The sequence below is a fragment of the Mycobacterium sp. IDUB_17 genome (genome assembly GCF_055419465.1).
Window position 1 is genome coordinate 170,602 of the sequence record NZ_JBVAXS010000002.1, and the last position, 56,281, is coordinate 226,882.

The 56,281-nt window shown below is 63.8% G+C and carries 56 protein-coding genes and 2 pseudogenes (3 of these 58 only partly in view); 33 read left to right on the plus strand and 25 right to left on the minus strand.

All coding sequences use genetic code 11. The annotated features are described in order from the left end of the window. The 3 genes in view from ACZYZ7_RS07950 to ACZYZ7_RS07960 are tightly spaced (at most 32 nt apart) and all read right to left on the minus strand, a layout consistent with a single transcriptional unit that may run on beyond the window. Positions 1 to 867 carry the 5' portion of an NADP-dependent oxidoreductase gene (locus tag ACZYZ7_RS07950; RefSeq protein WP_450069637.1) on the minus strand. 219 nt of this gene lie to the left of the window's left edge, so only the first 867 of its 1,086 coding nucleotides appear in the window; its start codon is at positions 865 to 867; the stop codon falls past the left edge of the window. A 32-nt stretch (positions 868 to 899) separates the two neighbouring features. After that, on the minus strand, positions 900 to 2,522 hold the full coding sequence (locus ACZYZ7_RS07955; protein ID WP_450069636.1) for an AMP-binding protein: 1,623 nt from the start codon (positions 2,520 to 2,522) through the stop codon (positions 900 to 902). Positions 2,523 to 2,548: 26 nt separating this feature from the next. Continuing rightward, positions 2,549 to 3,295 carry a gamma-glutamyl-gamma-aminobutyrate hydrolase family protein gene (locus ACZYZ7_RS07960; RefSeq protein WP_450069635.1) on the minus strand — a complete coding sequence of 249 codons (747 nt, stop codon included), beginning with the start codon at positions 3,293 to 3,295 and terminating at the stop codon, positions 2,549 to 2,551. A 226-nt stretch (positions 3,296 to 3,521) separates the two neighbouring features. On the opposite strand from ACZYZ7_RS07960, the gene ACZYZ7_RS07965 reads away from it, so the two are divergent. Then, complete coding sequence (locus tag ACZYZ7_RS07965) at positions 3,522 to 5,084, plus strand: APC family permease (RefSeq protein ID WP_450069634.1); 1,563 nt, start codon at positions 3,522 to 3,524, stop codon at positions 5,082 to 5,084. 15 nt (positions 5,085 to 5,099) lie between these two features. On the opposite strand, the gene ACZYZ7_RS07970 is transcribed toward ACZYZ7_RS07965, so the two are convergent. Beyond that, a complete protein-coding gene (locus ACZYZ7_RS07970) occupies positions 5,100 to 5,843 on the minus strand; it encodes a FadR/GntR family transcriptional regulator (RefSeq protein ID WP_135451665.1) in 744 nt (247 codons plus the stop codon). 200 nt (positions 5,844 to 6,043) lie between these two features. Here ACZYZ7_RS07970 and ACZYZ7_RS07975 point away from each other — a divergent pair, with 200 nt between their 5' ends. From ACZYZ7_RS07975 to ACZYZ7_RS08010, 8 genes are all read left to right on the plus strand, one after another. Then, positions 6,044 to 6,766, plus strand: a complete 723-nt coding sequence (locus ACZYZ7_RS07975) for an SDR family NAD(P)-dependent oxidoreductase (protein WP_450069633.1) — start codon at positions 6,044 to 6,046, stop codon at positions 6,764 to 6,766. Further along, a complete protein-coding gene (locus ACZYZ7_RS07980) occupies positions 6,763 to 8,031 on the plus strand; it encodes a YlbE family protein (RefSeq protein ID WP_463740594.1) in 1,269 nt (422 codons plus the stop codon). The genes ACZYZ7_RS07975 and ACZYZ7_RS07980 overlap by 4 nt, the downstream gene beginning before the upstream one ends. Further along, positions 8,028 to 8,786, plus strand: a complete 759-nt coding sequence (locus tag ACZYZ7_RS07985; RefSeq protein ID WP_463740595.1) for an SDR family NAD(P)-dependent oxidoreductase — start codon at positions 8,028 to 8,030, stop codon at positions 8,784 to 8,786. The genes ACZYZ7_RS07980 and ACZYZ7_RS07985 overlap by 4 nt, the downstream gene beginning before the upstream one ends. Positions 8,787 to 8,825: 39 nt before the next feature. Next, positions 8,826 to 9,779, plus strand: coding sequence for an alpha/beta hydrolase (locus tag ACZYZ7_RS07990; protein WP_450069630.1), 954 nt, complete (start codon positions 8,826 to 8,828; stop codon positions 9,777 to 9,779). After that, a complete protein-coding gene (locus tag ACZYZ7_RS07995) occupies positions 9,776 to 10,516 on the plus strand; it encodes an SDR family NAD(P)-dependent oxidoreductase (protein ID WP_463740596.1) in 741 nt (246 codons plus the stop codon). Before ACZYZ7_RS07990 ends, ACZYZ7_RS07995 begins: the two co-directional genes overlap by 4 nt. A gap of 150 nt (positions 10,517 to 10,666) precedes the next feature. Further along, positions 10,667 to 12,115 carry a flavin-containing monooxygenase gene (locus ACZYZ7_RS08000; protein ID WP_463740597.1) on the plus strand — a complete coding sequence of 483 codons (1,449 nt, stop codon included), beginning with the start codon at positions 10,667 to 10,669 and terminating at the stop codon, positions 12,113 to 12,115. Positions 12,116 to 12,229: 114 nt separating this feature from the next. After that, a complete protein-coding gene (locus ACZYZ7_RS08005; protein WP_463740598.1) occupies positions 12,230 to 13,645 on the plus strand; it encodes a glutamine synthetase family protein in 1,416 nt (471 codons plus the stop codon). Beyond that, a complete protein-coding gene (locus ACZYZ7_RS08010) occupies positions 13,642 to 14,607 on the plus strand; it encodes a hypothetical protein (RefSeq protein ID WP_463740599.1) in 966 nt (321 codons plus the stop codon). The genes ACZYZ7_RS08005 and ACZYZ7_RS08010 overlap by 4 nt, the downstream gene beginning before the upstream one ends. A gap of 10 nt (positions 14,608 to 14,617) precedes the next feature. On the opposite strand, the gene ACZYZ7_RS08015 is transcribed toward ACZYZ7_RS08010, so the two are convergent. From ACZYZ7_RS08015 to ACZYZ7_RS08030, 4 genes are all read right to left on the minus strand, one after another. Further along, positions 14,618 to 15,073: a hypothetical protein gene (locus tag ACZYZ7_RS08015; RefSeq protein WP_463740600.1), complete on the minus strand. Its 456-nt coding sequence runs from the start codon at positions 15,071 to 15,073 to the stop codon at positions 14,618 to 14,620. A 114-nt stretch (positions 15,074 to 15,187) separates the two neighbouring features. Then, positions 15,188 to 17,020 (minus strand): alpha/beta hydrolase, encoded by a 1,833-nt coding sequence (locus ACZYZ7_RS08020; protein WP_463740601.1) that lies wholly within the window; start codon positions 17,018 to 17,020, stop codon positions 15,188 to 15,190. A gap of 49 nt (positions 17,021 to 17,069) precedes the next feature. Beyond that, complete coding sequence (locus tag ACZYZ7_RS08025) at positions 17,070 to 17,369, minus strand: type VII secretion target (protein WP_135451673.1); 300 nt, start codon at positions 17,367 to 17,369, stop codon at positions 17,070 to 17,072. A gap of 56 nt (positions 17,370 to 17,425) precedes the next feature. Beyond that, the gene (locus ACZYZ7_RS08030; protein WP_463740602.1) at positions 17,426 to 18,316 is read right to left on the minus strand and encodes a crotonase/enoyl-CoA hydratase family protein; all 891 of its coding nucleotides are present in this window, start codon (positions 18,314 to 18,316) and stop codon (positions 17,426 to 17,428) included. 140 nt (positions 18,317 to 18,456) lie between these two features. Here ACZYZ7_RS08030 and ACZYZ7_RS08035 point away from each other — a divergent pair, with 140 nt between their 5' ends. Then, positions 18,457 to 19,926 (plus strand): amidase, encoded by a 1,470-nt coding sequence (locus tag ACZYZ7_RS08035; protein WP_463740603.1) that lies wholly within the window; start codon positions 18,457 to 18,459, stop codon positions 19,924 to 19,926. Positions 19,927 to 19,950: 24 nt separating this feature from the next. Here the strand turns inward: ACZYZ7_RS08035 and ACZYZ7_RS08040 are convergent, their stop codons facing one another. The 3 genes from ACZYZ7_RS08040 to lysE all read right to left on the minus strand — a co-directional run bounded on the left by ACZYZ7_RS08040 (position 19,951) and on the right by lysE (position 21,978). Beyond that, on the minus strand, positions 19,951 to 20,277 hold the full coding sequence (locus ACZYZ7_RS08040) for an MmcQ/YjbR family DNA-binding protein (RefSeq protein ID WP_135451676.1): 327 nt from the start codon (positions 20,275 to 20,277) through the stop codon (positions 19,951 to 19,953). A gap of 91 nt (positions 20,278 to 20,368) precedes the next feature. Continuing rightward, positions 20,369 to 21,322 carry an alpha/beta fold hydrolase gene (locus tag ACZYZ7_RS08045; protein ID WP_463741047.1) on the minus strand — a complete coding sequence of 318 codons (954 nt, stop codon included), beginning with the start codon at positions 21,320 to 21,322 and terminating at the stop codon, positions 20,369 to 20,371. A gap of 56 nt (positions 21,323 to 21,378) precedes the next feature. Then, positions 21,379 to 21,978, minus strand: a complete 600-nt coding sequence (gene lysE / locus ACZYZ7_RS08050) for an L-lysine exporter (RefSeq protein ID WP_450069621.1) — start codon at positions 21,976 to 21,978, stop codon at positions 21,379 to 21,381. A 474-nt stretch (positions 21,979 to 22,452) separates the two neighbouring features. Here lysE and ACZYZ7_RS08055 point away from each other — a divergent pair, with 474 nt between their 5' ends. Further along, on the plus strand, positions 22,453 to 22,944 hold the full coding sequence (locus ACZYZ7_RS08055; protein WP_463740604.1) for a TSUP family transporter: 492 nt from the start codon (positions 22,453 to 22,455) through the stop codon (positions 22,942 to 22,944). Positions 22,945 to 23,035: 91 nt separating this feature from the next. Here ACZYZ7_RS08055 and ACZYZ7_RS08060 read toward each other — a convergent pair whose 3' ends face one another. Further along, positions 23,036 to 23,635, minus strand: coding sequence for a TetR/AcrR family transcriptional regulator (locus ACZYZ7_RS08060; RefSeq protein ID WP_090423857.1), 600 nt, complete (start codon positions 23,633 to 23,635; stop codon positions 23,036 to 23,038). Positions 23,636 to 23,963: 328 nt separating this feature from the next. Here ACZYZ7_RS08060 and ACZYZ7_RS08065 point away from each other — a divergent pair, with 328 nt between their 5' ends. The 9 genes from ACZYZ7_RS08065 (at position 23,964) to ACZYZ7_RS08105 (ending at position 33,768) form a co-directional block, all read left to right on the plus strand. Next, entirely contained in the window at positions 23,964 to 25,163 is a 1,200-nt protein-coding gene (locus ACZYZ7_RS08065; protein ID WP_463740605.1) for an LLM class flavin-dependent oxidoreductase, read from the plus strand. Next, entirely contained in the window at positions 25,160 to 26,023 is an 864-nt protein-coding gene (locus ACZYZ7_RS08070) for an enoyl-CoA hydratase/isomerase family protein (protein WP_450069618.1), read from the plus strand. The genes ACZYZ7_RS08065 and ACZYZ7_RS08070 overlap by 4 nt, the downstream gene beginning before the upstream one ends. A gap of 3 nt (positions 26,024 to 26,026) precedes the next feature. Next, on the plus strand, positions 26,027 to 26,833 hold the full coding sequence (locus ACZYZ7_RS08075; RefSeq protein WP_450069617.1) for an enoyl-CoA hydratase/isomerase family protein: 807 nt from the start codon (positions 26,027 to 26,029) through the stop codon (positions 26,831 to 26,833). A gap of 79 nt (positions 26,834 to 26,912) precedes the next feature. Beyond that, positions 26,913 to 28,760, plus strand: a complete 1,848-nt coding sequence (locus tag ACZYZ7_RS08080) for an AMP-dependent synthetase/ligase (protein ID WP_450069616.1) — start codon at positions 26,913 to 26,915, stop codon at positions 28,758 to 28,760. A gap of 8 nt (positions 28,761 to 28,768) precedes the next feature. After that, on the plus strand, positions 28,769 to 29,524 hold the full coding sequence (locus ACZYZ7_RS08085; protein WP_450069615.1) for a creatininase family protein: 756 nt from the start codon (positions 28,769 to 28,771) through the stop codon (positions 29,522 to 29,524). A gap of 25 nt (positions 29,525 to 29,549) precedes the next feature. Next, positions 29,550 to 30,071 (plus strand): flavin reductase family protein, encoded by a 522-nt coding sequence (locus ACZYZ7_RS08090; RefSeq protein WP_463740606.1) that lies wholly within the window; start codon positions 29,550 to 29,552, stop codon positions 30,069 to 30,071. Beyond that, positions 30,068 to 31,183, plus strand: a complete 1,116-nt coding sequence (locus ACZYZ7_RS08095; protein ID WP_463740607.1) for a 3,4-dihydroxy-2-butanone-4-phosphate synthase — start codon at positions 30,068 to 30,070, stop codon at positions 31,181 to 31,183. Before ACZYZ7_RS08090 ends, ACZYZ7_RS08095 begins: the two co-directional genes overlap by 4 nt. A gap of 65 nt (positions 31,184 to 31,248) precedes the next feature. Further along, complete coding sequence (locus ACZYZ7_RS08100) at positions 31,249 to 32,898, plus strand: long-chain fatty acid--CoA ligase (RefSeq protein WP_463741048.1); 1,650 nt, start codon at positions 31,249 to 31,251, stop codon at positions 32,896 to 32,898. A gap of 48 nt (positions 32,899 to 32,946) precedes the next feature. Beyond that, positions 32,947 to 33,768, plus strand: a complete 822-nt coding sequence (locus ACZYZ7_RS08105; RefSeq protein ID WP_450069612.1) for an SDR family oxidoreductase — start codon at positions 32,947 to 32,949, stop codon at positions 33,766 to 33,768. Between the two features lie 572 nt (positions 33,769 to 34,340). Here the strand turns inward: ACZYZ7_RS08105 and ACZYZ7_RS08110 are convergent. The 4 genes from ACZYZ7_RS08110 to ACZYZ7_RS08125 are packed head-to-tail and all read right to left on the minus strand — an operon-like array spanning position 34,341 to position 38,827. Then, positions 34,341 to 35,084, minus strand: coding sequence for an IclR family transcriptional regulator (locus tag ACZYZ7_RS08110; RefSeq protein ID WP_450069611.1), 744 nt, complete (start codon positions 35,082 to 35,084; stop codon positions 34,341 to 34,343). Between the two features lie 40 nt (positions 35,085 to 35,124). Beyond that, positions 35,125 to 35,415: a DUF3263 domain-containing protein gene (locus ACZYZ7_RS08115; protein ID WP_450069610.1), complete on the minus strand. Its 291-nt coding sequence runs from the start codon at positions 35,413 to 35,415 to the stop codon at positions 35,125 to 35,127. After that, on the minus strand, positions 35,412 to 36,479 hold the full coding sequence (locus tag ACZYZ7_RS08120) for a 2-oxo acid dehydrogenase subunit E2 (RefSeq protein ID WP_463740608.1): 1,068 nt from the start codon (positions 36,477 to 36,479) through the stop codon (positions 35,412 to 35,414). Before ACZYZ7_RS08120 ends, ACZYZ7_RS08115 begins: the two co-directional genes overlap by 4 nt. Continuing rightward, entirely contained in the window at positions 36,476 to 38,827 is a 2,352-nt protein-coding gene (locus ACZYZ7_RS08125) for a transketolase-like TK C-terminal-containing protein (protein ID WP_463740609.1), read from the minus strand. Before ACZYZ7_RS08125 ends, ACZYZ7_RS08120 begins: the two co-directional genes overlap by 4 nt. A 256-nt stretch (positions 38,828 to 39,083) precedes the next feature. Here ACZYZ7_RS08125 and ACZYZ7_RS08130 point away from each other — a divergent pair, with 256 nt between their 5' ends. Next, entirely contained in the window at positions 39,084 to 39,584 is a 501-nt protein-coding gene (locus tag ACZYZ7_RS08130) for an Lrp/AsnC family transcriptional regulator (RefSeq protein WP_090423875.1), read from the plus strand. 83 nt (positions 39,585 to 39,667) lie between these two features. Here ACZYZ7_RS08130 and ACZYZ7_RS08135 read toward each other — a convergent pair whose 3' ends face one another. Then, entirely contained in the window at positions 39,668 to 40,522 is an 855-nt protein-coding gene (locus ACZYZ7_RS08135) for an alpha/beta hydrolase (RefSeq protein WP_450069607.1), read from the minus strand. A gap of 96 nt (positions 40,523 to 40,618) precedes the next feature. On the opposite strand from ACZYZ7_RS08135, the gene ACZYZ7_RS08140 reads away from it, so the two are divergent. Beyond that, a complete protein-coding gene (locus ACZYZ7_RS08140; protein WP_450069606.1) occupies positions 40,619 to 41,224 on the plus strand; it encodes a TetR/AcrR family transcriptional regulator in 606 nt (201 codons plus the stop codon). Between the two features lie 913 nt (positions 41,225 to 42,137). On the opposite strand, the gene ACZYZ7_RS08145 is transcribed toward ACZYZ7_RS08140, so the two are convergent. Continuing rightward, positions 42,138 to 42,302, minus strand: coding sequence for a hypothetical protein (locus tag ACZYZ7_RS08145; RefSeq protein WP_450069605.1), 165 nt, complete (start codon positions 42,300 to 42,302; stop codon positions 42,138 to 42,140). Further along, positions 42,272 to 42,487: pseudogene (locus ACZYZ7_RS08150) on the minus strand (hypothetical protein); the annotation flags it as partial. The pseudogene ACZYZ7_RS08150 and the gene ACZYZ7_RS08145, both read right to left, overlap by 31 nt. A 63-nt stretch (positions 42,488 to 42,550) precedes the next feature. On the opposite strand from ACZYZ7_RS08150, the gene ACZYZ7_RS08155 reads away from it, so the two are divergent. Then, entirely contained in the window at positions 42,551 to 42,730 is a 180-nt protein-coding gene (locus ACZYZ7_RS08155) for a hypothetical protein (protein WP_463740610.1), read from the plus strand. 798 nt (positions 42,731 to 43,528) lie between these two features. On the opposite strand, the gene ACZYZ7_RS08160 is transcribed toward ACZYZ7_RS08155, so the two are convergent. The 4 genes from ACZYZ7_RS08160 to ACZYZ7_RS08175 form a co-directional block, all read right to left on the minus strand. Then, positions 43,529 to 44,020, minus strand: a complete 492-nt coding sequence (locus ACZYZ7_RS08160; RefSeq protein WP_450069603.1) for a hypothetical protein — start codon at positions 44,018 to 44,020, stop codon at positions 43,529 to 43,531. Positions 44,021 to 44,152: 132 nt separating this feature from the next. Further along, complete coding sequence (locus ACZYZ7_RS08165; RefSeq protein WP_463740611.1) at positions 44,153 to 45,439, minus strand: alpha/beta fold hydrolase; 1,287 nt, start codon at positions 45,437 to 45,439, stop codon at positions 44,153 to 44,155. 43 nt (positions 45,440 to 45,482) lie between these two features. Further along, on the minus strand, positions 45,483 to 45,782 hold the full coding sequence (locus ACZYZ7_RS08170) for a hypothetical protein (RefSeq protein WP_450069601.1): 300 nt from the start codon (positions 45,780 to 45,782) through the stop codon (positions 45,483 to 45,485). Between the two features lies 1 nt (position 45,783). Further along, complete coding sequence (locus ACZYZ7_RS08175; RefSeq protein WP_450069600.1) at positions 45,784 to 46,440, minus strand: DJ-1/PfpI family protein; 657 nt, start codon at positions 46,438 to 46,440, stop codon at positions 45,784 to 45,786. Positions 46,441 to 46,516: 76 nt separating this feature from the next. Between ACZYZ7_RS08175 and ACZYZ7_RS08180 the strand changes: the two genes are divergently transcribed. After that, positions 46,517 to 47,488: a GlxA family transcriptional regulator gene (locus ACZYZ7_RS08180; RefSeq protein ID WP_463740612.1), complete on the plus strand. Its 972-nt coding sequence runs from the start codon at positions 46,517 to 46,519 to the stop codon at positions 47,486 to 47,488. Between the two features lie 971 nt (positions 47,489 to 48,459). After that, positions 48,460 to 49,158, plus strand: coding sequence for a VOC family protein (locus ACZYZ7_RS08185; RefSeq protein ID WP_450069598.1), 699 nt, complete (start codon positions 48,460 to 48,462; stop codon positions 49,156 to 49,158). 301 nt (positions 49,159 to 49,459) lie between these two features. Here the strand turns inward: ACZYZ7_RS08185 and ACZYZ7_RS08190 are convergent. Next, a pseudogene (locus ACZYZ7_RS08190) lies at positions 49,460 to 49,697 on the minus strand (ATP-binding protein); the annotation flags it as partial. A 224-nt stretch (positions 49,698 to 49,921) separates the two neighbouring features. On the opposite strand from ACZYZ7_RS08190, the gene ACZYZ7_RS08195 reads away from it, so the two are divergent. The 7 genes from ACZYZ7_RS08195 to ACZYZ7_RS08225 all read left to right on the plus strand — a co-directional run bounded on the left by ACZYZ7_RS08195 (position 49,922) and on the right by ACZYZ7_RS08225 (position 55,921). After that, complete coding sequence (locus ACZYZ7_RS08195; protein WP_463740613.1) at positions 49,922 to 50,437, plus strand: YlcI/YnfO family protein; 516 nt, start codon at positions 49,922 to 49,924, stop codon at positions 50,435 to 50,437. A gap of 73 nt (positions 50,438 to 50,510) precedes the next feature. Next, positions 50,511 to 51,356: a DUF4097 family beta strand repeat-containing protein gene (locus ACZYZ7_RS08200; RefSeq protein ID WP_463740614.1), complete on the plus strand. Its 846-nt coding sequence runs from the start codon at positions 50,511 to 50,513 to the stop codon at positions 51,354 to 51,356. 30 nt (positions 51,357 to 51,386) lie between these two features. Continuing rightward, the gene (locus ACZYZ7_RS08205) at positions 51,387 to 52,346 is read left to right on the plus strand and encodes an ATP-binding cassette domain-containing protein (protein WP_463740615.1); all 960 of its coding nucleotides are present in this window, start codon (positions 51,387 to 51,389) and stop codon (positions 52,344 to 52,346) included. Then, entirely contained in the window at positions 52,343 to 53,170 is an 828-nt protein-coding gene (locus ACZYZ7_RS08210; protein WP_463740616.1) for an ABC transporter permease, read from the plus strand. The genes ACZYZ7_RS08205 and ACZYZ7_RS08210 overlap by 4 nt, the downstream gene beginning before the upstream one ends. 133 nt (positions 53,171 to 53,303) lie before the next feature. Then, on the plus strand, positions 53,304 to 54,482 hold the full coding sequence (locus ACZYZ7_RS08215; RefSeq protein WP_463740617.1) for a cytochrome P450: 1,179 nt from the start codon (positions 53,304 to 53,306) through the stop codon (positions 54,480 to 54,482). Further along, complete coding sequence (locus ACZYZ7_RS08220; RefSeq protein ID WP_450069592.1) at positions 54,479 to 54,697, plus strand: ferredoxin; 219 nt, start codon at positions 54,479 to 54,481, stop codon at positions 54,695 to 54,697. The genes ACZYZ7_RS08215 and ACZYZ7_RS08220 overlap by 4 nt, the downstream gene beginning before the upstream one ends. Before the next feature lie 9 nt (positions 54,698 to 54,706). Then, positions 54,707 to 55,921, plus strand: coding sequence for a cytochrome P450 (locus ACZYZ7_RS08225; RefSeq protein WP_463740618.1), 1,215 nt, complete (start codon positions 54,707 to 54,709; stop codon positions 55,919 to 55,921). Between the two features lie 155 nt (positions 55,922 to 56,076). Here the strand turns inward: ACZYZ7_RS08225 and ACZYZ7_RS08230 are convergent, their stop codons facing one another. After that, positions 56,077 to 56,281 carry the 3' portion of a TetR/AcrR family transcriptional regulator C-terminal domain-containing protein gene (locus ACZYZ7_RS08230; RefSeq protein WP_463741049.1) on the minus strand. Its footprint extends 89 nt past the window's final position, so only the last 205 of its 294 coding nucleotides appear in the window; the start codon falls outside the window, past its right edge; the stop codon is at positions 56,077 to 56,079. Continuing rightward, positions 56,258 to 56,281 carry the 5' portion of a PaaI family thioesterase gene (locus ACZYZ7_RS08235; protein ID WP_463740619.1) on the plus strand. It continues 309 nt past the right edge of the window, so only the first 24 of its 333 coding nucleotides appear in the window; its start codon is at positions 56,258 to 56,260; its stop codon lies off the right edge, out of view. The two genes, ACZYZ7_RS08230 and ACZYZ7_RS08235, sit on opposite strands and share 113 nt — an antisense overlap.

Here is a 56,281-nt window from a genome sequence, read left to right on the forward strand (position 1 = left end):
GGCGCTGCGCACTGTGATGGTTGACAGGTTGGTCGGGCCGTACGCGGTAGCTTCGTCGGAGTAGCCGCTGGATATGCCTCCGCACAGCACAACCCGGCCCCGCTGGGCGATGTTGCGGATCCCGGCCTCCAGGATCTTGCCGGCAACGTTGTCGTAGAACAGGTTTACTCCGCGAGGTGCCAGCTCGGCGACACGGCCGGCGACATCCTCGCTCTTGTAATCGATCGCGGCGTCGAACCTGGCCGTTTCGGTGAGCCATCGGGCCTTGTCCGGCCCGCCCGCGAGTCCGATCGTGCGGGCACCGGCCAGTCGCGCGATCTGACCGGCAACCGATCCGGTCGCACCGGCGGCGCCGGACACGAGCACGACATCTCCGGGCCGGATTTGGCCGATCTCGATCGTGCCGAAGTAGGCGGTGAGGCCGGTTGTGCCCAGCACGCCGAGCGCCGCCGTGGGGGAGATGCCCTCTGGGACCTTATGTGCTTTGGGCAGTGCGCCCGTGTTGCCGCCCACGTGCTCGAGGGTCCCGATGGTGCCGGCCGCGGGGATGCACACCGCGTAGTCCTGCCAGCCGAAGTTGCCGTGCACCAGGGTGCCAACGGGGAACCCGGCGTCGGCGCTGTCGACGACTTCGCCGACCGCATGTCCGCGCATGACGTCGCCGAGTGCGACCGGGGGAGCATAGGACGGCCCGTCGTTCATCCATCCGCGCTGGGCGGGATCGAATGCCAACCAGAGCACCTTGACGACGAGTTGGCCGGGGCTGGGCGAGGGCACCGGTGTGGTGTCGACAGTGAAATCGGATTGCTTCAGGGTCCACACCGGGCGGGTGGTCAGCAACATGCGGCGGTTCTGCAGGAAAGTCATGAAGGAGTCCTTTGTTTGGAGTGGCGTTTGGGCTAGCCGCGGATCTTGGCAGCGGCGTCGCCCCATTCGTTGGCGCGCAGTGTGGTCTTGAGTGTCTTGCCCGTTGAGGTCTTCGGTATCTCGGGGACGATCTGGATGTCGCGGGGTGCTTTGTAGGCGGCCAATCGGGTCTTGATGTGTTCGATCAGTTCGGTGGGCTTGACCTGAGCGTGCGGGACGGTGACGACGAATGCCTTGGGCCGTTCGCCCCAGGTCGCGTCCGGTACGCCGACGACGGCGACGTCGAGCACTGCGGGATGCGACATCAATGCCTGCTCGACCTCGACCGAGGAGATGTTCTCGCCGCCGGAGATGATGACGTCTTTGGCCCGATCGAACAGCTGGACGTACCCGTCGGGATGGCGGACGCCGAGGTCACCGGAATGAAACCAGCCACCGGCGAAGGCTTTCTCGGTGAGTTCGGGTTCCTGGTGGTAGCCCTTCATGACGATATTGCCGCGCATGACGATCTCGCCCATCTCGCTTCCGTCAGGGCGCACATCGACGAGCGGCTCTCCGGGAGCCGACGTCGCGCGTACCACCCGCATGTCCTCCGAACAGAGCATGCCGACGCCCTGGCGGGCCAGCCGGGCCGACAACTCCTCGGAACCCAATGTGTGCCAGTCGGATTGCATTTCGCAGATCGAGTAGGGGCCGTAGGTTTCGGTGAGTCCGTAGACGTGTTTGACCGTCGCACCCAGGGAGCGCACCGCTTCGATGGTGTCCGGGCTCGGCGGCGCCCCGGCCGTAGTGATGGTGAGGCCGTGGCGCAGCTGGTGGGCTTCGGATGCGTTGGTCAAGGTGCTGAGGACGATCGGCGCACCACTGAGGTGGGTGACGCCGTGCCCGTCGATCGCTTGCCACATCGCGTCGGCACGCACCGCCCGCAGGCTCACGTGCGTTCCGCCGGACGCGGTGACCGCCCAGGGGTGACACCAACCGTTGCAATGGAACATCGGCAGTGTCCACAGGTACCGGGTGTCGGCATTGAAGCCGTTGTGCACGACCTGGTTCAGTGCGTTGAGGTAGGCGCCGCGGTGGGTGTACATGACCCCTTTGGGGCGGCCGGTGGTGCCGGAGGTGTAGTTGATAGTGATGGTGGCGGTTTCATCGGGCACCTGCCACCGAAGCGGCTCGTCACTACCTCGGTCCAGCAACGTCGAGTAAGGAGTGGCCGCCCAGCTGTGGGGGTCGGCGCCATCGGCGTCGGGCAACTCGACAATCTCGTTCACGGTGCGGAAGTCGTCCGGACGCAGCTGGATTCGTTGTAGCTGAGCGCCGTCGGCGATCAGCATCGCGACCTCCGAATGGTCGCAGATGTACTGGATCTCCGGTGGTGCCAGCCGCGTGTTGACCGCGACGAGAACATTGCCGGCCAGTGGAATTGCGAAGTGGGCGGCAAGCATCTCGGCGGAGTTGGTAGCCAGGTACGCGATCCGTTCGCCCGGCTGTATACCGGAAGCCCGCACCGCGTGCGCCAGTCGAGTCACGTGCGCGGCGAGGTCGGAATAGGTGAGGCGTCGATCGCCATCGATCACGGCCACTTTGTCTGGGAACACTGCGGCGGAGCGATCGAGGAACCGCAACGGGCTCAGCGCGCTGTCGAGGCCGGTCATCTTGTTCTGTTCCTTTCTGCTCGGGCTCAACACCGTGCGCCCGCTGCGGGGGATCGGTCTGTGCAGCTGCCGACGAAACCGCGGATCAGCCTCGCGGAGGGTTCGTCGGTGGGCCAGAGGATTTCCGGATGCCACTGGACCGCGACCAACCTGGCGACCGCGATCTCGAACGCCTCGACAAGTCCGTCCTCGGCCGTGGCGGACGGGCGAACACTCGGGGCGAGGGCGTCGAAACCCTGATGGTGGTAGCTGTTGACCGGGACGCTACCCGCTGTGCCGAGCCAAGAGGCCAACAACGTATCGGGCTGGATGTCCACGGTGTGCGCGGCGCCGTCGAGGTGGGCGGCAGTGGTGCGGTGCACCATTGAACCTGGCCGGTCGCGGGCCAGGTCAGCGAACAGTGTGCCGCCGAGAGCGACGTTGGTCAGTTGCGCGCCGCGGCACACCGCCAGTACTGGAATACCCCGGCGCAGTGCGATTTCGAGTGCGGTGACCTCGTTGTCGTCCAAAGCGCGTGGCCCGGGCTTGATCAGCGGGTCGGTGCTGGTGCCGCCGTACAGTTCAGGATTGACATCGGGACCGCCGAGTAAGACCAACCCGTCGACCATTCCGATGAGATGTTCAAGATCGGTCCGCGGGTGCCGGCAGTCGATGGTCAGCGGCGCGGCGCCGGCGGCCACGATGCCGCCCAGCATTGCCCGCCAATGGTGATAGTGCTGGAGCACCTGAAAATCCATCGTTACGGCTACAGCGGGCTGGCGAAGATCGATCACTGCGGTTCCTTCCTGGCAACGGCCGGGTGTTCGTCGCGGATGTAGAGCGCGATCACGGTGTGACGATAGATAACAGCTAAAGGACTAGTCAATAGCTCTTTAAGTGACGCAGGTGGGAGATGTGCCGCAGGTCGCTTCGCCGCGGCCATGTGCAATCCGTCACCTTTATGGTCTAATGAGCATCTCTTTAACCCAAATGCATCAGCGACGCGGAGAAGGGGTCGATGTGAACAGAGGCAAGAACCGCTCGGAGACAACGGGTTCGCAGGACGAAAGTCCCCACACACTGAAACGCGGCGCCATCGGCGTGGTCGGGGTGGTGTTCATGGTGGTGGCCTTCTCTGCACCCATCTCCGCGATGACAGCCAACCTTCCGGTTGCGGTGGGCTTCGGCAACGGGGCGGGGGCGCCGGCCGGCTTCATCATCGCCACCGTGGTGCTGACCATCTTCAGCGTCGGCTTCGTGGCGCTGGCTCGGCACATCACGGCTGCCGGCGCGTTCTACACGTTCGTCTCGCGGGGGTGGTCGCGCATCCCTGGTCTGGCTGCCGGTGTGATGTCGATGTTCGTCTACATGATCATGGAGGCGGGTGTCATCGGCGTATTCTCCGCATTCGCGCATCAGGCAGCCTCCCGGTTTCTGTCCGTGGACATCCCGTGGTGGTGGTTCGGCTTCATCGCGGTAGTGGCCATCGCGTTGCTATCCCATAAAGACGTGTCGTTGGCTGCCAAAGTTCTTGGGGTCGCATTGATCGCCGAGGTTGCCATCCTGACCGTCACCGCTGTATGCGGCCTGGTGCGGGGTAGCGGACCCGAATGGGGGTCGCTTGTGCCTACTGCGGCGCTGCATGCCAACGGGGTAATCGACGGTGCCGTCGGACTGGGGTTGCTGATGGCGTTTTGGTCTTGGGTGGGCTTCGAGGCTGCCGCGATCTACGGCGAGGAATCCACCGATCCCAAGCGCGTCGTGCCGAGGGCCACGCTGATCGCTGTCATCGGGATCGGCGTGTTCTACACGTTCATCGCGTGGGCAGTGATCAGCGCCAGCGGCCCGGCGCGATCGATCGAACTCGCCTCGGGGGATAGCCCATTCGAGCTGTTGTACACGCCGGCGCGCGAGTATGTCGGCAGTTGGGCGGTGACGGTTTTCGAGCTGCTGGTGCTCGGCGGCACCTTCGCGTGCGCGCTGGCCATCCACAATGCGGCCAGTCGATACTTGTTCGCCTTCGGCCGTGATCGTCTGCTGTGGCGCAAACTCGGGGCTGCGCATCCGCGGCACGGCTCACCGTGGATCGCCTCGCTTGTACAGTCGACGTTCACGGCGTTGTTGCTGGTCATCGCCATCGCGACGAAGTCAGATCCTTACCTGATCTTGTTCACTCTGGTGGCGATCCTGGCCACACTGTGTCTGCTGGTCGTGCAGACCATGTGCTCGATCTCGACCGTGGTCTACTTCCACGTCAAGAAACAGCATCCCGAGACGGCCAGCTGGTGGCGGACCCTACTATCCCCGATCATCGGTGGGCTCGGCATGATGTTCGTGATCTACCTGATGGCCACCAATATGGCCACCGCGGCGGGAGCCGCCGCCGAATCGCCACTGTTCAAGGCGATTCCATGGATCGTGGTGGCACTCCTGCTCGGCTCCATGGGAGTCGCCTGGTACCTGCGTAATGCAAAGCCGCTGGTGTACGAGCGCATCGGCAGGACAGTGTTCGACGACGACGATGCCGCCGGCGACCGGGACGGCGGGGTCAGGGACCGGCCGATCGTGCTCGCGACCGAGTGAGACGGATAGCGCTGACTAGCGCCGGCGCAACCACGATTCGAGGGTGTGGCGCGTCGAGTTGATGTGCTCGGTCATCATGGCGGCGGCGCGGTCCTCATCGCGATCCTCGATCGCGTCGACAATCACATCGTGGTAGTCGTTGGCGTTCGGTTCGATGTGGTGGAAGATCGCACCGACCGGCAGCCACATCGCCCGACGGGCTTGGACGACTGCATCGAAGAAGTACTCGTTGCGGCAGGATTCGGCAATTTTGAGGTGAAAGGCCGAGTCCAGTGATTGCCACTCGGTGACCAGATGCGGTGAATCGTCGTCCCCCTGTGCCCGGGCGATATGTGCGTCCATAGCGGCCAGCATCTTGCGCAGCTGGGTGACATCGGCGGCTCGGCGCCGTTGGGCGGCCAGTCGGGCCGCGCCAGATTCGACCACAACGCGGTAGTCGAAAGCATTGCCCAGTGAGGCGCGATTCTCGCGCAACGCCCGCCGGGCGGCAGCGTCGTCCCGGCGCGGCGCCAGGGCGGTAACACCGCCATTGCGTCCGCGGCGCACAGAGACCAGGCCTTCCCGGTCGAGAATGGTCATTGCCGCACGTAGCACGGTGCGGGAGACGTCGAGCATCTCTGTCAGTTCACGTTCGGCCGGAAGCTTGTCGCCCGGCTTGAACCGGCCGAGTTCCAAGGCTCGGCGGATCTGCTCAACGACCAGTTCGTGGGCGGGGATCTGCCGTACGCGGGTCAGTTCTATGCCTACCGGGCTTGTCATCTCCGGGCCTCCTTTCTGTCTTCTACCTCGACTTTATCCGACGGCATGCGGCAAAACCGCATTTGAACTACTCAATGGACCACATCGTTGCGGGCTGCTCTCTTCGGTAGGTCCGAGCGATAAGGGCTAAAGAGTTGACCTTTAGCTGTTTAAAGCGCAGACTGATCCCCAACCCCGAGCGCATCTAGAGAGGAGATGAGATGGGAGACAAGGTCATCGTCACCGGCGGAGCCGGTGTCATCGGCCGCGCAATCTGTCGGCGACTGGTCGAGAGTGGCTACCAGCCGATCGCGGCGGACGTTCCTAATGCATTGCAGGGCACAGAGTTAGGCTCTGAACAGATTGGCACGGTGGCGATGGATGTTTCCGACCGTGGCAGTGTGGCTGAGGCGGTGGGTTCGGTGATCGCCGATGGTGAGACGGTGGCCGGTTTGGTGAATTGCGCTGGCATCCTGCGTGATTCGTTTCTCGGTGAGCTTGATGAGGCGAAGCTGGAGTTGATGTTCCAGGTGAACATCGCCGGGATGGCCCGGGTGACCGATGTGGTGGCCCCGCTGCTGACCCGGGGCAGCGCGATCGTCAACATCGGCAGCCTGACGGGCCACTTCGGCCGGTTCCGCGGGGCCTCCGTGTACGGCGCCACCAAAGCCGGCATCGCCGCCTACACGCGTTACCTGGCCGAGGAGCTGGCTCCGCGGGGAATCCGGGTCAACAACATCGCCCCGGGGGTGATCCGCGCCCCGATGAGCCCGTCGATGGCGCGGGTGTCTGGCGGTGAGGAGGTCAGCGCGGGTTACGCGATGCTCAAGCGCATCGGGGAACCCGAGGAGGTGGCCGAGGCGGTCGAGTTCATGCTGTCCCCGCGGGCCTCCTTCATCACCGCCCAGACCCTGCTGGTCGACGGCGGCGTGGTGGCCTGGTGAGCACCGAACTCGACACCACCACCGTGGACGTGGACGCCGCCAACGCCGAGGCGTTCGCCCGCCTGGATGCCGCCGATCCCTGGGTGATCGACGTGGCGCCGGCCCGGGAGGTACTGCCCGGCTTTCGCGACAACCTGGTGCTGACCTCGGGTGCACCGATGCCGTGGTCGGCCTATACCGGCGGGCAGCGCGAGGCCCTGATCGGTGGCGCCCTGTTCGAGGGGCTGGCCACCGATCGCGAGGACGCCATCGCCAAGTTCGACACCGGGGTGATCGAAGTGGGGGCGTGTCACGACTACGCCGCGGTCGGTTCGCTGGCCGGCATCTACACCGCGTCCATGCCGGTGTTCGTGGTGGTGAACCGGACCCACGGCAATCTGGGTTTCTGCAACTTCTACGAGGGCAAGGAACCCCGGCGGCTCAATTACGGTTGCTACGACGACGGGGTGCGCGACCGGCTTCGTCACGTCAACGAGGTGCTGGCCCCGGTGGTCGGCGACGCGATCCGCCGCCGGGGCGGTATAGCGCTCAAACCGCTGATCGCCCGGGCGCTGCGGATGGGCGATGAGGTGCACAGCCGCAACGCGGCCGCCTCGATCCTGTTCAACCGGGAGATCCTGCCCGCCGTGCTGGACATGGTCGACCAGAAGGTCGCCGGGGTGCGCGAGACCATGCTGCACCTGGCCGAGAACGACTACTTCTTCCTGCGGTTGTCGATGGCAGCGGCCAAGGCCTCCGCGGACGCCATGGCGGTGCCCGGTTCCACCCTGGTCTCGGCGATGGCGTTTTCCTGCCGCGGTTTCGCGATCAAGCTGGCCGGATTGGGCGACACCTGGTTCGAGGGCCCGCCGCCGATTCATCAGGGCAAGCTGTTCGACGGCCACACCGAAGACGAGATCACGTGGATGGGTGGGGAATCGCCGATCACCGAGACCATCGGGCTGGGTGGATTCGCTCAGGCCTGCGCACTGTCGCTGCAGGAGTACCAGGGCGGTTCCCCCGAGGTGATGATCGAACGCAACCGTGAGATGTATGCCATCACCCACGGGGACAACAGCAGCTACCGGATCCCGGTGTTCTCGTTCCGGGGCACCCCGACCGGGATCGACGCGCGCAAGGTGCTCGATACCGGGGTGCTGCCGGTGATGGACGTCGGGCTGGCCGGGCGCGACGGCGGCCAGATCGGCGCCGGGGTGATCCGCGCGCCACGGGAATGCTTCGCCGACGCCATGGCCGAGCACACACGCAGGTTCGGTGCCTCATGAACGTGAGATCAACGACGTTGACCTACAGCGGCGGGCACGCCGTGGTCACCGGCGCCGCATCGGGCATCGGCGCCGCCACGGTCGACCTGCTCGCGCGCGCCGGAATCCGAACGCTGGCAATGGATCTGCGGGAGCCGCAGCCGGCGTCCGCAGACACGCTTGTGGTGAGGGAAGCGGTCGACGTGCGCGACGCCGCAGCGGTGCGAGCGGCGCTGTGGCGAGCCTTTCCGGAGGGGCGGCTGAACTATCTGGTCAACTGCGCCGGTATCCCGGCGCACACCGGGTTTCGTGGCGTCGACGCCGATCAGTGGCGGTCGGTTCTGGACGTCAACCTGGTCGGTGCCTACAACGTGATCGATGCGAGCACGCAGCTGCTGGCAGCCGGGGACCCGGCCGCCATCGTCAATATCACCTCGATGGAGGCCAGCCGGGTCATCGCGCTGACCAATCCAGACCCCAATCCGCATTACGCGGCGTCGAAGGCCGCGCTTGCGATGTTGACCCGCACCGCAGCCAGAGCGCTGGGCCCACATATCCGGGTCAACAGCATCGCCCCGGGATTCGTGGCCACCCCGATGGCCGCAGAGCACGGGGACACCTCGACGCTCCCACCCCAGTTGTCGACACGAACGGTGGCCGGAAGGTGGGCTCAGCCCGCTGAAATCGCCTCCGCCGTCGGCTTTCTCCTCAGCGACCAGGCCTCCTACATCACCGGCACCGAGCTGTGTGTCGATGGGGGACTGGCACTGACTTGAGCCGTGCCGACACCAGAACAGAAAGGAAGCACCAATCCCATGCCCATCGATCCGGTAGCACAGAAAATGCTCGATGACGCCCGCGCCTCGGGCCGTCCCAATGCACACCTGTTGCCTGTTGCCATCGCCCGCGAGAACTTCGAAGCGGCATTCGCCGGGCTGAGCAAGCCCGCCATCGCGCGTGTCGTCGATGTGACGATCCCGACGCGCGACGGTGACCAGATCCGTGGCCGGATGTATCTCCCCGATTCCGGGGGCGATCTCCCGCTGACCGTGTACTACCACGGCGGCGGATGGCTGATGGGCAGCATCGACTCCCACGACGTCACGACCAGACTGCTGGCCAACGCTGCCGGCTCGGCTGTGCTGTCGGTGGAGTATCGGCGCGGACCCGAACACCGATTCCCGGTCGCCGTCGACGACGCGGTTGACGCACTGCTGTGGGCCGTTGGCGCACCTACCGTCGCGGACCTGGGGGTCGACACTCGGCGGCTCGCGGTCGCCGGGGACAGCGCCGGCGGAAACCTGGCCTGCGCGGTCGCGATCCACGCCAGGGACACCGAGCTGATCCCCGCCCTGCGCCATCAGCTGCTGGTGTACCCGGCATCGACGACAGATCTCACGATCGGGTTCGACGATCAATACCAAGGCGTGATGCTCGAACGCGACGAATGTCTATGGCACCAAAGCAATTACCTAACCTCTCCTGAGGACCACTCGGACCCACGGATGACGCTGCTCAATGCCGATCTGTCGGGCCTGCCCGAGGCCACCGTCATCCTCGCCGAGTGCGATCCGATCAAGCCGCAAGGATTACTGCTGGCGGAGGCCTTGGCTACCGCAGGCGTGCCGACGGTCAACCGTGAGTACGCCGGCATGATCCACGGATTCTTCGGGCTCGACGAGATTTTCCCGCTCGCGACCGACGCCATGCAGCTCGCTGGTGAGCGCCTGGCCCGAGCTCTGCGACCGAGCATCGGTGCGCCGGCATGAGGCGCACAGCGCTCGTCACCGGAGCGAACGGCGGCATCGGCAGCGCGATCGTGGCCAGGCTGCGGGCCGACGGCGTCCGAGTCGTGGCGACCGATGTCGCCCCGCTGGCGGCTCCCGAGCTTGACTCCGAGGTCACCTACGTTTGCATGGATTTGCTCGCCACCGGCTCGGCGTACGATCCGCTGTTCACCACCATCGGCGAAACCGGCCTGGACTATCTGGTGAATGCCGCGGGCTTGGCATTCTTCGACCGCGACGGATCGATATTCGACATCAACGACGATGAGGCCTGGCAGTTGACCATGGGAGTCAACCTGCACGCGTTGCGCCGTCTCACTGTCGCCGCGTTGCCGCACCTGCGCAAGGGACGAGGCAAGAGCATCGTCAACATCGCCAGCCTGGCCGGTCTGCGCACCATGGACTCGCCGCTGGACGCCTATCAGGCGAGCAAGGCCGCCGTGGTGTCGCTGTCGCGCGCGATGGCGGTCCGGCTCGCACCCGAGGGAATTCGGTGCAATGCCGTATGCCCCGGGGCGATTCTCACACCGATGATCTCCCCGATCTACGAACGCTCACCGGAACGCCGCACAGACATGGAACGACGAACACCCTTGGGCCGTTTGGGAATGCCGGACGACGTGGCGAATGCCACGGCATTCCTGTTGTCGGATGAAGCGGCATTCGTCACCGCAACCGAACTCGTCGTCGATGGCGGATGGTCGGCCCAGCTCAGATAGCCCGGACAGGGCCTCAACCCATCCTGGGCAGCGCCGTTGAAGGACCGAGAACAAGCCCCCAATAACCAGGCGATCCGGAATCCGGTAGCCGACAACAACAATCGAAGGCAGGTGATCTGCATGAATGCGGACCGAACTTTCCGTCCCCGAGTGGCAGTCATCGGTGCCGGTTTCAGCGGGATCGCGGCGGCAGTCGCGCTCAAGAAGCGTGGCATCGACGACTTCGTGATCTTCGAACGGTCCCCCGGCCTCGGCGGGACTTGGCGACACAACACCTATCCCGGGGCCGAGGTGGACCTCGAATCCCACATTTACTCGTTCTCGTTCGAACGCTACGACTGGACCCGTACCCACGCCGGTTGGAGCGAGTTGCTCGGCTACCTGCACTATGTGGCCAACAAGTGGAATCTCGTCCCGCACATGCGGTTCAGCGAGGAGGTCCAGCACGTACGGTGGTCGGACGAACGGCAGGACTACACCGTGTCGACGGCGTCGCAGGTTGATCACGGGCGGTTCGACCATGTCATCAGCGCGGTGGGGTTCCTCAATACCCCGGCGAAGCCGCCATTCGTCCGGGAGGAGCACGACTTCGGCGGTCCGATCTGCCACACCTCGGAGTGGCGGGACGGTTTGGACATGGCCGGCAAGTCGGTCGGGATCCTCGGCACCGGCTCGTCAGCGGTTCAGGTTGTCACCGAGGCCGAGAAGGTGGCCTCGGCGGTGACGGTGTTCCAAATCGAGCCGAACTGGATGCTGCCGAAAGAAGCCCGGGATTTCACTCCGTTCGAGCGTCGACTCAACAAACTCGCACCGGTCTACGCGTATCGGCGGCTGCGGCTGTGGCTGCGCTACGACCTGCGTCAGCACCTTGCCCGCCACGCCCGGGAAGACCGCCATCTCAACAGAAAGCGCCGCACGGCTGCCCTGGCCTACCTGCACCACGAGATGGCCGATCGCCCGGATCTGCTGGACGTGCTGACACCGGACTTCCCCATGGAGGGCCGCCGAACGGTGATCAGCGACACCTACTACCAGGCTCTCAAGAGCCCGACGGTCAGGCTGGTGCCCCATGCGGTGAAGGGACTGTCGGCCGGCGGTGCCGTCGACGCCAATGGCGAGGAGCACCAACTCGACATGATCGTGCTCGCCACCGGGTTCCAGGCGCACAAGTACCTGAGCACCTATCAGGTTTCCGGCGAGAACGGCGCCGACCTGCATGACACCTGGACCGACGGCGCCGAGGCCTTCCTCGGCATGATGGTGCCCGGTTTCCCGAACTTCTTCATCATGTTCGGACCCAACACCAACGTCGTTCCGCTCGTGGCGTTCTACGAGGCACAGGCCAACTTCGCTGCAGCCGCGATCGCCGAAGCGGCCCGCGAAGGTAAGCGGCGCATCGAGGTCCGCCGGTCGGCCTTCTACATCTACAACGACTGGGCGCAGAACCGCCTGGCGAAGACGGTCTGGGCCGTCACCGAAAGCTACTTCCGGGCTGGCACCAACCGCACGGGCAAGGTGATTTCGCAGTGGCCGGCGAGCCCGAGTACGTACATCCTGGCGGCCAAACTGCTACGCAGGATTGCGCTTTCGAGGTCGTGATGAAAACCAGGATGCATCATGCTGCTGCGTTCCTGTGCTCGAAAAGGCAACCTTGACTCGACCCAGTAAAAGCAATATAAAATGGACCAATAGCTGTTTAGTTTGGAGATCAACATGACAGTTCACACCAACCATTCGCTCACCCCCGAGGGCCTCAGTGTCAACGGTGTTTCGAAACCTCACGGCATCTGGTCGTTGCAAGCGCTGCGAGAGGCCGTGGACGCGGGCCGAATTACCAAGGTCTTCCTGGCGGCCGCTGACAATATCGGGCGGCCGCTGGGTGAACACCTTCCCGCGCGCCGTTTCCTCGAGCATATTGACGACTACACGGCATTTCGCATCCCGTTGATGGTCTGGCAGCTTGACATCGAGCAAGACCTCAACCCCGACCTGGAACATGTTGGTGGACTCAGCAACGGCGGCCCGGACTGCTATCTGAGGCCCGACCTGGGCACGCTGCGGGTCTTGCCGTGGATGACCGATACCGCGTTCGTGATCTGCGATCCTGTGCTCGCCGATGGCACGCTGCTCGAGATTGCGCCCCGGCAGGTCCTCAAGCGTCAGCTGGCCCGATTGGATGAGCATGGAGCCACGGTCCAGTGTGCCTCCGAACTCGAGTTCCACCTCTTCGAGCAGAGCTACGAGGAGGGATGGCGGTCCCGCTACCAGGAGCTGTCCCCGGCATCTCGATACCAGGGTGCATACGATCCCCTGGTAGCGATCTCCAACGAAGTGTTCATCGACGCCGTGGTTGAACAGATGGAGCAGGCCGGCGTTCCCATCGAGGCATTGTCCTGCGAGTACGGGCTGGGGCAGCAGGAGATCAACCTGACCCACACTGACGCGCTGGAGATGGCCGACCGCCACTTCATCTACAAGTTCGGTGTCAAGGCGATCGCGACGCGGATGGGCAAGTCCGCCACGTTTATGGCCAAATGGGACGCCGCGGGAATGGGGAGTTCATGCCATATCCACACCAGTCTGTGGTCCGCTGACGGCTCAACCCCTCTGGGGGACAGCGAGCTATTCGAAGGCTTCCTTGCCGGTTTGGTTGGGGCTGCGCGAGAGATGTGTCTGCTTTACGCGCCAAATCTGAACTCATACAGGCGCTTCCAACCCAATTCGTTCGCTCCGACCACCGTCGCCTGTGGCAACGACAACCGTACGCTGTCATTCCGATTGGTTGGCCAGGGTCCGCATCGCCGCGTGGAGAACCGAATTCCGGGGGCGGACGTCAACCCTTACGTGGCTATCGCTGCCGCCGTCGCTGTTGGCGTCGACGGAATCGAGCGTCGGCTGCCTTTGCCCGAACTCATCGACGGCGACGGCTACGCACGTACCGACCTGCCTCAGCTACCGACATCGCTACCCGAGGCGATAGATCTGTTCGCGAGCAGTGACACCGCCAAGTCTTCGCTCGGGGCCGAGGTACACGGTCACCTGTTGACTGTCGGTCGCGGTGAACTGAACGCCTTCCTCACCCAGACAGTGACCGACTGGGAACGGCATCGCTACTTCGAGCGCACATGAGCCGCGCAGTCGTCCACAGCGAACTGCTAGGCCACCTGGTCAGAGCCGACGGTCGACTGGAACAAGGACGGTCCAGCTATACACGGGCACAGGAGGCGCTGTCCTCGGCCGATTTCACCGCGGCCGAGGAGTACGGGCGCATCACCATCCAGGAGGCGCAGGAGGCCTACGACCTGTTCGGTGTATGGCTGACCGAGATCCCGCGTGTCTTGGTCTCTCATGGTGTTGCGCCCGCGGCAGTTCACCCCGCGTCCGGCCGGGGGGAACTCGACGACGGCTGGCGCAGCTACGTCAGCCTGATCGATGCGTTCGCCCAAGCCTGTCAGCGGCGCGAATCCGACGCGGCGCGGCACCTGCTGGCCCGCGCTCGCGGTGTCTGGCAGGAACATCACGATGCGGCCTGCGATGCCATCTGCGGACTGTTCGATCTCGCGTCAAGCGCACTCGGTGAAGCGTTTATCGGCGACCTCTGGAACAGCTTGCTGTCGGAGATGTACGAGCGGTCCGCGCGGATCTACCATCCGGATGCCATGGTGTGGGAGCAGTCAACAGAGCGTCTGCTGCTCGACATCTTCGAGGCGACCCGCGGCCATCTCACCGGTCCAGACCGCGACGGCTCGTTCTCGATCATCGAGGAGCGCGACCGCTGGGTCATCACCTTCGCCCCATGTGGATCGGGCGGGCGCACCTACGAAACTGATTCCGGTGCAGCGCGGTTCGCGGTGACCACCCGACAGCACGATTGGGCGTGGAACACTGTCGGCGTGTGTCTGTACTGCGCACACTGCTGTCAGCTGCAGCAACGTGCCCCCATCGAACGACTCGGCTTTCCGCTGCGGGTGATCAGCCCGCCGATCCAGGGGCAACCGAGGCCCGTCTGCACCTGGTCGATATACAAAGACCGTGCTGCCGTCCCCGACGAGGCCTACACGGCAGTGGGATTCGCGCCGCCTGAGGATTGAACCCGGCACATCATCCCGAGGCGAGTTCTCCCTTGATGTCCTCGGACAATGAGTTTGTCTGGTTGGTTCGGTGGTCGAAGTTGTCGCGGCACTCGCCCAAGACGTCGACGCTCACGTGGGCAACGGGTGGCTTGCCGGGCTTGGGCGGTGGTATCACCCACACACTCACATCGACCCCGTCGCGCTTGAATGTGGTGGCGTGGGAATGAAAGTCGGGATCGACTTGCCAGCCGTGCTCGCGCAACCGGTCCAGTACTGAATCAGCAGTGACCTCGCGGGTCCGGTCGGCGCCGGGCATCCACAGCCCCATACTGCTGTGGCCCTGGAACGGTGGTTTGCCGTAGTCGTTGCAGGAGTCGTAACCGAACTTCGCGTCAGCCACCTCGGCGCCGAGATCGGCAATCACCTGACGGGACACATCCATAACCTGGCGGCGCGCCTCTTCGGGGGAAATCGGATTACGCACGGTGCCAGAGCATCCCACCAGGCACAGCAGCCCCGCTAGCGTTCCGGCGATTCGTACCCATGCAAGTCTCAATGGTCGTTGCCCCGTTTCTCTCGGTCGTCATGGCTGACCACCTCAGTGATAGTGGTCGTTGTTGGACTTGTGCACCAGCTCCGGGTCGAACCCCACTTTTGGTGGTACGCCCGGGATCGGGAACGGCAACCCGGGAGTCTGCACGCGGTGAGGAGCTGTCATCCCGTGCTGTTGGAGGTCGTTCCCGTGTCCGGACACGATGTCGGCGATGCTGAACAGCGACTCCGATCCCTTTTTGAAGTACGAGGTGTGCTCGTCAAGGATGTCGCGCGGGTCGAGGTTGATACCGGCTACCTCGGCGTGGAAGCGGGTAGACCCGTACCCGTCCATGGCGGGGTCGTTGCCGAGGCCGACTCCAGGGATGTTGAGGTGTTCGCGACCCAGACCTGTCACGAAGTCAGTCGATGCCGCGCCTACAAAGAGGTGGCCGTCGGGCGGCAGATGGAAATCGGCTGCCGACTGGGCCAGATCTGTTCCGGGGCAACCGACGAGGACGATGTCGTCTGCGCGCATACCGTAACCGGCAGCGGCGTCGGCGACCGTCGTTGAGCCATAGGAGTGACCGATGACGGTGGTGTGCGCGGGGTTTCCTTCGTGTGTCACGGCGAGTGCGTTGACGTCGGGGGCCAGCAGCTGCGCACCGTCACGGGCCATGAATGGCTCGGCGACCCCGATGGCGTTGGTGTCCAGGTCTACGTCCAGGTCCGGGGCGTTGTAGCCCATCCATTGGACGACGGCTGTCGAGTTGTTCGGATCCGCTTTGTTCGCCTCGTTGTAGACGTTGACCCCGGTCCCGTCGGACAACGTTCCGCCGGCCACCGAGGTGGTCAGGCCGGACACCATCACGGTGGTATTGGCCGCGGTGTCGGGGTTACCGATCGCGATCGCCGCCGCGCCTTCACCGTCGAATGCCTCGGGGTCGTACTTCATCAGCAGGATTTCGGGCGTATTGCGGTTGGCATCTTTGGCATTGTCTGCGTCGGCCTTCAAGGCCTCGGCCACTTTGACGGCATTGTTGTAGCGGGTCATCATCTGCCCGGCCATGCCGTATTTGTCGGGGTGGGCCAGGACTTCGTCTTTCGTTACGCCACGAGCTTTGGCCACCTCGGCGGGACGATTGAGATCCTGCATCAGGATCGACAGGTTGGCCTGGCTACGGTCTTGGACCGGAATCCCGTTGAGGTTGCCCAACTTGTCCGGCCAATCATCGAGCAGTTGCCGCCGCTTCTCGGGCGGCAGCGAGTCCCACCATTTGTTGACCTCCTCGGCACTCTTGCCGACCGGGATCTCGGCGCCGGTGTCATATGGCGGCGCTTGTGGGAGACCGCCGGGCCCGAAGTTCTGCGGTGCGGAATTCAGCCCACCGACAGCGGTGCGAAGGCTCTGGTTGAGCTGTCGGTCGGCGGTGTCGAAGTTCGCCAACTGTGTCTTGAGGCCCACCGAGTGCGTGGCGGCCAGCTGCTCAAGCTTCGTGGCGATGGCCGGACTCATCTTCGCGTACGCATCCAGCATGCTTCCGGGACGTACCGACACCGTGCCGTCGGGTGCGACCTGCCAGCCCTGAGCCGTCAACTGGTCGACCGCCCCGAGCAGACTCGTGCGGGTCTGAGTCAGGGCGGTGCCGCCCTCTTGCATGACGGATTGAGCCCGGTTCAGAGCGTCGTGAATCTGTTGCATGCGCGCCAAAGTCGGTTGCGCTTTCGCGATCGCCGCATCAGAGGCAGTGCCCTGCCAACCTGACCGTAACCCGTCGATGTTGGCGCGGTGACTATCGATCTGGGCGGCCAAACCCGTTGCCTTCTGGCCAAGTTCGGTAGCGGATGCGGTCAGCGTCTCGGGGTGCGATCCCTGAACCTGCGGAATTGTCACCGTCACGACGTGAGCCTCAGGGCGGATGCGGCTGGTCGTGGCGCTGAGCGGGGGTTCACTGGGCGAACCTGCGTAAGCGACGCCCGAACTCCTCGTCCATGCGGTGGTAGCGATCGGCCGCTGTTGACAGGTTGTCGGAGTGCTTGGTCAGGTCTTCGCGGACTGCGTTCAGCGCGGTATCCACCAGGGAGCTGGCGAACTGACACGCGCCTTCACTGAGCAGACCAGACACTCCGGTGCTCGCACTATGCAGCGACTGGCCGGCGGCCAGACCTGAGACAAACTCACCCACGTCAGCCTGAGCGCGCGCGACATTGCGCAGCGAGTCTGGATTGACACGCAACGCCCCACCCATGGACAAGAGTCTAAATCCGCCAGCAACGCTTCAATCGCACCTCTTTAGGAGGGGGATCAGTCGCGGGCTTCCCCGCCGGCGGTCCACTCCTCATAGAACGGCGGCATATCGGAAGCCCGCCCGGAGAACTGCGGTGGCCGCTTGTCGAGGAAGGCACGCACGCCGTCGTGGCCGTCACCGATGCTGGTGTAGAACATCGCCAATGAATCCACCCGGTGTGCGTCGACCGGGTGCGGCTCGGCGGAATTCCGGTAGAGCATCTGCCGCATGAGGGCGACCGAGACCGGTGAGCGGTCGCGCGTCCACGCGTCGGCCAGCGCTCGGGCCTCGGCAATCAATGCGTCCGGTTCGTGGACGGCCTGCGCCAGCCCGATCTCGCGGGCCGCGTCTGCGGTGAGAATGTCGGAGCGGTACACCAGGTCCAAAGCTGTTGGCATGCTTACGATCTGGGGCAGGAACCAGGTCGAACACGCTTCCGGGGTGATGCCGAGCTTTCCGAAGACCAGCCCGAAGCGGGCCTTCGTGGACATGAGCCGGGCGTCCATGGCCAGCGTCATCGTCGCGCCGATCCCGACGGCGGCCCCGTTGATGGCGGCGATCACCGGCTTGCGGCAGGCGTAGATCGCCAGGGTCACGCGGCCGCCGGTATCCCTGACCCGCCGAAGCTCGGGGTCGTCGAGGTCGGCCATGTCGGCCAGGCTGGGTGACTTCGTCTCGTCGAGGCCGAACACATTGCCCTCGCTCGACAGGTCCATGCCGGCGCAGAACGCCCGGCCCTCGCCGGTCACGATGACGGCACGTACCGCGTCGTCGTCGTTGACCGACACGAAGGTGCGCTCCAACTCGTCGGCCATCTCGACGGTGAAGGCATTGAGGTTCTCCGGGCGATCGAGGACGACGGTGAGGATCCCGTCGTCGAGCTCGTGCCGGATCGTCGTGAAGTCCACGGATGCTCCTCCTCGGGTCGGTTTGGTACCCAGCTTGCCCAAGTCGGATTCTTCGGCAGCGTCGACCCCTCACGGCGGGTCCGATGTTCCTCGCCGGCGGTAGAGCACCGCGCAACGTCAACGGGGTCTACGTTCGTGGGATGGACTTCGACGAGTACCGTGCGCACGACGCCACATCCTTGGCGAAACTGGTTGCTGACAAGCGGGTTTCGGCGGCGGAGCTGCTCGCCGCGGCCCGGGGACGGGCAGCGGCGGTAAACCCGAAGATCAACGCCATCGTGCGCGACGTTCCGGCTTCGCCGTCGGACGATCTGACCGGTCCGTTCGCCGGGGTCCCGTTCCTGATCAAGGATCTGGCGCAGGACTACGCCGGTTTGCCCACCTCGGCTGGTTCACGTGCGCTCATGTCGCTGAACGCCACCGAGCACGCCACGGTCGTACAGCGCTGGATCGACGCCGGCCTGGTCATCTTCGGGAAAACCAACACCCCCGAGTTCGGGGCGAAGGGAATCACCGAGCCTGAGGTCTGGGGGCCGGCCCGGAACCCGTGGGATCTGGCAAGGTCGCCGGGCGGCAGTTCGGGAGGATCTGCGGCCGCCGTTGCAGCGGGCATCGTGCCCTGCGCCGGCGCCAATGACGGCGGCGGATCGATACGCATTCCGGCGGCCAGTTGCGGACTTGTCGGGCTGAAGCCGGGCCGTGGGCTGACGCCGTCGGGTCCGGCGACCGGGGAATCCATGCACGGCGCGGCCCTTCAAGGCGTCGTCTCCCGGACGGTTCGCGACACCGCGGCGATGCTCGACGTCCTCAGCGGCGGCGAACCATGGGGGCCGTACGTGCCGGGCCTGCCCGCTGAGCCGTTCGCGTCGTGTGTGGGGGCGGATCCGGGAAAACTGCGGATCGGGCTGCGGGTGCCGACGGCGATCAACCCGGCGCCCCACCCAGAGGCGTTCGCAGCCGTCGAGGCAACGGCTGCCGTGCTGACCGAACTCGGCCACCATGTCGAGGAACTGCCTCAAGCGCCCTTCGACGACGCCGCGCTTGCTCGCGACTTCCTGCTGACCTGGTTCGTCTACAGCGCATGGGAGGTCGCCGAGGCCAAGCGGCTGACCGGCGCGGGTGACGCCTCTTTCGAACGTGACACGCTCATCATGGCGGCGCTCGGTCGCTCCGCGAGCAGTGTCGACTATCTGGATGCGGTGCAGCGGCGCCACGAACACACGCGGCGGCTGAGCACGTTCTTCGAGTCCTACGACCTGCTGTTGACGCCCAGCTTGGCCACCCTGCCTCCGCGGATCGGCGAGTTCGATCTGCCGGTGGTGCTGCAGCGTGCCGCCGATGCGCTGATCAAGACCCGTACCGCAAGCATGTTGCGCTACACCAAGATCGTCGACGACATGGTGGACAAGAACCTGGGCTGGGTGCCCTACACGCAACTGGCGAATATCACTGGCCGCCCAGCGATCTCGCTACCCGTGCACTGGACGGCGGAAGGTCTGCCGCTCGGTGTGCAGTTTGTCGCGCCGCTTGCCGGTGAAGCGCTGCTGCTGAAGCTGGGTGCCCAGCTCGAGCAGGCGATGCCCTGGGCCGGTCGGTTCGCCCCAGTCTGAGCCGGTGCGCCCGGCAGCACGTAGCTACTCGGTCAGCTGGCTGGGCGCGGCTTGCCGCCAGGAGTCGAGCAGAATATCGCGGAGCTCTCGCCGATCCTCCAGCTCAGCCAACCGGACCCGCACCCAGGACGAGGCGGCCTCGTGTTGGGGGACCCAGAATTTGTGCGGTTCGGCGGCGATCAATTCCTCACGGTCAAACCGGGGGCAGCGCACCGCAAATGAGGTCTCGTCGTCGGGCACGGTGACGAACATCTTGCCCGCCACGTCGAAGGTCGGATGGCCCCAGCGCTCCTTCTCGGTGGTCTCGGGGAAAGAGAGTGCGATGCTGCGCACATCGTCGGCGTCGAGCACGGGTATCGGACCTCCGATCGCGCATGGGTATCCGCTCCGGCAGCCTACCGGGGGGCCATGACGTGACAGACACCTCGGCGGGGCAACCCGCTCAGGTGATCGACCAGAACTCCAGCAGGGTGCGGATGGTCGCCACCAGCGGCAGGGGCTGATCCAGCATGGGATGGTGACCGGCCTCGGCGAGTTCTACGAATGGGCCCCGCAGTTGCAGCATCGACCGAATCTGGTCGGCCATCGGGGGCGGGACCACTCCGCGTTCGCAACGCAAATACCCAACCCGGCAAGGGATTCGGGCAAAGGCTTTCTCCAGGATCTCCTCATCGGCGGACGTTTCGTCGAGCAGGTGGCCGCCGAAGATATCGGGGTCGAACTTCCACACCCACCCGTCGTCGGTCTTGCGTATCGATTCCACGGCGATGTGGTGACCGATGTAGGGCAGCGTCACGTCCTGCTTCGGCACGGCCCTGAATCGTGCCAGGATGTCTTCCTCGGATGGGTATCCGGCCGTGTCCCGGCGACGGTTGCGTAGTGGCACTTCCTCCGGTGCGCGGTCGCGCAGCGGCGAATCGATGACCAGGATGCTGTCGATCTGCGAGCCGTAGCGGGTGGCGGCCGAGGCGCCCACCCAGCCGCCCATGCTGTGACCGACGATGGTGGGCCGCGCCGAGGATCCCGAGGCTTCCGCCGCCGCGAGAACTTCCCGGGCCCAGATCGACAGCGCGTATTCGGTGCGCGTTCCGCTGTCGCCATGCCCGCTCAGATCAGGCGCGATGACCCGATGGGTGCGGGCGAAGAACGGAGCGATGTGATCCCACCAGCCGGAGTGGGCTCCACCGCCATGGACGAACGCGAGCGGGGGCTTGTCCGGGTTACCCCAGGTGCGCACATGAATCGGGCACCCGTCGACGTCGATCGTGGAGTGCTCTGGTGCCTGTCCCAGCGCGGAGGTGAACCAGGCTGGAGCGTCCGCCATGGGATGCGGCGCCGGGGGCGGTTCACGGCGGAACATGGGACTCACCTCGTAATTCTGTCGCATGCCCAGAATCCGATCGACACTTGCCCGACGAATTCTGACCGCGCCGAGGTGACGGCGACCGGTGCTCAGGACACCGCGAGGCTGACGCCGAGCGCGATCATCATCACCGCGATGACGCCATCGAGGATGCGCCAGGTCATCGGGGTGGCGAACAGTCCGGCCAGCCGTCGCGCACCCAGGCCCAGGCCGGTGAACCACACCGCGCTCGCGGCCACCGCGCCGGCGCCGAAGAGCCACCGCTGCTCCCGGTGTTCGTTGGCCAGTGAGCCGAGCAGCACCACGGTGTCCAGGTACACGTGGGGGTTCAGCCAGGTCAGCGCCAGGCAGGTGACCAGCACCTCGGCCAGTCGGGCCGGGGTGCGCTCGGCCGGGGTGAGGGTCGAGGGCCGGAAGGCGCGGCGTGCGGCGAGGACGCCGTAGCCGATCAGGAAGGCCGCGCCCCCGAACTTCGCCACCGTCATGGCGTCGGGATGCGCGGTGATCAGAGCACCGACGCCGGCGATGCCCGCGGCGATCAGGATCAGGTCGGAGACGGTGCACACCGCGATCACGGCGACGATGTGCTCGCCACGGATGCCTTGACGCAACACGAAGGCGTTCTGCGCGCCGATCGCGGCGATCAACGCCATGGTGGTGAGGAATCCGACGAGGACGGGTGAAGCCATGCGTTTGAGGCTATGGACGTGCGGTGATCAAGTACAGCTAATGATTCTTAGTCAAGATTAGGAGAATTTATCTCTGTTCGGGCCACAGACGTCACGCCGTCTGAATGATGGTTCCAATCCCGTGCTGTCGGTCGCCGTTCTCGATGGCGCATTGCCATTTGAGATGGCGCAACTTGGCGCGTGGGCCAAGAACCCTGATTGGTCCACCTTTGCTGCGATGCCACGGCGGCTGTCTGTGATCGGTACGCCAGCATCCAACGTTCGCTCGAATGGGGCAGGCGCGTCGTTTGTTCTCACCCGCCGGTCCACCGCAGCCTGAATGCCGCGTTAGACCTGGCGACTGGAAAGGGCATCGGCTCGCTGCGCCCCGTCGCCGCAACCAGGAGTTCTTGGCGTTTCTCACAAAGACCGACGCCGAAGTGCGAGATCCTTGCGAGCCTGCGCGGGAAGCGTGCCCTGCTGGCACTGCTGGCGATGGGCGGGATAGTGGGCGGCCTGGCCGCGCGATTCGCGCCGGCCGAACTCGGGCAGTGGGCGTTCGTGGCGTACCTGGGTATAACCCTCATGGATGCCGTCGTCCGGCCGGGTTTCGTCCGCCCCGTCGGGGTGGCCACTCAACGCCGCACTATTCGAGCCGGATTCGGGCTCCCGGTTGGCGCTGTTGCCGCGTTCCTCGGAGTGGGTGGCAGCGTGCTTACCGTCCCGTTGCTGCGTCGAGCCGGCCATTCCATGGAATCGGCGACAGCTCTTGCGAATCCGATGACGCTGGCCATCACGGCACCCGCCGTTGTGCCGCTGATCGCATCGGTGGATGTCACCTCTGCGGCCGCGCTGCTGCTGGGTGCGACACCCGTGGTGGTTGTGCTGCGGCGCTATGGGATCACGATCCCCGACATCGTCCACGCCCGTGCCTATGTTGGGCTGATCGGCACAGTATGCGTAGCGATGACACTGGCTGCGCTGTAATAACGCACCAAGAGTCGAACGGTTCGGTGAGCCATCCCTGACGGTGCCGAAGTGGAATCCCTACGCGATCTGGCTGGGCCCGCCCAGCGTGTCATTCGTCGCTGGGCGAGGTGAGTGCCTTGATCGCTGCGGTCGACATCGTCTTGACGATGGATTCCTGGTCCAGGCCCTTGTTGAGAGTTGCCACTGAATTGAGCATTGAGAACACCGCATGGGTGAGTAGCCGAACCTCTGGCTCGGACAGGTCAGGCCGCAATGCTGCGACGATGGAAATCCATTCCTCGGCATAGAGATTCATCTCGCGCCGGATTCGCCGCCGGTCCTTCTCCGGTAAGGCGTGCTCGTTCTTCATGAAGACAAGTGTCGTCGGAGCTGAGGTCACCACGCTCCTGATGTGGAAGTCGACCAAGATCTCCAGTGCCGCCCGCGGATCGGGCTCCGCTTCCGCCGTTTCCCTGGCGAACCGGTGCAGAGCCGCCAAGGGACTCTCCACGACGGCGATCAAGAGGGCCTGCTTATTCTCGAAGTGGTTGTAGAGGCCCGGCCCGGAAATTCCGGCCGCTGTGCAGATCATGTCCACAGTCACTCCGTCGTAGGAGTTTCGCAAGAACAGGTCGGCGGCCACCTTGAGCAAGACATCCCGGCGTGAAGTGCCGGCGGACGGCTCGTGCGCGGCAGCGTCAGTGGTCATGGCAAACAACGATAGCCACGGTGCCAGGCGCCGCCGAGTCCGGGAGCGATCGAGAGGCGCGCACGAGGAGGCCACGTTGCACCTCCGCTCGCCGGACGGCTGGGCAAGGCGACATTAATGATCGTTAATATCTCGTAACCAGCGTCGGCCAGGCGTCATGGGCCGACGGAACCGTGGCCGCACCGCCAGGTTCCCTTATATTGCCAGTTAAACAGGGTTCCAATGGCCGCCTAGGGCGGACTTGAAACTCGATCGAAGTTCCGCGTTGACAACCGCGGCGCCGCGTCTTACGTTAATGATCGTTCACCTAGTGGAAAGTGGTGTGAATATGCGGTTCATTTTCATGAGCGAAGGCGAGACGGTCCCGGGGCATACCCATGAGCACCGCTACCGCGAGCTCGTGGACGAGGTCCTACTTGCGGAGGAGGTGGGGTTCGACGCGTTCGGAACGTCTGAGCAGCACGTCGCGATCGGCACGGCGACAACCTCCGCACCTGAGGTCATCTATCCCTACCTGATGGCGCTGACCAAGCGCATCCGATTCATGCACTTGGTCACCCTCTTGCCTACGCGCATCAACCATGCCCTTCGCGTTGCCGAACGGTTGGCAACCGAGGACATCCTGTCCAGCGGCCGAGTGGAACTCGGAGTGGGGCGGGGAAACACGACACTTGCGCTGCGCGCCTTCGAAGTTGAACCAAGCGAGAACAAGGCTCAGCTGATAGAAGGGCTGGAGGTCATCCGCCGGGCTCTGCACAATGACGTGTTCTCCTATGTTGGCGAGCACTACAAGATTCCGCCGCGAAGCTTGGTGCCCAAGGCAATTCAACAGCCATATCCCCCCATCTCGATGGCGGCCGGCAGTCCCGAGTCGGTTCGCAAGGCCGCCGAGCTCGGCATCGGGGCTATCGTCGGTGGGTTTTACCTCGGCTTCGAGTTTGTCGAGAGCATGTTGCGCATCTACGACGATGCCCTCGACGGAGCTACGCATGCCTATCCGCTCCAAGCGCAGAAGCTCGTCGCGGTCGGAGGCGGAATGCACTGTGCCGAGACCCGTGAGGAAGCCCTCAAGTGGGCGCGGAATCTGAAAGAGACGGTGGCGCTTTCGACCGACGCGTATGAGCGCCTGTCCAAGTTGTCGGCCGACTATCAGTACATGGGCGCGGTACGGAACGTCGACTTCAACGACGAGCGATACATGTTCGAGGAATCGTCCGGATTCATCGTGGGCGATCCGGATGACTGTGCGGCACAAGTGCAGCGATTCGCCGACCTTGGCGCAGACGCCATCGTCATGAGAATCGATGGACTCCCACACAGAGAGCTGATGAAGTCGATCGAGCTCTTCGGCAAGTACGTCATCCCCAGGTTCAAGAACCCACGGGCCGTGGTGCGCCCCGCTGACGCGGTTCTGGCCGACATCCGCACGGCCCGGCCCGCTCATTATGCGGAGCTCGAAGCGTTCGAAGAGTCCAAATCCCAGTCGAATTCCCATAAGAATGTTGTCAAGGTAGGAGAGACACGATGAGCAAATTGGCCGCTGATGACATCTTCAGCCGCTACCCCGAGGAGATCCTGATCGAACGCAGGCCCAATGGTGTTCTGCTCATCACGATCAACAGACCCGACCGGCTCAATGCGTTGACGATGCCGATGTTCGATCATCTTTCGGACATCTGGGTGGAGGTCGACCGAGACCCGGAAACGCGGGTTGCCGTCGTCACCGGCGCGGGCCGTGGCTTCTGCACGGGCATGGACGTACGCCAGCCAGAGCCCACGCTGGATGAAGCGGTGGCGCTCATGGAGGGCGAGCGCAAACGGATTACGGCCATCCTCAACATGGACAAGCCGCTCATCTCGGCGATCAACGGTCCCGCGGTTGGCTGGGGGTTGTCGATGGCGCTTCTGGCTGACATCAGCGTCGCTGCCGAGGATGCACTGCTTCGAGACGGGCACACCCGTGTCGGTGTGGTCGCCGGTGACCATTCCTCGCTCATCTGGCCGTTGCTCGTGGGGATGGCCAAGACAAAGTACTACCAGTTGACTTCGGCGAGTATGACCGGCATCGAAGCTGAACGAATCGGCTTGGTGAGTCTCGCTGTACCGAGGGAGAATGTGCTGGATCGCGCCCTCGAGATCGCCGACGAACTTGCGCAGGGCTCGCAGCAGGCGATCCGCTGGACAAAGCGGTCCCTGAACACCGGATGGCTCACCAATGCCCTTCCGCAGCACGAGCTTTCCGCGGCGCTGGAGGTCATCGGATTCGCGAGTGCAGACTACTTCGAGGCCCGGCAGGCCTTCCGCGAAGGCCGTCCGCCGGAGTATCCGTCCGCACGCGGCGAAGGGCACTCTGTCCTGGGACCGCAACCGGCGAACGTAGCCAGGTGACCTATGAGCGCACTCGCGACCGGCCAGTCCCCCACTCTCGACACCGCTGACCACGATGGCGTTCTGGTGGTCGCGTTGGACAGGCCACCGGCAAATGCGATGAACCGCCAGCTCATCCACGATCTTGTCGGCCTGTTCGAGCAGCTCCGCGCCAGGCCGGACGCACCACCGATCGTCCTCACCGGTAAGGGAGCGCGGTTCTTCAGCGGCGGAGGCGACATCAAAGAGCTGGAGGGTGCGCTCGCTGGCGAGATAGAGATTCGAATGAGGGAATTCCACGCACTACTCGTGGCGATGGATCGCTACCCGCGTCCGGTGGTCAGCGCGATCAATGGGCACTGTGTTGGCGGCGGTATGGAGGTCGCACTCTTTTCGGACAGTGCGTTGGCCGTCAACTCGGCGCGGTTCGGGTTTCCGGAGATCAATCACGGACTGCTACCGGCGGACAAGGGGATCCAACGAGCCAACCGGGTGCTCGGTGTGCGCGTTACCCGGCGAATCATCCTGTCGGGTGAGCTTTTCGACGCACAGCACGCTCTCGACATCGGCCTCATCGACGAACTCGTCGCCGGTCCCGAGGAGCTGATCCCCGCGGCCGTCGCAATGGCGCGCGCCGCCGGCTCGAAGGCTCCGGTGCTCTATGGTGCCTTGAAGGGCAGCGTCAACGCTGCGGACGACGTGCGCGATGAGGCGTCCCTGCAACGCACGCTGAAGGCCGCTGCCGATTATTTCGACGACCCGGCCGCACGAGAGTTGCGGCAACGGTGGAGTGGCCGAAGGGCTCCCGCGGCCAAGGCGCAGTCGTGTTGACCGAGGAACTGGACTGACTATGAAGATGCAGAACACACGGGCATCGACCTCGTCGTCGACGGGATGTACGGAGGTGCCGATGTTGGACACCCTGACGGAGTTCGACGCCGTGAATCGAACTTTCGCTCAGATGCTGTGCGACCGCGCTGAGCGTGAACCTGACGTGATCGCGTATTGCAGCTGGGGAAACGGGGCAGCCCACCCGACCACATGGCGCGAATATCTCGAGCAGGTCCGGGAGGTTGCGCTCGGTTTGCATGATCTGGGTGCCGTGCCAGGCGACCGGATCGCCATCGTGTCGTCTACTCGCCACGAGTGGGTCGTGGCCGCACTGGCGATACTCAGTCTCGGCGGTGTCCCCGTGGGCGTGTACCCCACGAGCTCGGTCGCCGAAGTCAAACAGGCACTGGAGAGTTCCGAGGCCACAGTCGTTTTCGCGGAGAACGTGGCAGATGTCGCGAAAATTGCCGCGATATCGGCCGAGCTGCCACGACTGCGTGCGACGATCGGGTTCGACACCAAACCGCAGGGCCTTTCGGATTCTGTGCGGGCGGTGCACTGGGGAGAACTCCGCCATCGCGGTCGATCCCGCGGGGCGACCGAACCCGAGCTGTTCGCGGCGCTGGTTGAGGCGGGCGATATCGATCAGCCCGCGGCCCTGTTCTACACGTCGGGGTCTACCGGTGCGCCGAAAGGTGTGATCCACACGCACCGTACGCTGCAGTACTCGGTGCTCGCCTTCGCCATGTCGTACCCAGAGGTCGGCAGGATCAGGCACGACCTCGTTGCGTTTCTCGGCCTCTCGCATGTTGCACCCGCGTTGATCGGCGTATTCACCCCGATCATGTCTCGCCTCGTCATTACTTACTGCACCATGGAGCAACGTCTGGACGCGCTCGTCGGTGTGCGACCGACAGCGGTCCTGTGGCCACCGCGAATGCACGAGAAGTTGGCCGGCGAGGTGTTACAGCAGCTTTCGGAGTCTGGCGCCGCCTTCCGACTGCGGTACGCGATAGCGATGCGGATTGCTCGCAAAGTAAGCGAGATGCGCTGGAGGGATCAGGACGTCCCGTGGTATTTCAACTATCCGTACAACGTGTGCCTCCGTCGGGTGTTCCTTCCCCTGCGCGCAAAGGTTGGCATGGACCGCATCAGGGTCGCCTGGACTGCTTCGGGCAGCATGTCCCCCGAGGTAGCGGCGTTGTGGCAGATGTGGGGACTCGACCTTCGTGAGCTCTTCGGTACGACAGAGACCTGCGGATCGGTTCTTGCCCAGTGGGATCGCGCATTCCCGCCGCCCGGAACAATCGGGAAAACCATGCCCGACCCACGGTGGAAGGCGCGCGTATCTGGAGAGGGAGAGCTGCAGCTGCGCAGCCCCTGCCTCTTCAGCGGTTACCTCGACGACTCCGAGGCGACGGCCGCCGCGATGGACCACGGCTGGTACCGCACAGGCGATTTGGTGGAGATGGACCCCGATGGGGAAGTGCGGATCATCGGCAGAATCAAAGATGTCCTCAAGACCAGCGGCGGAAAAACTGTCAGCCCTCAACCGATCGAGCTCCGACTCAAGGCCAGTCCACTCATTGATGACGCGATTGTCGTCGGTGAAGGACGCAAGTATCTGACCGTACTGGTCGGCGTGAGTGCGGAGGCGCGGGCGATGCCCACGGCTGACCGAGATGCCGCGCTTGCCACATGGATCGACGAAGTCAATTCTGAGCTCTCAAGGCCGCTGCAATTGAAGAAGTTCCGCGTCCTGCCACGGCTGCTCTCGGCCGCGGACGGCGAGTTGACTCTCAAGGGCACCATACGGCGGTCTGCAATCCTCGCGTCTTTCCGCGACCTTGTCGATGAGATGTACGACGCCGGTGAGCAGGGGGAGATTGCCCGCCAGGCGCGGTTCGCCGGCGGCGATCTGAAGTAGGTGAATCGTTGAACGAGGTTCGGATCGAGTTCATGACAAGCGCCGAGATCAGCGCGGCGATCTCGGAAGGAGCACGCACAGCGGTTCTCCCGCTGGGAGCGGTCGAACAGCACGGTGGGCACCTACCGCTGTCGATGGATGCCGATCATGCCGACGAGCTCGCGGTGCGGGTCGCGCGCCATCTCGGGGGCGCGCTGGTTCTGCCGACCGTGCGTGTGGGGTACTCACCGCACCACCTCGGATTCACCGGCACCCTGTCGCTTCGCGCGTCCACGCTGGAATCGGTGTGCGAAGATTACTGTCGGCACCTCGCCAACGATGGCTTCGAACGAATCGTCATGTTCTCCGGGCATATCGGGAACCATCCCGTGATGCGTGACTTCGAGGTGCGACTCACGGCGGCACTCGCGCCGCTGACAGTCATCGTCTTCTCCGATACCGAGGCCATCTTGAACGCGTGGCGACGGGCGGCGGACAGCGTGGCATCTTTGGGCGCCAACGTGGGAGGGCACGCTGACATCGCAGAGACGTCGGTGATGCTGGCCCTTCACCCACAGAAGGTCCGCACCGACCGGTTCGTCCGGGGCTACACCGGCAAGGTGGACCAGCAGCTACTCGATCGGGCATTTCAGGACGGAATCGGAGCAGTCTCCGCCAACGGGGTTCTGGGTGACCCAGAAGGCGCCTCGGAACGGCTCGGGGAGGCGTGCCTCGACGCGGTCATCTCCCTTATTGCCGACTACGCCCGCGCCCGGGGCGCATGACATCCACGAGAACGGAGTGCAAGCGATGACTACCCTCGATCCCGTTTCTACCGGGAACTCTGACCGGGATATGGCGCAACTGCGTAAGCTTTACGGTCGTTATCCAACTGGCGTCGCTGCGGTGTGCGCACTGCGTGATGGACAACCGGTCGGGATTGTTGCCACCTCGTTCACCCCGGTATCCATCGATCCGGCGTTGGTGTCGATCTGCGTGCAGCACACGTCGACGACCTGGCCGCATCTGGCTGACGGACGCCATCTCGGCGTCTCCGTCCTGGAATCGCGGCAAGAGGCCGCGTGTCGGCAGATTGCGGCGAAGAATGTGGATCGATTTGCCGGAGTGTCCTGGTTCGCCACCGAATCCGACGCGGTGCTGCTGTCGGATGCGGTGGCCCAACTCGACTGCGAGATCTCTACGACCGTTTCCGCCGGTGACCATGATGTGGTCATTCTCGAAGTCAAGGCCGCTGCGGCGGACCTCGACGCATCGCCGCTTCTCTTTCACGACAGCCGATTTCGAACGTTCGCGGCCGGACATGACTCATGACGGCGCACCGCTGTGTGTCTCGGCTGGCGATCGAGCGCGCCGGTTCGGCTCTGCGTGCTGGGACTCCGGTTCTGGTTGTCGACGGCACCGATGACCAGGTCGTCGCCGACGTAGTGATCGCGGCTGCTCATGCCACGCCGCATTGGACGGCATGGCTGGTGAGGTTCACCTCGGGGCTGATTTGTGCGGCACTGCCCGCACGTCGAGCAGAGGAACTGGATCTGCCGACCATGGTCCGTGACGATGACTCGAATGTGGAAGCTCCCACGTTTGCGGTCGCGGTGGACGCCGCATCCGGTATCGGTACCGGCATCAGCGCGACCGACCGCGCCCGCACTGCGCGCGTTCTGGCAAGCGACTGCTCCCGGCCACGTGATCTGGTGCGGCCCGGTCATGTTCTCCCAGTGAGGGTTGCAGGCTGCGGGGTGCTCAAGCGCCGGGGGAGCGCTGAGGCGACGGTGGATCTTTGTGACATAGCGGGGCTTCCACCTGTAGGACTGACCGCTGCCCTCCTAGGGGAGGACGGCGAACTACTGCGGGAACCCGCGATCAGTGTGTTCGCTCAGAACCATCGCTTGCCGATGGTGCACATCGACAGCGTCGTGCACCACCGCCTTTTCCACGGTGATGGACGCCGCAAACGGGTCACGCTGGTTCAGAACCGACTGGACCAGCTGACAGGCCGGGCGCTCAGAGCAGTCGACTTTGAAGACCACCTGACGGGCGCTCGGCATACGGTGTTCATCGGCGCCTCCGTACCTGATATCGATCCACCCGTGTATGTCATCACGGAATGTGTCCATGGTGACCCACTTCTCGCCTCTGGCTGCGAATGCAGAGTCGAACTTGAGAGGTGTCACGAGCGTATCGCCGCACACGGCGGAGTCATCGTGTACCTGCGGCCACCCATCACCTCAGCGCCGAGGTTCTCGGTGCCGCGGCCGGAGTTGGTCGCAGGTTGCATCACCGCGATGCTGATCGAGCTTGGTTTCACGACAGTGACTTTGGCCGACTACGTGCAACATGCACAGCTGAAGTCCAGGTGCGAGCTGGTCGTCTCTGGGCCTGCCGCGACCTGGGAGCCGTGCAGGCTCTCCGCCGCTGCCCCCTGACACCTCACGCTTCTTGAGCGCGATAGACAATCGGAGAGACCGCATCCATGGACATCCATGCCACCATGCAGAACGTACCGCTGACGCTCACCGCGATCCTAGACGGAATCGACGGCACCTTCGGTGATTCAGAGGTCCTCACCTATGTAGGTGCCAACACCGCCGTACAAGCCGCCACATTCTCTGAGATTGCCACGCGCGCAGCTCAACTGGCCAACGGATTGGCTGGCCTCGAAATCGAAGCCGGTGACCGGGTTGCGACCTTCATGTGGAACAACCAGCGGCACCTCGAGGCATACCTCGCCGCGCCCTGTTCTGGCGCGATCCTGCACACCCTCAACATTCGGCTCACGCCTGAGCAACTCGGCTATATCGCCTCCCATGCCGGGGACAAGATCATCATCGTCGATGCCAGTTTGCTCGACACGCTGCTCCCAGCGTTGCCGCTGATGCCGGAGCTGGAGGCGCTGGTGATCGCCGGTGACCCGACCGACGCTCAGCTGACCGAGGTATCACGTCTGGTGCCCGACGTGATCGCCTATGAGCAACTCGTGAACAGTCAGCCGACTACGTTCGCGTGGCCAGTGCTCGACGAACACAGCGCTGCGGCGATGTGCTACACCAGCGGGACCACCGGGGATCCCAAAGGCGTGGTCTACAGTCATCGGTCGGTCTATTTGCACGCCCTTGCCGTCTGCACGGCCAACGTTGCGGGAATCTCCTCCCGTGACCGGGTGCTTCCCATAGTCCCGATGTTTCACGTCAACGCGTGGGGCATTCCGTACGCGTCGCTGATGGCCGGCGCAACACTGATACTGCCGGACCGCCACCTCAAGCCCGACACGCTCGTCGACATGATCGCCCAACACGGCGTCACGTTGTCTGGCGGTGTTCCTACGGTTTTCAACGACATGTTGCTGTGGCTGCGCGACAATCCCGGCCATCGAGTCGACTCGTTGCGTCGAGTGCTGTGTGGCGGCGCCGCGGTGCCGGCGTCGCTTGTCGCCGCGTATCGCGATGAATTCGCGGTTCCGCTGGTCCAAGCGTGGGGCATGACCGAAACCAGTCCCATCGTGACCATCGCCGACGTTCCAGGCAACGCGACCACGACCGATCAGCAGCGAAAGCTCAACAGCACGGGCCGATTCCTGTTCGGCGCCAAAGGACGCGTCGTCGACGAGACGGGCGCTGTTCTGCCCCGCGACGGCCGATCGGTTGGCGAAGTGCAGGTGCGTGGCCCCTGGATCGCTGGCGGCTACCACGGCGGCATCGACGCCGAGAGCTTCTCCACCGACTCGGACGGACAACTCTGGCTCCAAACGGGCGACATCGGACACATCAGCGCAGACGGGTACCTGACGCTCACCGACCGAGCCAAAGACGTGATCAAGTCCGGCGGCGAATGGATCAGCTCCGTGCACCTTGAAACCACTCTGGCCGGTCACCCTGATGTGATCGAAGCTGCCGTGATCGGCGTACCTGACACCCGTTGGGATGAGCGACCACTCGCATTGGTGACCTTGCGCCCCGGCTCTGCCGCGCGGGCCGAAGATCTGAAGGCTTGGCTTGAGGAGCGGGTACAGCGATGGTGGCTGCCTGAGCGGTGGGCCGTGGTCGGCTCTATCGCGCGCACCGGCGTCGGCAAGTACGACAAGAAGCTGATGCGGCAGCGATACCACTCCGGCGAGATTCCCGTCACCGTGCTGCCCCGCTGAATCGACATCGCCACTGCGGTCACATCAAACCGACGGGGATGGGATCAGATGCAGATCGAGAACAAGGTTGCTGTCGTCACCGGCGGTGGATCAGGAATCGGCCGGGCACTGGCCGTCGAACTCGCCAGGAATGGAGCACAGGTCGTCATCGGCGACCTCGACGAGCGTGACGCTGCCGAAGCGGCCAGGAGCATCGGTGACGCGGCGACGAGCATCCGGGCGGATGCATCCACCGTTGACGGCGTGACAAGCTTGATCGCTGAGGCCGAACGGCACTTCGGGCCCGTGGACATCTTCGTCGCCAATGCCGGCATCGTGGGAGCTGCGGGCCTCGGTGAATCCGCCGACTGGGACAAGGTCCTTGCGATCAACCTACGCGCTCATGTCAATGCCGCCGGGCTGCTGCTACCGGGATGGCGCGGCCGCGGCAGCGGCTACTTCGTGTCGGTCGCATCCGCGGCCGGCCTGCTGACGCAACTGGGCGCGGCGGGGTACGCGGTCACCAAACACGCTGCGATCGGATTCGCTGAATGGCTTGCAATCACCCACGGTGAGGAGGGAATAGGCGTGAGCTGTGTGTGTCCGCTCGGAGTCGACACGCCCCTTCTCACCGCAGTGCGCTCCTCCACGGGCCTGTCGCGCCGGATCGGCGCACAGTCGATCATCAAGTCCGGCAGCGTCATCAGCGCAGCAGAGGTCGCGGCGGAGACGATCCGCGCCGTACGCGCGGAGCGATTCATGGTTCTACCTCACCCGGAGGTTCTGGGTATGTTTCGCGGCAAGGGCGCGGACTATGACGGGTGGATTGCAAGAATGCGTCGCCTGCAGCGGTCCCTGAGCGACGGTGCCGCAGCACCGAGTGACGGTTAGCGCCAGCAAACGGCTCTACACCAGTCAATCCAGCAGCCTAGACGGCGATCTCGCTGTTGCGCGGGCATCGGACCGGGTCGACGCTGGTGGTCAGACATATTGGGGTGCAGAGGAATCCGGCTAGCCGTTCCCCGTATACGCGGAAAAGTGGCTCATCCGAAATAGTCGGACAGCCAATGACGTACATCACTTTTCGTTGGCAGTGTGGCTCCCGTCACTGTTACCGGCCTTCCGGCATATCGGCCGGCCGTCACGTTCGATGGGAGAACACTATGGGAGCCAGCACTATTGGACGAGTCAAGGCGCTGTCAGCGGTGATGGGTGTGGCGGCAGCGGTAGGGATGGGTGCGATGTCCTTCACTCATGGAAGTGACGTCACGGGGATCAGCTTGGCGCGTACCGACGATCTGCCGTCGGCCACCGTGACTCGGTCAACGGCACCGAAGGAGCTGGCAACCTCGTTCGCCCGGCCGACCCACACCGCTCAACCGTGTGCGGCGAGAGCCACCTTGCCTTGCTGACAAGCGGTCTCGCGGCTCGCTGCGCCGTGTTCAGGTGTGGGCCTTGATGGTTCAGTGCGGCGGAACTGCGTTCTCGACGAGGATACGCGCTGTCCGGCGGGCAATGCGACAGTACTCTTCTCTACGGTTCAGAAGGCGTTCCGTCGGTGCGCTGATCGATAATGCCGCAACCGCCCGGTGGTCACGTTGATGGATGCCTACGGCGATGCATGACTGGTCCGGGATGGTTTCACCGTGCTCTATCGCGATGTCGTCGCGTCGCGCGGAGATGAGCTGCGCACGCAACATGTTCACGTCAACCACCGAGTTCTCTGTGAGCCTCGGCAATCCGTTGCGGTCGATGAGTTCTTCAACCGTAGACCACGGTAGGTGTGCCATGAGCAGCTTCCCGAGTGCCGAAGTGTGACCGGAAATGTGAACTCCGCGAGTAACTATCGGGTCCGTCCGATCTGCGGATGCGTTGGTGATGCAGACAACGCCTCGGCCATCCCAAGCGCCTACGGTCACCACAGCTGAGAGCTGGTGGGCGAGCGCCGCCACACGGCGATTTGTATAGGCGTTGAAACAGCTGGAACTCATGAGCCGACGGCTGATGAGCAGAACGCGCCAGCCGAGTCGATAGCGATCGCCTGATGTCTGTTGCAACAGACCAATCGCGGCGAGACTGGACATGATGTCGAAGGTCGTCGACTTCGGCAGTTGCAGCCTCGCGGATACCGCCGTCACACCCCACTCTGGTGTCTCGGCCGTGAAGAGATCGAGCACCTTCCCGGTGCGGTCGATCGTGTTCAGCACGATGCGGCCCTACGTACGAGAGGGCATTCGGCCTCGGTGGTCAAGAGCTCTGCGGGTGATTGGCGAGTTTCGCCAAACAGATTCCGATCACACGTTCACGATCGGATTCGCGCATCGCCTGGGGTGGTGCTTCCTGAACGAACGCCAGCACTCGACGATAGAAGGTCGAAGGTGCGATGCCGAATTCCGGCAGGATGTACTCGTCGCCGTGATCGAATGGCGCCCATCGAGCCACGAACGAGAGCATGCGGCCGTATTCAGTAAGCGCGTGCGAGTTGACGTTTGTAGCTCGTGGCACTGGTTGCCCCGACTTTGGGGGTTTCTTGATCATCGAAGGTCCGCATCGTCGAAGCCGCGCTCCAGGCGCTGGCGCACGGTGCCGAGATAGCGTGCGGCGTCGGCGCCGTCGATGATCCGATGGTCATAGGACAGCGACAGGTAGGCCATTGAACTGGTCTTCACCACGAGGTTGCCAAGCTCGTCGCGTCCAGGGACCAGTCGCTCGACCACTGTTCCGACACCCAGGATGGCCGATTGGGGTTGATTGATGATCGGGGTGTCGAACAGCGCGCCGCGGCTTCCAGTGTTGGTGATCGTGAAAGTTCCTCCTGACAGATCGTCAGGCCGTACCGTCCCCGACCGCACCGCCAGGGCCGATGCCGCGATGGCTGCTGCCAAGCCTGCCAACGTCATTGACTCGGCGTCGCGGATCACCGGCACCATCAGACCCTTGTCACTATCGACTGCAACACCTAGATGGACGGCACTGTGATAGGTGACCTCGGTGCAGTCGGCGTTCAACGAAGAGTTGATCACCGGGTGTGCCGCAAGGCCTTCTACGGCAGCGTCGACGACAAACGGCAGGTAGGACAGCTTCTGGCCGGTCCGGCCCTCGAATTCGTCTTTGTTGCGATTGCGCACCAGCGCCACATTGGTCAGGTCGACTTCGACCACCGTCGTCAACTGTGCCGATGTCTGCAGCGATGTCAGCATGCGCTGAGCAATCGTGCGCCGGATCCGCGAGAGCTTCTCGACGCGCTCCGTTGCTGATTCAACCGGTTCAGGTTCAGGTTCAGGTTCCGGCTCGGCGACCTCTGGAACGCTCTCTGGCTCATTGGCCGTTTCCTCGGTGGGGTTTGCGTCGGCAGCGCTGATCACCGCGATGACCGCGCCGATCTCGACCACGGAGTCCTCCGGCTCGATGATCTGAGTCAGGATTCCGGCTGCGGGAGAGCAGACTTCGGTATCGACCTTGTCGGTGGCGACCTCGAGCAGGGGTTCGTCATGCTGGACTTCATCGCCTACTGCTTTGAGCCACCGGGTTATGGTGGCCTCGGTGACCGCCTCGCCAAGGGCGGGCAGTTCCACGTTGGTAATGCTTGTGGCGGCAGTCATTTCACGCTCCGTTCGGCCAGGTCGAGTGCTGCGCTGACGATGCTGTCGGTGTCGATGCCGTGATACCGGTAGACATCGTCGAGCGAGCCGACCTGTCCGAATCGGCTCACTCCCAGAGCGGCTCCCGTCACGTTGTTGATGCCGGTGAGAAACGCCAACGTGTGTGGGTGTCCGTCGAGCACGGTCACCATAGGGGCGGCTCGGTCGGCTGGGAAGACCTGGTCGAGGATCCAGCTGGGGCTCTCGGAAAGCCCGCGGCGAGCTTGTAATGCGTCGAACAGCAGGCCGGGGCTCGTCACGCAGATGACGTCGGTATCGATGCCCTGCTCGGCGAGCCGATCGGCCGCCCGCAGGGATTCGGTGATCATCGCTCCCATTGCGACCACAGCGATCTGCGGTACGCCACCGGCTCGCCGCAGGATGTACGCACCGGCGACCACTTGTTTTCTCCGGCGTTCTCGGGCGGTGGCGTCGTCGGGAACCGATGCCAAAGTCTGGTCCACGGGCCGCGTGGAAAGTCGCACATACGACGACGAGCCATCCGGCCGGCCCATCAGGCCAATGCATGACAGCAACGTCCACTCGACATCGATGGCAAATGCCGGTTCGTAACTGATGCAACCAGGTTGCTCAAGGCCGATCGACGGTGTCTTGATGGACTGATGTGCGCCGCCCTCGGCCGCGAGTGACACACCCGAGGGAGTGCCGACCAGAATCGACTGTCCGCCTGCGTAAATGCCGTAGGACCATGGCTCCAAGGCACGTTCCACGAATGGGTCGTAGACCACACCGATCGGAAAGAGGGGTTCGCCCCACCGGCTCCACGTCGCACCGAGCTCACCGATCAGGCCGACAAGATTGGTCTCGGCGATACCGAGTTCCATGTGCTGTCCGGTTGGTCTCTCCCGCCAGTGCATGATCGTCTCGGGGTCGTCGTCGAACCAGTTCCGACGTTCATTGGGGGACCACACGCCAACCTTGTTGAGCCAACCGGCCAGGTTGGTCGTTGAGCTGACGTCGGGGCTCACGGTCACCACACGCTTGGCCGCGTCCGGAGCTTGACGGCTCAGGTCGAGCAGCACCCGGCCCAGGGCCGCCTGGGTGGACGATGTGCCCGAGGGAGTGCGACCGGTGTCAACGGGCACGGCGGGCGGAGGCGACAGGGTCACCGGCTCGCGCCGCAGCCTCTCGGCGGTCGTGGCGCAGAGCGCTCCGGGCGCACTATCGGTGGCGAAACGCTGCCAAGGACTGGTCGGGTCCATACCGAGTTCCGTGGCGAACTGCTCGTACTGCTCGATGGTGAGTAGTGACGAATGATTCTGGGGATGGCCCTGGGTGGGCAGTCGGTGACCCTTGATGGTGTAGGCGATGATCGCCGTCGGACGGGTGTCATCGATTTGGGCGTAGGCGGCGCGCAGTGCGCCGAGGTCGTGACCGCCCAGATTGCGGATCGCAGCCAGCAACGTGTTCTCATCCAGGTCGCGGATCAGCGTCGAGATCTGGTCGGCGCCTATTCCGTTGCCGGGCAGCCTCTCCCGTAGCTCTTCGGCTGAGCAGCGCAGCAGACGCTGGTACTCGGGGTTGGGCATCTCGAGGATGCGGGTGCGCAGCGCGGCCCCACCGCTGTGGTCGAACAATGACTCAAGCTGGGCGCCGAACTTCACATTGATCACTTGCCATCCGGCGGCCGAGAACATTGCCTCCAGCCGTCCGGCCGCGATGTTCGGCACGACGCGGTCGAGTGATTGGCGGTTGAGGTCGACGATCCAGACGATCTCGCCGAGCTCGGCGACGGAGTTGTCCAGGATGGCTTCCCAGACCGCCCCCTCGTCGAGTTCGGCGTCGCCCACCAGCGAGTACTGGCGACCTTTTCCCGCGGCGCCGATCTGGGTATCGACGTAGCGACTGGCGATCGCGCCCCATATCGGCGCAGTCGCCCCAATCCCCACCGATCCTGTCGAATAATCGACGGGATCAGGGTCTTTCGATCGGCTCGGGTAGGACTGGAGACCACCGAACTCGCGCAGAGTAGTCAAGTACTTCTGATCGAGTTCGCCCAACAGATAATTGATGCTGTGCAGCACGGGCGAGGCATGCGGCTTCACCGATACCCGATCGCCTGGTTGAAGCTGTTCGAACCACAGCGACGTCATGATCGAGGTCATGGAGGCGCACGACGCCTGATGGCCTCCCACCTTCAGACCGGTCGGATTGGGCCGAACACGGTTGGCGTGGTGAATGATCGACGTCGATAGCCACAACACGCGATCCTCGATTTCGCGGAGGGCGGCGTCTGCTGACGTGTCGGCGACACGGGGCCGTGCATCGACTGATTGCGAGCGGTCCATCAGTGGTTTCCTTGCGTGCGAGTTCCAGATTGTGGGGTGACCGGCCTTCGCCGTGCTCAGGTCGTGAACACGGCGAAGGCGCGTCGCAGCAAGCGGGCTCGAGTGAGAGCGCAGGCGCTGCCGACCGCGATGACACGGTCGTCGGAGCTCCATAGGGGTGCAGAACTCGCTGTCTAGTCGAGCATCGAACTACACTTTGGACAAGTTCACGTGGATCGACTGAGCATTTTGCTGACGTCGATGTTCGGGCATTCAGATGGAGGTTGTCATTTTGACTACGCAAACCAGAGTCGACGCTTTGGATGCTCGGATCCTCAAGGCTCTCAACGATGACCCTCGGGCCACCGTTCTCGCATTGGCCGACAAGACCCGGCTCTCGCGCAACACTGTCCAGGCACGCATCAACAAGTTGGAACGATTAGGCGTCCTGCGCTCGTTCGAGAGACGCATCGATCCCGCCACACTGGGTTACCCGTTGACGGCGTTCATCCTGACGCGCGTCACGCAGCGCAAGCTCGCTGCCATCGCCCGAGCGCTGGAGCAGGTTCCCGAAGTCGTCGAAGTGCAGGGACTCGGCGGTGCTACCGATCTCTTGATTCACGTGGTCGCCCGCGAGGCGGACGATCTCTACCGGGTGGCCGGCCGGATACTCGATATCGACGGTGTCGAGCAGACCAACACCTCGCTGGTCATGCGCAAGCTCGTTGACTTCAGGCTGACACCGCTTCTGGAGAAGCTGGTTGAGGAAACGAAATGATCGCGTTGCCTCGATTCGGTGGTTGCTCAGTTGCTGTTCGTGGCAGCGGTTTTGCGTCCGGCGAGAGATGAGGCGGCTTGCGCTCACATGGGGCGGCAGGTCCTGAGGTAACTGAGGAACGATGCCTGCAGGCCAGTAACGTGCGTTTCGTGCAGGATCTCGCTGGTGACCGTTTCGTTGCGTGAAGTGAGGCGGTGAAGGACGGTGGCCGTGTTCTTCGCGAGGCTTTGGTAGACGGCCAGGTCTCCGAGAAGCTCGCGGTCGTTGAAGGTTACGTGGAGCTTGGCAGCACGCCGGCTGTCACCCAACTCGTCGAGCTGGGCGAAGATCTGACTGTCTTCACCGATGACGCCGGGGCTGCCCGCTCCAATGCTCTCGAAGACGGTGCTGCCGGTGAGCCAGGCATACAGACTGAAAAGTCCGCCGTAGGAGTAGCCGAACAGGCCGTGACCGATCGCGGCTGTGCCGTAGTCGCGTTCGATCCGCGGGTGCAGTTCCGTGGTCAGGAAATTCAGGAACACATCGGCGTGGGTGTCGCGTAGTTCGGCGAGGTAGGCGTCAGCTTCGTCGCGTGTCCTCATGCCTGATTGCAGTCCCATCTCCACGGCATCGATGAGCTCCTTGGCGATGGGCTCGCCGGGTGGCACGAAGTCTCTGTTGCGCAGCCGGTCCCAGTCCTGCGCTTCCTCGCCCGCGTACCCGACGCTGACTTGGATGTAGGGCCGAATCCGTTGCATGGGGTCCATCTGGGTCACGATGAGCGGAGCCGTCAGGCCCACGGCAAAGTTGCCGTCGAGCACGTACACGACGGGCACTTGTGGTGTGGCGCGGTCGTAGCCGGGTGGCGTGGTAACCCAGACGCCATAGTCATGCCCACCGCTGGAACGCATCTCGAAGTAGTCGGTGTCCGCGAGACAGCCTTGCCACATGGCGCTCATCAAAGGTCCTTCACAACTCGGCCGGCCGCGCAGCACGGTGCCCTCAGCGGCTCGTTATCCATTGGAAAAATCTTATCCAATGGATAAAGTGTCGGGGTGATCTTGTCAAGCGTGGAAGGCAAAGGCGAGGCACGCGAGCGCCTTCTTGCTCGGCTTCTCGCTGCCTTCGGGGAATCCCTTCCCTCTCCGGACATGTCGCTGCGTGAGGTCGCCGCCCGGGCCGAGACCAGCCACGCCCTGCTGCGGTACCACTTCGGGTCGCTCTCGGGCGTCTTGGCGGCGATGCTCAAGGAACAGCGATCTCGTGACAACGAGGTGTTTTTCGAGACGGCCCAGCAGGGCACCTTCGACGAACTCGTCGTGGCGATCTGGCGGGCCTACACCCGCCCGGAGCGGCTGTCCCGTATCCGCGGCTTCTTTCACGTCGTAGGACTTGCCGCATACAGCCCCGGGGACTTTCGTGAGTTCATCGACTCGCTCGACGACCTGACCATGATGCTGGCCTCGCTCGCAGAACGCGAAGGGCGCAACGCTGAGGAGGCGCTGAACATGGCCATCATCGCGGTCGCCGCGCTGCGTGGCCTGCTCCTGCGGGAAGTTCTGACTCCAGGCGGCAACTCGGGGGACGCCGTTGCCTTGATCCTGTCCATGAGCAACGGGTCGATGCGCTCCACGCACACGGCCGGGCACTTGAGCAAGTAGCCGCCTTTGGCCACCACTTCAGCCCCTCGAAGAAGCCGCTTAGAAGCACCTGTGCTCACCGAAGACTCCCTAGGCGCTACCGGCCGCTAGGTTGAACGACAAGGCAGGCGTGATCCAATCACCCGCCAGATAGATGCGATAACTGCGAGCTCATTGAGACCAGACATGTAGGTCCGTGTGCCGACGATGTGTGACTGTTAGCGGCCGACACGAGGCGTGATTATCGGCAGAACGCCCATGCGGGACAATGACTTGTGTGGCCAGCGGGCGAGCAGCTGCCGACCGTTCGCAGTTGGCGCACAACACTTACCGATCCGTCTATATGCAGTGCTCGTGCGATGGACACGGTGAGACAGTTGTCAATCGTCGTCTATCGGGTCCACCTGGACGAAAAGTGCATCGACGTCGCCTGCGGTCCTGATGCGCTCGAACCTGTCGACGTGATCGGTTCGGTACCCGTCCATGTGAGAAGGAATATCGTGCCCTGTCAAAAGGCTCTCATGGCTTCGTTGAGGCATTGGTGACCGAGGTTGAAGGCGAATGTTGCAGCCGATTGACACGGTGCGTCGCTGACCGGGCCCCCGTGAATCGCGGAGTTGCGCAGTCTCTTCAGGCGTGCCAGCTGGCGATCGAAGCGCCGGCATTGCTCGTCGAGGCGACCAAACATTCCTGACGGAGTTGCCAGTGCCGTCGCGACCTCACCTAGCCCGCGTGACAGCCAATGGTCAGCGTAGATGCGCTGCAGAGCCGAAATATTGTCGGCAGCGCCGCGAACATCAAAGTGCTCGTGTGGTCCCACTGTCCGCATCAACCGTGACCGGATCTCGAACAGCTCGCGCTGAGCGGGCGCGCCAGGTCGCCGATCTGGCACATGATCGATTGCCGCCTTTGTGAAGTGGCTAATCAGTTGGGATCATGGCCGGGCTGCGAGCGCTCTTCCTTCCTGCGAGGTGTCGGCCATTGCTTCGATGATCCAGACGTTGGTGTCGATGTTCAGGAAGTGGTCGTTGAGTTCGAGAACGCCGGAGGTGGCGGCCCGTTCGACCCCTATGTTTCCCGGCAGGTGGACGGTTGCCAACTGACTCGCAGCATCACTGCGGATTGAAGTACGGCACCGGAATGCATTGCTGTGAAATCGTCTTCGATATCGCTGAGGTGGATCCGCTCGGTAACGAACTTCTCCAGGCGGCCCTGCAGGTGCAGGTCGATGATCGTCGGGAAGACACCTTCAGGTAGGCAGTCCCCGTACCAGGAGGACTTTAGAGGGCGGGTGTAAGTATTGATGGATTACACCGCAAAATCCAGTGCCGCCAAGCTTGTCTCGGCGTGCTCACGCAGCTGACCGGCAAGGGCGTGGTCAGCTGGGTGAGCACGGATCTAGGGGTGTTCGACGTCACCGGTAGCGGTTTCACGGTGGTGGAGCTGGCGCCCGGGGTCGATCACGACGACGTGGTGGCCAAGACGGCGGCGCCATTGACCCGCAGCCAGGTATCCGCGTCAGTCTGAGTGCTACGGCCGAGTCGAGCACGCGCGCGGCGATCCGGAACGTGGTGTTGGTGTCGGGCACGCTGCAGCAAATCGCACATTTGAGCAGACCCATCGAGCAGTTCGCGAAGACGTGGCGCAGGAATCGGATTGGCTACCGAGGCTCGTCATCTGCCCGCTTTCCCGGATCTGGCCCCTCGGCGTGAGGGGATAGCCGCGTTGTCTGACAGCCTGCTGCGCGTGCGGCAAGTAGTCCGCCGATGCCGGGTATGAGTGCGACTAGCCATACGCGGTGGATGCCGTTCATGAGCAGAATCGCCGCGACAACCGTGGCGGTGTAAACGAGTCCGTGAAGAGGGCCGAGGATGTGTGAGATGGCAGGCAGGTGAACAGTCGCCAGATTTAGCAGCATGAGAATAAGCGTGAGCAGCTCGATCGATCCGATGACGTGAAGTGTTCGGCGAGAATTCACAGTTCTACTCCGATGATCGGTCCTCGCAAGTAGGTCACGCTTGGGCGGTTCCCCAGAAAGGCGTGGATGTCTGAGTCAGCGGGACGGTGGATGTATATGTGTCTGGCGTCAGCGTTCGTTCGCCCCGCCGTATCGGGTGATCCATCGCAAGCCGATCACCGCGGTGACTCTTGAACTGAAGACGCATGTAATCCGTGTTGCACGAGGGGGTGAGTGAGGCAGGATCGGCTGTGCCGCCTGGCACAGCCGATCCTGTTGATAACTAACCGCTTTCACTGCATGAAGGGCCGCGTCGGTGCGGTTACGGGCGAAGATGGCTGAGCGGGTATATGCGTGCACTCAGGCATTCATAAGCCCACTCCTGTAGTCGAGCCTGGTCGCAGAACCATGAGTATGACGACGACAACCCAAAGTAGGTTGAATATGCCGGTTTGTGCCCCCAGCAGGCCGACGAGTCGGCCTGCTGGGCTGCTGTCGGAGGAACTGACGGATGGGGCGCGATCGACAGTTGCCAATGCCAGGCGCTGAGCAGGCAGTATCAGCATGATGAGGATGCCAGCCGCGACAACGGTGATCGCCACCGATACCAGTAGCCACGCTTGGCCGAGCACCCCGAGGCTTGCGGCAGTCGCCAGACCAAAAACCGGGACTGCGAGTGCGACTACCGCGTATACCCTTGTAATTCGGTGAAGGAGCCGGACGGAGGCAACGGCTTGTTTGTTGCCCGCGTCGTGGATGGCGGTGCGGACTGCCCTCGGGAACATGCTTGTAGCGACTGCGACCGGGCCGATCGTCAGAATCGCTGCCACCAGGTGGATGGATAACAGGAATGCTGTCACTGGTTCACTCCGTTGTTGGTGTGGGCACAGCCGAAATAGATTCGCGCCCTGCTGGTTTTGCTACTCATCCGAGTCGGTCACGGCGACGGGTGAAGGGCGCCGCTTTCCCTTTGGCCATCGGTGTCGGAAGACTCAGGTCGGTGAATGCTCGTCGAGGAAGTTGGCGAGGTGGTGAACGTATGCATCTCGTCCGATCAGCGAAGAATGGATGGTGTGGGGGCTGCCCTCGACACGGTGAATTTCCACATTGGGGTGCGTTTCGATAAGTTGTCGGTCGTACTGCCATGGAAACGCTCCGCCGGCGGCTTCGTCAGCGGCGAGAATGAAGGTCGGAACCTGTACCGGTAAGGCTGTGTCAATGCCCCGGGTCATGGTTCCATCGATCGCCGATTCGGTGACGCCTGGGTCAAGGACCATGAGCGAGTAGGCGACGGCGGGCATGCTCGCGGGCTGGGTAACGCTGCCGAACGTAGCGTTGGGGCCGAGAGTTTTGGCTCCCAGTTCCCGGATGATGTGGTCGGTATTGGCTTTCTGCGCGTGCCAGGCTTGTCGCTGGGTCAGCGTCCAACGCAGCACCGAAGTAATAGTGTCTGTTGAGTAGACGAACTCCGGGAACAACGCGGGATCTTCAAGAAATACAGCCTTGACCAGATCGGGACGCTTTTGAGCGATGGTCCATCCGATCGCCCCGCCCAGTGAGAAACCGACCAGTGCGGCGGGACGATCTGCAACAGATTCCAGGATATTGATGGTGTCATCGACATACCGCGAAAGGCTGTAGCTGTCCGGCTTGTGGCCGGATTCGCCGTGCCCACGGTGGTCTGGCTTGATTATCTTTCTGCCAGCAGTGATCTCGGTCGGCAGCCAGTCATAGGTTGCCCTGCTGGACGTCACGCTATGCAGGAACACCACCGGGGTCCGACCGGTTGGACCGTCCACATCGACTGCCAGTTCGACACTGTCACTGGCGATTACCTTGACGTTCGCCGTCGGCAGTCCGCGTCGGTACGGCTCGGCGGGGTCTTCGGCAGGACTTATTGACTCCCAGTGCTCGGCGATGATTCCCTCCTCGAGGCGGAACACCTCGTTGATAGTGGTCCATCCATCCTCGGGCTCGAACCGGCCGACACTTTCAACATGGACATAGTGACCGTCGGCGAGCAGACGCTTCAGGCGTAGCTCGCCACGCGGATGCGCCGGCCCGAAGGAAAGAACGAACTGCTTCAACTCCTCACGGGTGCTACCCGGCACCGTCGCGGCATGTTCAAGGTAGTCCTGGCTGTCGCAGCGGTCGATCTGCGACTCGTCACACGCCGCCAGTGCCTCAAAGGAGGACACGACGGCGTCCAGGTTGCGTTCCTCATCCGCGGAACGGGTACGTCCAGAGGTGCGCAGCATCGAATCTAAGAGCAACTTCATGGTGTGATCTTTCTGAGTATTAGAGGGGTGATGTTGGGGAGTCTTAGACCCGTCGCGCGCCGGTCACCGCGGACCGGGGCAACCGGCCAGCGCGTGAGTGCCCGGACATCTCGTCTCCGAGAATCACGACGTCGAATTCGAGGTTCAACCGCATCGGCTTGGTGACTTTCTGCCGCCACGTCAAGTGGTTGCCGCTCTGCGAAACATCTTGCAGTTCAACGACCTCACCCTTCAGGGTGGCCCTGCCGGACAGGCCGGCGGAAGTGTCGCTGAACGAATACTCCACTGCCAGCGAGCCGATCGGCGTTTTGATGGTGACGTCCCAATCTCCAGCAATATTCATCTCAGGGCTCCTGCGGTTCGATTCCTGATGGCTTCCACGCAGTGCCCCGACGTTCATATTCGAAGAGTTTCTCCACGGCGTGGGCGATACGCGGACCATAGGAACGTTCCAACAGATAGAGGCCCAGATCGAGGCCGGAAGTGACTCCACCGCCGCTGATCAGATCCCCGTCGTCAACCACACGAGCGTTTACCGCGTTCACTCCGGCCGCGTCGAGTACGTCCATCCCCATGTAATGGGTTGTGGCGTAGCGGTTGTCGATTAACCCGCCCATGGCCAACACTATTGAGCCCCCGCAGACGGTTGCCACGGTGATATCGGGATTGGCGAAGGCCTTGCGCATCAACGGGATAAGTGCTGTTTGCGCTGCCCGCGCCAGTAGTACCGGGATGGTCTCAACGCCATCATCTGGGTCACCGTTGATCGGGCCGCTCGCGCCCGGCAATACTACGTAGCCCGGCTTGGTTGGATCGAGCTGGCTGGTGGCCTTCAGGGTCATGTCCTGCGTGCCACTAACCACTTCGCGGGGGCCTTCAGCAGACACCAGCTCCACGGTGAGACCGCCGCCTAGGGCCTGCGCGCCCGCAACGAGGACTTCGAAGGGTGCGATGACATCGAGTGGGTCGAATTTGTCGAAGAGAACGATTTGTGCGTACACACCTGACGATGTTGGTGCATGTTAGCCACCCTCGCTACTGGCTAGATGGCCGTATCGCGCTGCTATATTGCCAACCATGCATCGGATTGCTGTCGTCGCATTGCCGGACAGTGTCGCCTCCGACGTGGCGACACCGATTGACATTTTCGGCCGCGCCCAATCACCCGATGGCAGAGCCGGTTATCAGGTGCAGGTGTGCGGCACTGCCCCCGAAGTCAGTGCCGGGCCGATGCGTATTGCAACAGACCATCGACTCGACATGCTCGGCAGCGCCGATACCATCGTCGTTCCGGGTTGTCATGATCCTCTCGTGGAAGCGCCCGCAGAGTTGATCATCGCTCTAAAAGCCGCATACCGCAACGGTATTCGCATCGCATCGATATGCACCGGGGCCTTCGTTCTTGCCGCGGCAGGTCTACTCGATGGCAAAAGGGCGACGACGCACTGGCTTGGGGCGTCTAGTTTTCAAAGGGCCTATCCCGCGGTGGACCTTGACCCTGATGTCCTTTACGTGGATGCGGGCCAAATCCTGACCTCGGCGGGCGCCTCGGCTGGTTTGGACTTGTGCCTATATATGGTGGCACTCGACTATGGGGCGGCTGTGGCCGCCCAGTCGGCGAGGTTGGCTGTCGCGCCGTTGCACCGCAGCGGCGGGCAGGCGCAGTTCATCATGCGCAACCAGCAGCCATTCAATACCGAGCTCGGCGAGCTGCTCAGTTGGATTGAAACTCATGCCCATCAGCAGCTGACGCTACGCAAGCTTGCCGCCCAGGCATCAACCAGCATCCGCACACTCAACCGCCGATTCCAAGCCGAAACCCGTCAGACGCCAATGCAATGGGTTATCGGCGTGCGGATACGCCACGCGCAACAGCTGCTGGAACGCACGTCCGAGAGCGTCGAAACCATCAGCAGCCAAGTCGGTTTCGAGTCCGCCGCCAACTTCCGTGACCAGTTCAAACGAATCGTCGGCGTACCGCCTCAGGCCTACCGCAAGACATTCCGCAAACAAGTGACAAACCTGAACGGATCAGACTCATCGTCGTAGCGTTCCCAGCCCCGGATGAGTCTTCGTGACGAACGAATACAACCCTCATCCCGATTCCGGTCGTTTGACCAAACCCTTAGGCATCAACCAGCCTGCATCGACGCCAAGCACTGCGGTGATGAAGTGCACGTGAAGTAAGGGAGTTGTCAACGGTGAGCACGACCGTCCCATTCTCGGATCCGCCATTTGGATGGCAATAATGTTCCGCCAACTCCGTGGCAACGCTGAGAAACATGCAGGACGAGGAGTTGCCGTCCGCAATCGAGAATGGCAACCTACAGCTGAGGGTCATTCGCTTGCCACATATCCGGGCTCAACTTCCGAACAGCCCCCGTCAGAACCCGTCAGCGAGTTACAGCCTCAGTGGGGTCGCATGTGCGGGTGACGAGTCCGCTGCCTCCGACGTCTACCTGTTCGGCGACATTGCACAGCGTGGAGGTGGTCGGGGTATCGATGAGGATGTCGTCGCCAGAGATGTAGCAAATTGGCTCGTCACCAACGAAATCAGCGACGAGCAGCAGCGGAACGGCGGGTTCCGTAGTCGCCCACGTCAAGACGTTGGTAGAAGAACTGAAAGTCGGTTCCCCGGCCGATGTCGTTGAGCACCTCGTCCTTTGATTGCCGGGAGTGCCGAGCTAGTACCGTTTCCAAGTCTGGATCGGGTGTGTAGTAGTCCTGCACCTGATACGTTCCAGCGCGCGCGACCACCGCGATTCGTCGACCCGCGCATGTTATTCGATGGGGTAGGTGCCGTCGGAAAAAGCTCACCGAGTGATGCCCCTTTGAGCCGGCCAATTGTGTTAGGGGACTGCGGTATTCGCCGTCCTACTCAAGTCGGTCGATCGACCGTTGACGTCGTGGTCGGCCGTGGCGCCGGCCCGCAGATAGCAGTGCACTGCCGATGACCAGGGTAAGTTGAGGTTCTCACATTCATGGGCGTGCACAGAGGTCGTTGTCTACCTTCGGGACGCATGACGGAGAAGGCGATTCCAAGGCTGATGGCCCCGGCGATCCAGCCGGTAGCCGATTTCTACACAGCGCTGGGGTTCGAGATCACGTTCCAACAGACGGCGCCATACCAATTTCTGAGTGTGAGGCGTGGAGGGATCGAGCTGAACTTCTACGGCGATGAGAAGTTCGATCCGATGACCTCCGCGCATGGCTGCTTAGTCGATACCGATGACGTCGACCTGGTCTATGCGCTCTTCACAGAGGGCCTGCAGGATGCCTTCGGGGCAGTGCCCGTGCACGGGGTTCCGCGGATCGGTGCGTTGACGGACATGAGCTACGGGGTGCGACAGTTCCTGATGATCGATCCGGGTGGGAACACGATCCAGGTTGCCCAACCGATCAGCGAGGACCAGCAGCATCGGCCGTTGCCGAAGGGCACGTTCGACCGAGCAATCCACATGGGCTCGTTGTACGCCGATGCCAAGCAGGACCTGGACTTGGCGGTGAAAGTCCTAGACCGGGCTCTGCATCGGTCCGACGAAGAGCCGACCTCGATTCACCTGGTGAAGCTGCTGGTGCTGCGGGCAGACGTGGCGGTCCGCCAAGGTGAGCAGGACCTGGCCCGGGAACTGCTGGCCCGCGCAAGGGGGGCCGGGGCCAGCGGACCAGAACTGGCGGACGCCCTCCGTCGGGCAACGGAGCTTGAAGCCGGGCTGTAAGCAGAATCCAGGCGGCAGACCCGGGCCGGGCCACGGTCGTCCCAAGCCGGCGCGACGTACTGCGCTGAATTAGACATCAACATCATCCGGTGCACTGTCGAGAACCGCGCACCGGCAGAGTGGTGCCGGAGTTGCAGACCACCTATAACGTGCCCCGGGTTGAATCTGGTTGTTGTTCATAGAATGTCGCTATTGAATCCACGTTGCGACCGGGCTCGATGTCGAAACCCGGTGGCACGCCGTCAACGCGCCGCCACTCGTCGGCCTCGTCCGCACGGTGCGGTGTCCTGCAAGGGGAAAGCTACCCCGTTCGGCTTTTGTCAGCAGTTCGCGGCGAGTGCGGGGTGCGGTAGGAGTCCCCGGTGAGGTGAGTACTTCGGCGTGGTGGACGAGGCGGTCAATCATCGCTGCGGCGACGACGTCGTCGGAGAAGGTTTCGCCCCAGCGGCCGAACGGCAAGTTGCTGGTGACCATGATCGAGCCGATCTCATAGCGGGAGCGATCAGTTGGAAGAACAAGTTGGCCGCGTGTGGCGTGAAGGTGGCCCCCGGCCGCAGGTCGTCCGTCAGGGCTTGTTGTGCCGTGCTCGATGAGCGCACCGCCTTCGAGGCCCGTCGAAGTCCACACCTGACGGTGGGCACGATCGATGAATCTCCCGTCTTGTCCCTTGTGACCAGCGGGTTCATCTAATCCGGTGCGGAATGATGCCACTGGGAGCCATTGAGGGCTTGAAGTGGTGCCACCTGTGTGCCAAAGTGGCACCATGGACTTGACGTCGTACGTCGGCAATCTCGGGCGTGAATTCGCCACACTGGCCGAAGCTCGCGGTGACGACGCCCACGCGTTGATCGAGCGCCTGGCCGAGTCGCTTGAGTCGGCGATCCGGATGACGCTGCTGGACGCGTTGTCGGCCGCTGCAGACGAGATCACCCGGGACCTGGCCCCGGGATCGGTGGAGCTGCGCCTGCGTGGCCGCGAACCGAGCTTCGTCGTCACCGCACCTGTTGCGGAACCGATTCAGGACGCGGCTGAGACTGCTCCCGCGATGGTGGGCGGCGACGCACTGATCGCCGAGGACGGCCCGACCGCACGGATCAACGTGCGCTTGCCCGAACAGCTCAAGACTGCGGTGGAGGAGGCCGCAGCCACTGAGGGACGTTCGGTCAATGCCTGGCTGGTCCGCGCAGCTTTGGCCGCGCTGAGGCAACCGGACCGCGACCCGCCCGCCGAGCCGCGCGGCAAGCACACCAAGCAGCGCTTCACCGGCTGGGCCCGCTAGACACCCCGCCTTCCGCTACACCACGTCCCCGACCTGCGGGGAAGTTCCACGTACCCATGACGAGAGGACAGCTATGCCCAAATTCGAGACACCCGAACCGATTTCGCTAAAGGTCCAGCTCGGTGTCGGGAATGTGCGAATCGCCGCGAGCGACCGCACCGACACCACTGTCGATATACACCCGAGCGACGAAGCCGATGAATCGGACGTCCAGGCCGCCCAGCGAATCAGCGTGGACTACGCGAACGGCGTGCTCCAGATCGCGGGGCCGAAAGCGCGCCTTTTCGACTTCTCCCGCAAGAGCAGGTCGGTGGAGGTGTGCATCGAACTGCCCAGCGGTTCGCAGGTTTCCGGCGAGGTGCAAGTCGGAGACCTCAACGGCACGGGCCGGCTCGGGGAGTTCAGGTTCAAGACCTCCACCGGAAACGTCCGGCTCGAGCGGACCGGTCCCCTGAGCGTCGACACCGCGGCCGGTCACGTCACCGCGACCACCGTCGCGGGGAACGCTGAGGTCCACACCGGCTCTGGGCAGGTCCGCATCGGCGAAGTCGAGGGAGGCGTAGTCGTCAAGAACTCCAACGGTGACACCACGATCGCCGCGGTCACCGGCGACATGCGGGTGCGTGCGGCGAATGGCGACATCTCCGTCGGACGCGCCGGCGCGGATGTCGAGGCGAAGACGTCCAACGGCAGCATCCGCATCGACGACGTGGCCCGTGGCTCGGTCGAACTCGGGACCGCGATGGGCGACCTCGAGATCGGCATCGCCGAGAACACCGCCGCCTGGCTGGACGTGAAAACCAGTTGCGGGCAGGTGCGCAACTTACTGGATGACACCGCCCGGCCTCGGGAGTCTGACGAGATCGTCGAGGTGCGCGCGCACACCTCGTTCGGCGGCATCACGATCCGCCGTTCCTGACCCACTTCTGGCACTGGCGAAAGGGAAACGATGACTACCAACCAATCCCAGCCGGCGATCGCCGTGACGGGGTTGCGCAAGTCGTTCGCGAACCACGTCGTACTGGACGGCATCGACCTGACCGTCCCGCAGGGAACGGTGTTCTCGCTACTCGGCGCGAACGGCGCAGGAAAAACCACCACCGTCAAGATCCTGTCCACCTTGATCAGCGCCGACGCCGGTGACGCCAAGGTCGCCGGCCACGACCTCTCCCGCGAGCCCGATGCAGTGCGCGCCGCGATCGGTGTCACCGGCCAGTTCTCGGCGGTGGACAACCTGCTCACCGGCATGGAGAACCTGCGACTGATGGCGGATCTGCACCACCTGGCCCGCCGCGACGGCCGACGACGCGCAGACCAGCTGCTCGAACAGTTCGACCTTCTCGACGCGGCCGGGAATCCGGTCTCGACATACTCCGGGGGCATGCGGCGGCGGCTCGACCTAGCGATGACCCTGGTCGGCAGCCCGCGAGTGATCTTCCTCGACGAGCCGACCACCGGCCTGGACCCGCGCAGCCGCCGGGGCATGTGGCAGATCGTCCGGGACCTGGTAGCCACCGGCGTCACCATTTTCCTGACCACCCAGTACCTGGAGGAAGCCGACGAGCTGGCCGACCGCATCGCGGTCCTCGACCGCGGCCGACTGGTCGCCGAAGGGACCACCGACGAGCTCAAGCGCCGTATTCCCGGCAGCCACGTCCGCCTGCGGTTTGCCGACCCGCTCGGCCTCGAAGCGGCCGAGAGGGTCCTCGGCGAGGTGTCACGGGACAACGATGCGCTCGTCCTGCGGGTGCCTAGCGACGGCAGCCTCCGCTCGCTAAAGACCCTGATCGACCGGCTCGAAGACCAGGCTATCGAGGTCGACGAGATATCCACGCACACCCCCGATCTCGATGACGTCTTCCTCGCCCTCACCGGAAACCCCGACAACGAGAGAGTGTCCTCCCGATGAGCCCTGCACTCGTCCTCGCCGGGCCAGCCCCGGCGAACCTCCGGTTCCACCCGCTCCGCGACTCCGCGACGATGCTGCGCCGCAACCTCAAGCACATGCTGCGATACCCGTCGATGACCGTGACGCTGCTCGGGATGCCGGTCGTCTTCCTGCTGCTTTTCGTCTACGTGTTCGGCGGCACGATGGGCGCGGGGCTGAGCGCGGGTTCAGGCGGACGCGCCGAGTACGTCGACTACGTCACGCCCGCGATCATCCTGATGACCGTGACGGCCGCAGTCCAGGGGACAGCGATTTCGGTCGCGATCGACATGACCGAGGGCATCATCGCCCGGTTCCGCACGATGCACATCGCCCGCGTCTCGGTGCTGACCGGACACGTCCTGGGCAGCCTCATCCAGACCATGCTCAGCATCGCGGCCGTCATCGGCGTCGCGCTGCTCGTCGGCTTCCGGCCCAACGCCACGCTGGGTGCGTGGCTGGCCACGGCCGGATTCCTGGTGGTGGTGACGTTCGCGCTCGTCTGGCTCTCGGTCGCGCTCGGGCAGCTGAGCAAGACCGTCGAGAGCGCGAGCAACGCGGGCATGCCGCTGCTTTTGCTGCCGTTCCTCGGCAGCGGGTTCGTCCCCACCGGCTCGATGCCTGCCGGGCTGCGCTGGTTCGCCGAATACCAGCCGTTCACCCCGATCATCGAAACCCTGCGCGGTCTGCTCATGGGCACCCCGATCGGCAACGCCGCGTGGATCGCGCTCAGCTGGTGCGCCCTTATTGCCATCGGCGGATACCTCTGGTCGAAAAAGCTGTTCAACAGGGACTACCCGCGTTAGCTGCACGGCCCCCAGGCCAACCGGTCTGCTCCGAAGCACCTCACCCCGCACTGGAGGAACAATGCAGCATCAACCGCCAACAAGCTCGCCCCAGGGCGTCACCGGCGCAGAAGCGATCCCCCGACTGGCAGCCTTGCCCAACACACGAACCGCAAGCTGTCCCTTCGACCCGCCCGAGGAGCTGGCCAGGGTTCGCGAACGGGGTCCGCTCAGCCGGCTCGTCTACCCCGACGGGCACGTGGGCTGGCTGGCAACCAGCCACGCCCTCGTCCGCGCCGTCTTGGCTGATCCCCGCTTCAGCTCCCGGTATGAGCTCATGCACCTGCCGCTGGCCGACATCGGCGACATGCCCTCGGCGCCGGTCGGCGACATCACGGGAATCGATGCGCCAGAGCACACCCGCTACCGCAAGCTGCTTGCCGGCAAGTTCACCGTCCGCCGGATGCAGCGGCTCACCGAACGCGTCGAACAGATCACCACCGAGCACCTGGACGCGATGGCGCAGCACGGCCCGCCGGTGGACCTGGTGCAGGCGTTCGCACAACCCATTCCCGCGATGATGATCTGCGAACTGCTCGGCGTGCCCTACGCCGACCGCGAATTCTTCGAACGCCAAGCGGCTGCGGTGAACGACGTGGCCGCCACGCGAGAAGAGCAACACGCCGCCTACACCGCGCTCGGGCAATACGTGCACGAGCTGGTGCTGAACAAGCGGACCGAGCCCACCGACGATCTGCTCAGCGACCTGACCACCACCGACCTCACCAACGACGAACTCGCCGGGGTCGGGAGCTTCCTGCTCGGCGCGGGCCTCGAAACCACCGCGAACATGCTCTCGCTCGGTGTCTTCGCCCTGCTGTGCGATCCCGAACAACTGGCCGCGCTGCGCGCCGACCCTGGTCTGGCCGACAACGCGGTCGAGGAACTGCTGCGCTACCTGACCATCACCCCCACCGGGGTCCGGGCCGCGCTGGAAGACGTCGAACTCGGCGGTCAGCTGATCAAGGCAGGCGAATCGGTCACCATCTCGATTCAGGCCGCCAACCGGGACCCGGAGAAGTTCGCCGCCCCCGACACCCTCGATCTACGTCGGAACGCCAGCGGGCACTTGGCCTTTGGCCACGGCATCCATCAATGCCTCGGCCAACAACTGGCCCGCGTCGAAATGCGGGTCGCCTTCCCCGCGCTGATCGCCCGGTTTCCGACGCTGCGTCTGGCCATCCCACCCGAGGACGTGCCATTGCGTGATGACGCGAGTTCCATCTACGGCGCGCACCGGCTCCCGGTCACCTGGGACGGAAACGGTCGATGAAAGTCCACGTGGACCGCGACCGCTGCATCGGTGCCGGCATGTGCGCACTGACGGCCCCGGAAGTCTTCGACCAGGACGTCACGGACGGCCGGGTGCTACTGCTCGATTCCGCACCACCACGCCCGCAACAGACGACAGCACGCCGAGCCGCCTACCTCTGCCCCGCGGCGGCGATCACCACCTCGACCGAGAACCCATCCCTGCCAAACGATTAGGAAATCCCGATGAGTCACACGGCACCCATCCCGCACGGCCTCCCTATGGACCGCGATGCCGGCCCCTTTGACCCGCCTCGCCAGATCACCCGGCTGCGCAAGGCGCGTCCGGTGAGTCCCATGGTGTTCCCCGACGGTCACGAAGGTTGGCTCGTCACCGGCTACGACGCGGTCCGCCAGCTCATGGCCGACACCCGGTTCAGCTCCCGCCAGGACATCGGCATTCTTCACATCCCGTACGAGACCCCGGGCATGCCTGCCGCCACCGAACCGTCCCCGCAGACCCCGGGCTTGTTCATCGCCATGGACCCGCCGGATCACACCCGGCTGCGTCGCAAGCTCACCGGCGCGTTCACCGTCAAACGTATGAAGCAGCTCGAAGAGCAGATCCTCGACATCGCAGAGCGGCAATTGGACGAGATGGCGCGCTTGACCCCGCCGGTCGACCTGGTCAAGGAGTTCGCGCTGCCGGTCCCCTCGCTGGTGATCTGTGAACTGCTCGGTGTCCCTAACGCGGACCGGGCGAACTTCCAGACCAACTCCGCCCAGTTCATGCTCAAGGACCAGCAACTCGACGAGAAGATGGCCGCCTATGGCGCAATGACCACGTACCTGGCCGAACTGATCACGCACAAACGTGCCGCGCCCGGGGAGGACATCCTGTCCGATCTGGCCCGCGATGACGACCTCACCATAGAGGAGCTGATCGGCATCGCCTTCCTGCTATTGCTCGCGGGCCACGAGACCACCGCCAACATGCTGGGGCTGGGCACCTTCGCGCTCTTGGAGAACCCCGAGCAGCTGGCCGAACTGCGCGCCCAGCCGGATCTGCTGCCCGATGCGGTCGAGGAACTCATGCGCTACCTGTCGGTTGCCGACATCTTTTTCCGCTACGCCACCGACGACATCGAACTCGGCGGCGAAACCATCGACAAGGGATCGACCGTCGTCATCTCGCTGTTGGCCGCCAACCACGACCCCCAGCGCTTCGACAACCCCGACACTCTGGACATCCACCGCACGGCCCGCGGTCACCTGTCCTTCGGTCACGGCGTCCATCAATGCCTGGGCCAGCAATTGGCCCGTGTCGAAATGCGCGTCGGATTCGAGGCACTCCTGCGCCGCTTCCCGACCCTGCAGCTCGCCGTCCCCGCCCCGGCGGTGAGACTCAGGACCGACATGAACATTTACGGAGTCCACGAACTGCCGGTCACCTGGACCTAGCCTCGACGCGCTACCAGCAACCCACCGCGACCTGGTGAGTAGCGCCGCGTCTGGTCGTGGTGTTGCACCGCGTGAGGTGCGCCTCGCCTGGAACTGCGCGGGCTTCGCCGGCCTGGCCTGCGAAAAATCGCATACCTGTGCTGCAGAAGGAATGGTCAATCCGACCGCGTCGGCACTGATTGTTGAGCTTGCAGTCCATCCAGCAGATACTGCAAGCCCATTCGGTAGCTGCCATCGAAGTCATCGTCGTATAGATAGCCGTTTTCGGCCAGGGTCGGGTATCGGTCACGATCGGCGTTCAACTGGGCCTGTCCGAGCTGGCGGTCCTCGGGGGAAATGCTCAGCGCTACCTGCGACGAG

Excerpts from the sequence above, each read along its gene's own strand:
- lysE (WP_450069621.1), bottom strand. The coding sequence starts at position 21,978 with ATGGCTTCACCCGTCCTCGTCGGATTCCTCACCACCATGGCGTTGATC.
- ACZYZ7_RS07955 (WP_450069636.1), bottom strand. The coding sequence starts at position 2,522 with ATGACCGGCCTCGACAGCGCGCTGAGCCCGTTGCGGTTCCTCGATCGC.
- ACZYZ7_RS08105 (WP_450069612.1), top strand. The coding sequence starts at position 32,947 with ATGCAGATCGAGAACAAGGTTGCTGTCGTCACCGGCGGTGGATCAGGA.
- ACZYZ7_RS08180 (WP_463740612.1), top strand. The coding sequence starts at position 46,517 with ATGCATCGGATTGCTGTCGTCGCATTGCCGGACAGTGTCGCCTCCGAC.
- ACZYZ7_RS08205 (WP_463740615.1), top strand. The coding sequence starts at position 51,387 with ATGACTACCAACCAATCCCAGCCGGCGATCGCCGTGACGGGGTTGCGC.
- ACZYZ7_RS08185 (WP_450069598.1), top strand. The coding sequence starts at position 48,460 with ATGACGGAGAAGGCGATTCCAAGGCTGATGGCCCCGGCGATCCAGCCG.
- ACZYZ7_RS08220 (WP_450069592.1), top strand. The coding sequence starts at position 54,479 with ATGAAAGTCCACGTGGACCGCGACCGCTGCATCGGTGCCGGCATGTGC.
- ACZYZ7_RS08125 (WP_463740609.1), bottom strand. The coding sequence starts at position 38,827 with ATGGACCGCTCGCAATCAGTCGATGCACGGCCCCGTGTCGCCGACACG.
- ACZYZ7_RS08070 (WP_450069618.1), top strand. The coding sequence starts at position 25,160 with ATGAGCAAATTGGCCGCTGATGACATCTTCAGCCGCTACCCCGAGGAG.
- ACZYZ7_RS08080 (WP_450069616.1), top strand. The coding sequence starts at position 26,913 with ATGTTGGACACCCTGACGGAGTTCGACGCCGTGAATCGAACTTTCGCT.
- ACZYZ7_RS07990 (WP_450069630.1), top strand. The coding sequence starts at position 8,826 with ATGCCCATCGATCCGGTAGCACAGAAAATGCTCGATGACGCCCGCGCC.
- ACZYZ7_RS08195 (WP_463740613.1), top strand. The coding sequence starts at position 49,922 with ATGGACTTGACGTCGTACGTCGGCAATCTCGGGCGTGAATTCGCCACA.
- ACZYZ7_RS08025 (WP_135451673.1), bottom strand. The coding sequence starts at position 17,369 with ATGGGTGGGGCGTTGCGTGTCAATCCAGACTCGCTGCGCAATGTCGCG.
- ACZYZ7_RS08005 (WP_463740598.1), top strand. The coding sequence starts at position 12,230 with ATGACAGTTCACACCAACCATTCGCTCACCCCCGAGGGCCTCAGTGTC.
- ACZYZ7_RS07970 (WP_135451665.1), bottom strand. The coding sequence starts at position 5,843 with ATGACAAGCCCGGTAGGCATAGAACTGACCCGCGTACGGCAGATCCCC.
- ACZYZ7_RS08120 (WP_463740608.1), bottom strand. The coding sequence starts at position 36,479 with ATGACTGCCGCCACAAGCATTACCAACGTGGAACTGCCCGCCCTTGGC.
- ACZYZ7_RS07975 (WP_450069633.1), top strand. The coding sequence starts at position 6,044 with ATGGGAGACAAGGTCATCGTCACCGGCGGAGCCGGTGTCATCGGCCGC.
- ACZYZ7_RS08130 (WP_090423875.1), top strand. The coding sequence starts at position 39,084 with ATGGAGGTTGTCATTTTGACTACGCAAACCAGAGTCGACGCTTTGGAT.
- ACZYZ7_RS08115 (WP_450069610.1), bottom strand. The coding sequence starts at position 35,415 with ATGATCAAGAAACCCCCAAAGTCGGGGCAACCAGTGCCACGAGCTACA.
- ACZYZ7_RS08170 (WP_450069601.1), bottom strand. The coding sequence starts at position 45,782 with ATGAATATTGCTGGAGATTGGGACGTCACCATCAAAACGCCGATCGGC.
- ACZYZ7_RS08010 (WP_463740599.1), top strand. The coding sequence starts at position 13,642 with ATGAGCCGCGCAGTCGTCCACAGCGAACTGCTAGGCCACCTGGTCAGA.
- ACZYZ7_RS08135 (WP_450069607.1), bottom strand. The coding sequence starts at position 40,522 with ATGAGCGCCATGTGGCAAGGCTGTCTCGCGGACACCGACTACTTCGAG.
- ACZYZ7_RS08165 (WP_463740611.1), bottom strand. The coding sequence starts at position 45,439 with ATGAAGTTGCTCTTAGATTCGATGCTGCGCACCTCTGGACGTACCCGT.
- ACZYZ7_RS08060 (WP_090423857.1), bottom strand. The coding sequence starts at position 23,635 with ATGACCACTGACGCTGCCGCGCACGAGCCGTCCGCCGGCACTTCACGC.
- ACZYZ7_RS08075 (WP_450069617.1), top strand. The coding sequence starts at position 26,027 with ATGAGCGCACTCGCGACCGGCCAGTCCCCCACTCTCGACACCGCTGAC.
- ACZYZ7_RS08095 (WP_463740607.1), top strand. The coding sequence starts at position 30,068 with ATGACGGCGCACCGCTGTGTGTCTCGGCTGGCGATCGAGCGCGCCGGT.
- ACZYZ7_RS08055 (WP_463740604.1), top strand. The coding sequence starts at position 22,453 with ATGGGCGGGATAGTGGGCGGCCTGGCCGCGCGATTCGCGCCGGCCGAA.
- ACZYZ7_RS08210 (WP_463740616.1), top strand. The coding sequence starts at position 52,343 with ATGAGCCCTGCACTCGTCCTCGCCGGGCCAGCCCCGGCGAACCTCCGG.
- ACZYZ7_RS08090 (WP_463740606.1), top strand. The coding sequence starts at position 29,550 with ATGACTACCCTCGATCCCGTTTCTACCGGGAACTCTGACCGGGATATG.
- ACZYZ7_RS08035 (WP_463740603.1), top strand. The coding sequence starts at position 18,457 with ATGGACTTCGACGAGTACCGTGCGCACGACGCCACATCCTTGGCGAAA.
- ACZYZ7_RS08065 (WP_463740605.1), top strand. The coding sequence starts at position 23,964 with ATGCGGTTCATTTTCATGAGCGAAGGCGAGACGGTCCCGGGGCATACC.
- ACZYZ7_RS08200 (WP_463740614.1), top strand. The coding sequence starts at position 50,511 with ATGCCCAAATTCGAGACACCCGAACCGATTTCGCTAAAGGTCCAGCTC.
- ACZYZ7_RS07985 (WP_463740595.1), top strand. The coding sequence starts at position 8,028 with ATGAACGTGAGATCAACGACGTTGACCTACAGCGGCGGGCACGCCGTG.
- ACZYZ7_RS07995 (WP_463740596.1), top strand. The coding sequence starts at position 9,776 with ATGAGGCGCACAGCGCTCGTCACCGGAGCGAACGGCGGCATCGGCAGC.
- ACZYZ7_RS08100 (WP_463741048.1), top strand. The coding sequence starts at position 31,249 with ATGCAGAACGTACCGCTGACGCTCACCGCGATCCTAGACGGAATCGAC.
- ACZYZ7_RS08225 (WP_463740618.1), top strand. The coding sequence starts at position 54,707 with ATGAGTCACACGGCACCCATCCCGCACGGCCTCCCTATGGACCGCGAT.